The 49,617-nt window shown below is 33.6% G+C and carries 40 protein-coding genes; 19 read left to right on the forward strand and 21 right to left on the reverse strand.

Translation table 11 applies throughout. The features are described 5' to 3' along the window. Window positions 1–119 precede the first annotated feature (119 nt). Window positions 120–872: a hypothetical protein gene (locus tag PKK00_08685; protein ID HNW98469.1), complete on the reverse strand. Its 753-nt coding sequence runs from the start codon at window positions 870–872 to the stop codon at window positions 120–122. Window positions 873–880: 8 nt separating this feature from the next. Then, the gene (locus tag PKK00_08690; GenBank protein ID HNW98470.1) at window positions 881–1,441 is read right to left on the reverse strand and encodes a DUF4255 domain-containing protein; all 561 of its coding nucleotides are present in this window, start codon (window positions 1,439–1,441) and stop codon (window positions 881–883) included. A gap of 187 nt (window positions 1,442–1,628) precedes the next feature. Here PKK00_08690 and PKK00_08695 point away from each other — a divergent pair, with 187 nt between their 5' ends. From PKK00_08695 to PKK00_08720, 6 genes are read left to right on the forward strand one after another with little or no spacing between them, the layout of a single operon-like run. Beyond that, a complete protein-coding gene (locus PKK00_08695) occupies window positions 1,629–3,089 on the forward strand; it encodes a contractile injection system tape measure protein (protein ID HNW98471.1) in 1,461 nt (486 codons plus the stop codon). Continuing rightward, complete coding sequence (locus tag PKK00_08700; GenBank protein HNW98472.1) at window positions 3,077–4,450, forward strand: ATP-binding protein; 1,374 nt, start codon at window positions 3,077–3,079, stop codon at window positions 4,448–4,450. Before PKK00_08695 ends, PKK00_08700 begins: the two co-directional genes overlap by 13 nt. A gap of 25 nt (window positions 4,451–4,475) precedes the next feature. Next, window positions 4,476–4,679, forward strand: coding sequence for a hypothetical protein (locus tag PKK00_08705; GenBank protein HNW98473.1), 204 nt, complete (start codon window positions 4,476–4,478; stop codon window positions 4,677–4,679). A gap of 20 nt (window positions 4,680–4,699) precedes the next feature. After that, on the forward strand, window positions 4,700–5,896 hold the full coding sequence (locus PKK00_08710) for a hypothetical protein (GenBank protein ID HNW98474.1): 1,197 nt from the start codon (window positions 4,700–4,702) through the stop codon (window positions 5,894–5,896). A gap of 34 nt (window positions 5,897–5,930) precedes the next feature. Next, a complete protein-coding gene (locus PKK00_08715; protein HNW98475.1) occupies window positions 5,931–9,410 on the forward strand; it encodes a DUF4157 domain-containing protein in 3,480 nt (1,159 codons plus the stop codon). A gap of 22 nt (window positions 9,411–9,432) precedes the next feature. Next, window positions 9,433–10,683 carry a DUF4157 domain-containing protein gene (locus PKK00_08720; protein HNW98476.1) on the forward strand — a complete coding sequence of 417 codons (1,251 nt, stop codon included), beginning with the start codon at window positions 9,433–9,435 and terminating at the stop codon, window positions 10,681–10,683. A gap of 94 nt (window positions 10,684–10,777) precedes the next feature. Here PKK00_08720 and PKK00_08725 read toward each other — a convergent pair whose 3' ends face one another. Next, entirely contained in the window at window positions 10,778–11,182 is a 405-nt protein-coding gene (locus PKK00_08725) for an SET domain-containing protein (GenBank protein ID HNW98477.1), read from the reverse strand. A gap of 146 nt (window positions 11,183–11,328) precedes the next feature. Here PKK00_08725 and asnS point away from each other — a divergent pair, with 146 nt between their 5' ends. The 3 genes from asnS to PKK00_08740 all read left to right on the forward strand — a co-directional run bounded on the left by asnS (window position 11,329) and on the right by PKK00_08740 (window position 14,927). Continuing rightward, complete coding sequence (gene asnS / locus PKK00_08730) at window positions 11,329–12,735, forward strand: asparagine--tRNA ligase (protein HNW98478.1); 1,407 nt, start codon at window positions 11,329–11,331, stop codon at window positions 12,733–12,735. Between the two features lie 82 nt (window positions 12,736–12,817). Beyond that, on the forward strand, window positions 12,818–14,311 hold the full coding sequence (gene rpoN / locus PKK00_08735; protein HNW98479.1) for an RNA polymerase factor sigma-54: 1,494 nt from the start codon (window positions 12,818–12,820) through the stop codon (window positions 14,309–14,311). 4 nt (window positions 14,312–14,315) lie between these two features. Then, the gene (locus tag PKK00_08740; GenBank protein HNW98480.1) at window positions 14,316–14,927 is read left to right on the forward strand and encodes a hypothetical protein; all 612 of its coding nucleotides are present in this window, start codon (window positions 14,316–14,318) and stop codon (window positions 14,925–14,927) included. Here the strand turns inward: PKK00_08740 and PKK00_08745 are convergent. Further along, window positions 14,924–15,670 carry a porin family protein gene (locus PKK00_08745; GenBank protein ID HNW98481.1) on the reverse strand — a complete coding sequence of 249 codons (747 nt, stop codon included), beginning with the start codon at window positions 15,668–15,670 and terminating at the stop codon, window positions 14,924–14,926. The two genes, PKK00_08740 and PKK00_08745, sit on opposite strands and share 4 nt — an antisense overlap. A 58-nt stretch (window positions 15,671–15,728) precedes the next feature. Continuing rightward, the gene (locus PKK00_08750; protein HNW98482.1) at window positions 15,729–16,997 is read right to left on the reverse strand and encodes an amidohydrolase family protein; all 1,269 of its coding nucleotides are present in this window, start codon (window positions 16,995–16,997) and stop codon (window positions 15,729–15,731) included. A 104-nt stretch (window positions 16,998–17,101) separates the two neighbouring features. Between PKK00_08750 and PKK00_08755 the strand changes: the two genes are divergently transcribed. Further along, a complete protein-coding gene (locus PKK00_08755; GenBank protein ID HNW98483.1) occupies window positions 17,102–19,468 on the forward strand; it encodes a PAS domain S-box protein in 2,367 nt (788 codons plus the stop codon). Here the strand turns inward: PKK00_08755 and PKK00_08760 are convergent. From PKK00_08760 to ygfK, 8 genes are all read right to left on the reverse strand, one after another. Beyond that, window positions 19,440–19,895: a (2Fe-2S)-binding protein gene (locus tag PKK00_08760; protein HNW98484.1), complete on the reverse strand. Its 456-nt coding sequence runs from the start codon at window positions 19,893–19,895 to the stop codon at window positions 19,440–19,442. The two genes, PKK00_08755 and PKK00_08760, sit on opposite strands and share 29 nt — an antisense overlap. Continuing rightward, window positions 19,892–23,104, reverse strand: a complete 3,213-nt coding sequence (locus PKK00_08765) for a molybdopterin-dependent oxidoreductase (GenBank protein ID HNW98485.1) — start codon at window positions 23,102–23,104, stop codon at window positions 19,892–19,894. The genes PKK00_08760 and PKK00_08765 overlap by 4 nt, the downstream gene beginning before the upstream one ends. A 7-nt stretch (window positions 23,105–23,111) precedes the next feature. Then, entirely contained in the window at window positions 23,112–24,359 is a 1,248-nt protein-coding gene (gene thrC, locus PKK00_08770; GenBank protein ID HNW98486.1) for a threonine synthase, read from the reverse strand. Window positions 24,360–24,399: 40 nt separating this feature from the next. After that, window positions 24,400–24,534 (reverse strand): hypothetical protein, encoded by a 135-nt coding sequence (locus tag PKK00_08775; GenBank protein ID HNW98487.1) that lies wholly within the window; start codon window positions 24,532–24,534, stop codon window positions 24,400–24,402. Window positions 24,535–24,575: 41 nt separating this feature from the next. Next, entirely contained in the window at window positions 24,576–26,054 is a 1,479-nt protein-coding gene (locus tag PKK00_08780) for a pyridoxal-phosphate dependent enzyme (protein ID HNW98488.1), read from the reverse strand. A 226-nt stretch (window positions 26,055–26,280) separates the two neighbouring features. Continuing rightward, entirely contained in the window at window positions 26,281–28,485 is a 2,205-nt protein-coding gene (locus tag PKK00_08785) for a T9SS type A sorting domain-containing protein (protein HNW98489.1), read from the reverse strand. A gap of 20 nt (window positions 28,486–28,505) precedes the next feature. Beyond that, window positions 28,506–29,519: a hypothetical protein gene (locus PKK00_08790; GenBank protein ID HNW98490.1), complete on the reverse strand. Its 1,014-nt coding sequence runs from the start codon at window positions 29,517–29,519 to the stop codon at window positions 28,506–28,508. Between the two features lie 50 nt (window positions 29,520–29,569). Then, entirely contained in the window at window positions 29,570–32,815 is a 3,246-nt protein-coding gene (gene ygfK / locus PKK00_08795) for a putative selenate reductase subunit YgfK (GenBank protein HNW98491.1), read from the reverse strand. Between the two features lie 49 nt (window positions 32,816–32,864). On the opposite strand from ygfK, the gene PKK00_08800 reads away from it, so the two are divergent. From PKK00_08800 to PKK00_08810, 3 genes are all read left to right on the forward strand, one after another. Beyond that, window positions 32,865–33,461, forward strand: a complete 597-nt coding sequence (locus PKK00_08800; protein ID HNW98492.1) for an NTP transferase domain-containing protein — start codon at window positions 32,865–32,867, stop codon at window positions 33,459–33,461. A 9-nt stretch (window positions 33,462–33,470) separates the two neighbouring features. Then, complete coding sequence (locus PKK00_08805; protein ID HNW98493.1) at window positions 33,471–33,833, forward strand: MmcQ/YjbR family DNA-binding protein; 363 nt, start codon at window positions 33,471–33,473, stop codon at window positions 33,831–33,833. 61 nt (window positions 33,834–33,894) lie between these two features. Continuing rightward, complete coding sequence (locus PKK00_08810) at window positions 33,895–34,761, forward strand: zinc-dependent peptidase (protein ID HNW98494.1); 867 nt, start codon at window positions 33,895–33,897, stop codon at window positions 34,759–34,761. A 33-nt stretch (window positions 34,762–34,794) separates the two neighbouring features. On the opposite strand, the gene PKK00_08815 is transcribed toward PKK00_08810, so the two are convergent. The 4 genes from PKK00_08815 to trxA (PKK00_08830) all read right to left on the reverse strand — a co-directional run bounded on the left by PKK00_08815 (window position 34,795) and on the right by trxA (PKK00_08830) (window position 36,577). Next, window positions 34,795–35,190: an OsmC family protein gene (locus PKK00_08815; GenBank protein HNW98495.1), complete on the reverse strand. Its 396-nt coding sequence runs from the start codon at window positions 35,188–35,190 to the stop codon at window positions 34,795–34,797. Further along, the gene (locus tag PKK00_08820) at window positions 35,168–35,449 is read right to left on the reverse strand and encodes a DUF6132 family protein (GenBank protein HNW98496.1); all 282 of its coding nucleotides are present in this window, start codon (window positions 35,447–35,449) and stop codon (window positions 35,168–35,170) included. The genes PKK00_08815 and PKK00_08820 overlap by 23 nt, the downstream gene beginning before the upstream one ends. Next, complete coding sequence (gene trxA, locus PKK00_08825) at window positions 35,449–35,811, reverse strand: thioredoxin (protein HNW98497.1); 363 nt, start codon at window positions 35,809–35,811, stop codon at window positions 35,449–35,451. The genes PKK00_08820 and trxA (PKK00_08825) overlap by 1 nt, the downstream gene beginning before the upstream one ends. Before the next feature lie 271 nt (window positions 35,812–36,082). Continuing rightward, the gene (gene trxA / locus PKK00_08830; protein ID HNW98498.1) at window positions 36,083–36,577 is read right to left on the reverse strand and encodes a thioredoxin; all 495 of its coding nucleotides are present in this window, start codon (window positions 36,575–36,577) and stop codon (window positions 36,083–36,085) included. Window positions 36,578–36,770: 193 nt separating this feature from the next. On the opposite strand from trxA (PKK00_08830), the gene PKK00_08835 reads away from it, so the two are divergent. After that, the gene (locus PKK00_08835) at window positions 36,771–37,892 is read left to right on the forward strand and encodes a GNAT family N-acetyltransferase (GenBank protein HNW98499.1); all 1,122 of its coding nucleotides are present in this window, start codon (window positions 36,771–36,773) and stop codon (window positions 37,890–37,892) included. A gap of 4 nt (window positions 37,893–37,896) precedes the next feature. Here PKK00_08835 and PKK00_08840 read toward each other — a convergent pair whose 3' ends face one another. The 4 genes from PKK00_08840 to PKK00_08855 form a co-directional block, all read right to left on the reverse strand. After that, on the reverse strand, window positions 37,897–39,435 hold the full coding sequence (locus tag PKK00_08840) for a YifB family Mg chelatase-like AAA ATPase (GenBank protein ID HNW98500.1): 1,539 nt from the start codon (window positions 39,433–39,435) through the stop codon (window positions 37,897–37,899). A gap of 102 nt (window positions 39,436–39,537) precedes the next feature. Continuing rightward, window positions 39,538–39,885, reverse strand: coding sequence for an acetyl-CoA carboxylase biotin carboxyl carrier protein subunit (locus PKK00_08845; GenBank protein HNW98501.1), 348 nt, complete (start codon window positions 39,883–39,885; stop codon window positions 39,538–39,540). A gap of 11 nt (window positions 39,886–39,896) precedes the next feature. Beyond that, window positions 39,897–41,444 carry an acyl-CoA carboxylase subunit beta gene (locus tag PKK00_08850; protein HNW98502.1) on the reverse strand — a complete coding sequence of 516 codons (1,548 nt, stop codon included), beginning with the start codon at window positions 41,442–41,444 and terminating at the stop codon, window positions 39,897–39,899. A gap of 266 nt (window positions 41,445–41,710) precedes the next feature. Further along, window positions 41,711–42,166 (reverse strand): CoA-binding protein, encoded by a 456-nt coding sequence (locus PKK00_08855; protein HNW98503.1) that lies wholly within the window; start codon window positions 42,164–42,166, stop codon window positions 41,711–41,713. 99 nt (window positions 42,167–42,265) lie between these two features. Between PKK00_08855 and PKK00_08860 the strand changes: the two genes are divergently transcribed. From PKK00_08860 to ygeW, 5 genes are all read left to right on the forward strand, one after another. Beyond that, the gene (locus PKK00_08860) at window positions 42,266–43,033 is read left to right on the forward strand and encodes an XdhC/CoxI family protein (GenBank protein HNW98504.1); all 768 of its coding nucleotides are present in this window, start codon (window positions 42,266–42,268) and stop codon (window positions 43,031–43,033) included. Window positions 43,034–43,043: 10 nt separating this feature from the next. Continuing rightward, the gene (gene xdhA / locus PKK00_08865) at window positions 43,044–44,519 is read left to right on the forward strand and encodes a xanthine dehydrogenase small subunit (GenBank protein ID HNW98505.1); all 1,476 of its coding nucleotides are present in this window, start codon (window positions 43,044–43,046) and stop codon (window positions 44,517–44,519) included. 39 nt (window positions 44,520–44,558) lie between these two features. Then, window positions 44,559–46,862: a xanthine dehydrogenase molybdopterin binding subunit gene (gene xdhB, locus PKK00_08870; protein HNW98506.1), complete on the forward strand. Its 2,304-nt coding sequence runs from the start codon at window positions 44,559–44,561 to the stop codon at window positions 46,860–46,862. A 5-nt stretch (window positions 46,863–46,867) separates the two neighbouring features. Continuing rightward, entirely contained in the window at window positions 46,868–48,055 is a 1,188-nt protein-coding gene (locus PKK00_08875) for a YgeY family selenium metabolism-linked hydrolase (GenBank protein ID HNW98507.1), read from the forward strand. Between the two features lie 75 nt (window positions 48,056–48,130). Then, entirely contained in the window at window positions 48,131–49,321 is a 1,191-nt protein-coding gene (gene ygeW, locus PKK00_08880; protein HNW98508.1) for a knotted carbamoyltransferase YgeW, read from the forward strand. The last annotated feature ends 296 nt before the right edge of the window (window positions 49,322–49,617 follow it).

Below are 49,617 nucleotides of genomic sequence, written 5' to 3' on the forward strand. Positions count from 1 at the left end.
CAACTTCGGCTACTGATGGAGGGAATTTTACGATTTCTTCTACATAAACTCCCGGTGTTTTGTAAGATGTTGCCATGGTTTTTGATTGTTTATTTTTTAGTTTATAATCTTATTTATTTCTATTTTTTATTTATTGTTTTTGTAAACTTTATATAATTTGTATCAAGCCAGTTTGTATCAAAAGGCAGAAAACTATTTTTCAAAATTTTTATCAAAGCCGTACAACCATTGAATTCACTGGTAGTATCAATAAAATAATTTGTAATAAAACTTCCAATTTCCAAAGTATAAACTCCCGATTGCTGATTGCTTAAATCAATGCTGCAATTAAAATAATCGTCATCATTTTTTTTAGAAATATTCTCGGAAATAATATTACCATCCTGATTTTTTATTTTCCATGATGCTTCATCTGCGCTACTTAACCCGCAATCCGTATCTTTTACGTTTACTGAAAAAATTACAGGTTTCAAAATTATTTTTTGATAAATTAATTCAACAGAAGTTGATGTGCTGTCTTTTTTTTCTCCTAAATATATTTGAGGAAAGCTATATTGCACATCAGATGTATCAGGGAAAAAATTTAAATTATTCAATAATGCAGAACTGTTGAAATATAATTTAAAATATAAGGCTTGGTTATCGTCCAAAACAAATTGCGGAACTATTTTCCCGGCATCACTTTCATCCTGCGAACCCTGAAAATAAACAAGAATGCCACCTTCATATGAATGATATCCCAAATCATGATTCTTCATCAAAACCAATGTTGATGCTGATGGAATAATCATCACATCCTTATTGCTTGTTGATGAATCCTGTTCATAATTGATATCAACTGAAAAATATTTTTTATATAATGACCAAAGCATTTTTTTAATTATGATTTACGTAATATATCAAAACCAATTCCACGTACTTCGCCAACATCACCAAGTTTCTTGTTATCCTGTATGCTCAATAATTTCACTTTATATAAAACCGATGGAACTATTTTACTTCCCATAGTCTGCCATAGGCTGTTATTCTGCTCGAATGACAATGAATACAATTCAATTATCAATGATTCAAGATTTGTGATTTCTTTTGGAAAATCATCTTTTTCAAAAACATTTTTGCCCTGAAAAATAGTAATGATATGCGATATTTGTTTTAAAGCTTCAGTATAATCGGTTTTCTGCGCCGAAAAAAGTATATACAGATTCAGTTTTATTTCAGGGTTTACAATTTTATAACTGGAGTCATAAACATTCTCTTTTCTATAATGATTCTGATTCTTATAAAATTTTTCTTCTTCAATATTAATCAAGGTAATATATAAACTATCGGAGGATCCCTCTTTACTAATGCTGTCAATTTTAGTTTCTACAGGAGCTCCAAGCCGTGAATTCAATTCTTCGCTTACATACTTTTTTATAAATGTTAATGCATTGTCAATCATAGCTTATACCTTATATATACATAATCAAATATAATTTTTTTGCTTAAATATATATTATTATCGATTCTTATAATATTTTTTTGTTTGAATAGAAATTAAAGTGTGCCAAAAATAAAATAAAAATGTAACTTGCAAGCAATTTTTTAATTTTTTTTGATTTTTTTAAAACGATTAAGATAAAAACTGTATGTCGGTCAATAGTTTGATAAACCGATTAGCCATAAATTTTAAATATTCTGATGGTATTGAAAGGGGAATAGCATTACCACTCAGCCAGGAATATTATGAAACGCTCATTCAACCTGCAATAGAGAAGGTTTTTGAAAAGTATAATCAATATGATATCCGAATCGAAAAGTTAGAAATTGATTTAAATAATTTAAGCATTGAAGAAATTCCTTTCCGTTTAACTCAATTTTTAGAAGAAGAGATCATAAAATATATCAGGAATAATAAACCTGAAGATTTTAAAAATCCTGAAATAAACTATCAAAAAAAAGAACCTGATTTAAACGATAAAACCCAGGCATTTATCTACTATCTGAAACATGCTATAATCCCTTGGTACTACTGCGGTTCAGACTTATTCGATATAAGTAAAATCACCTATGATATTTTCGTCCGTGCTGAAATAAAAATTGATTTTATTTATAATTTATTACATATTATATCCGGTGATAAAATTGCACTGCAACGATTTTATTATTTAACCGATGATGAAATTCTGGATAAAATACTGGTATCAATTACAAACGCTACTGAAATAAAAACCATTTACGAAATCATTACAAGGTCGATTGAGAAATTAAAAAGAAAACAAAAAGAAGAATTACGAAAAAGTTTTTTCGAATCGATCATACGTGAATCGTATTCAGGGCAAATGAATATGGATAAGGTCATACATACTTTTACTGACATAATTCTCCAACAACCACGATCCAATGTTTTAAAGAAAGAAATAACTACAGCCTTGATAATTTCTTCACCTGAAAAAAGAATTGCATCTATAATGGAAATTTTTTCAAAGCATATTTCAGAGAAAAGAATTTTTATCAAATCAATGTTGTACAACCAAGATGAAGATATTTCAAAATTAAATGATCGTTATTCTACGGAAACTTTCGCGGATTCAGATACAAAAAAAAGAATTCAAATTACCAATGCAGGTCTGGTGATTTTAAACCCTATGATAAAAAACCTTTTCGATGCATTGGGATTTATTGATTCGGGCGGAAAATTCAAATCAGAAAATTTGCGTCAGCGTTCTGTTCATATTCTGCAATCGATTACCGGATTACCAGGAAAACATTATGAACATTTATTACCCCTGAATAAAATTATTTGCGGCATGAATATGCTTACACCTGTTGACCCCATATTCCGTATAAAAAAACAGGAACGTGATGAAATCAACGATATGATTAAAGCGGTACTGGAATATTGGAGCGCGTTAAAAAGCACATCAGTAAAGGGTTTGCAGGAATCATTTATCCAACGTAAGGGAACGATAGAAAAAAGCGACAAAGACTGGATACTGCGTGTTGAAAATACAGGTATTGACTTGCTTCTTGATGAACTTCCCTGGAGCATTAATATTTTAAATTATCCGTGGAACGATTATATTATACATGTTGAATGGAAACATTAGAATTAAAAAAACAAAGCATTAATAAACTGGCTGCAAACGCCGCATTTATTGAACAAGAATTAAAATGGTTCAGTGAAGTTGTAAATACTCGATTAAAAATTTATTTTAATCATGATAGTATTTTTTCATCGATAGAAGAAATACCTGCACCTGAAATAGAAGGAACTCAAAGCCTATACGAGAATTTTATTGAGTCATATAAACTGAATCGTATGGACAGGATTTGTTTAATGCTTTCATTTGTGCCACTATTAAAACCACAATTATTCGATTGCTTCAATATAAAAAATGCCAACACCGACCAGCGCTTTACTGAATTCGGCTGTATTCGCGGCAATCATCATAATGGACTGATACCAACTTTCGAAACACTTTTATTTATTATTGCCGGAGATAATATTTCTGAGCGACTGAATTATATCAATTATTTTCATCATCATTTTTTATTCAAAAAAAGAATGCTGAATTTTGAATTGATATCAGAAAATGAACCTCAGCATAGCGCTATTATTACACCATCTGTTGATTTAATTGCAACACTTATTAAAAGCGGAAAATATTCTCCTGAATTTTCAATGAGATTTCCGGCACGTAAGATTACTACTGAACAACGCTGGGATGAGCTGGTACTTGATGATACGATATTTTCTCAGATCAATGAGATCAAAACATGGATTGAACTGGGCGATAAAATGCTTGATGAATGGAATCTGCGTCGCAAAATGAAACCCGGCTATCGAAGTCTTTTTTACGGACCTTCAGGGTCAGGAAAAACTTTTACTGCAACATTACTTGGGAAGTATACCAACAGGGATGTTTATTGCGTTGACCTTTCGATGGTGGTATCAAAATATATTGGAGAAACTGAAAAAAATCTTTCAAAAATATTTGAAAGCGCAGAAGATAAAAACTGGATTTTATTTTTTGATGAAGCTGATGCATTGTTCGGGAAACGTACCAACATCAAGGATTCGCATGATCGTTATGCTAACCAGGAAGTTTCGTATTTACTACAACGTGTTGAAGATTATAACGGACTTGTTGTTCTTTCAACAAACTTAAAAACTAATATTGACGATGCTTTTGCGCGACGTTTTCAAAGTGTGATTCAATTTACCATTCCTAATGCAGAACAGCGCGAACGTTTATGGAAGAATACTTTTTCCGAAAGAACTGTTTTCGCTAAGGATGTTAACCTTACTGAAATAGCCGAAAAATATGAAGTTACGGGGGGGGCAATATTGAATATAGTCCGCTATTGCTCACTAATGGCAATGAGCAGGAATAATAATATCATTCTTAGCTCTGATATTATTAATGGTATCCGAAAAGAATTTCATAAAGAAGGTAAAACAATTTAATTGAAAAAATTAAATATCATTTATTATGAAATATCCATGCAAACGTAAATTTACACTAACCGTGATGAATAAAATCAAACAGGAGTTTGATCAGGAATTTACTTTGGCATGGATATTCACGAGCTTGCTAGTGTTGCGCCCCATGAATATCGGGGGTGGGAGCAAGCCTGCCCGACTGGCAAGGCGGGTAACAAAAAATATCATTTCTGACAACATACATATTTTATAAACATTATCATTTTTATACAGATGAAAACAAATGACCTAAGGAAAAAGCTAAAATGTATTTTTAGAACCACTATAGTTATTATTTTCTTTTTATTATCATTCCGGGTGAATGTAAATTCACAACCGGTCAATCATATTAATCAATCAACACAGCATCTTTCGCTCCTTAAACGATCTCTAAGATATTATACGAATACAGGAAAACCCGACACTGTAATTAAAAGCGGGGATAAAACAGAAACATTTGAACAAAAGTCGATACAAAATAAAAAATTATCGGGGTTACTACTCCCGGAAATTTATATAAGCACAATTAAGAACGGAAACAGGCAGGTTTCTTTCAGTATTTTTATTGACACCACCTTTTCATTAGCTTATGATGCATCAGCAAATAAATACACCGGTTCATTCAAAATCACTCTTCTTGAAAATACAACTGCGAATACTGAAGAAAAAAAATTAAAAAAACCTGTTTCTTTAGATTTATGGGTTAATCAAAATGTAAAAGTTTCTCCTGAAAAAATAAATATTGATCACATCAACTATCCTCCAACCGAAATAAAAATAACTGACCAATCTTCGGATAACCCTGTTCCCATTAAGGTTATTACCAGTTTTAATTCCAAAGGCTACACTGTTCATCTGAATAAAGAAACGATACTATATATTGAAACCGATGAACAATCCGTTCAGGGTTATGGAGTAGAATCGATCCCCATAAATATTTCTTTGAAAAATTTTACCGGAAACGAAAATATAAAAGTTACCATAAGTACAGATAAAGGCATTGTAAATCCACAGCAATTAACCCTTTCGAAAGAATCTCCAAATGGCTCAGTAACCCTAACTTCAGCAGGAACCAGTAAATCAACAATAAGAATAAGCGCTAACGGTTTTGCAGATAACACAAAAGTTTTCATGTTTGTATTTCCCTGGATGTTCATCATATTTTCTTTATTAGGAGGCGCACTTGGTGCAGTGGTTAAAGTTTTAATGAGAAGATACAAAAAAAATGCTTTGAAAAATTTAGTGCTGGGTTTATTGACCGGATTTATTTTTGCCATTCTTTATTATGTATTGGGAATAGAAATATTTGATGCAAAATTAAACCGCAACATCAATGAATTTGCTGTTTTAGGAATAAGTTTCCTTGGCGCATTATTCTGGGGAACAATTTATAATTCCATCGGCAAAAAATTATTTGGACAAAAAAATTAAATGTTATTTATTTTAAGCATAAGATTACGTTCGCATGTCAAAAACAAATATACAAGTTGCAAAGCCTGTTCCTGTAAATCAAAATAAGAGCAATCCGAGTACAGTGATTTCCTGTTCATCGAAATCTACAGACCTTACTACTGACCTGATTCAACTAAAACCTGATGAGAATTTTAATTGGATGAATGAAAACAGTTCGATCCAAAACAGAATAACATCTGAAATATCGCAGCCCAGTAAACAAAACATCATTCAACCCAAACTTGAAGTTAGTCAGCCTGATGATGATTTTGAAAAAGAAGCCGATTCAACAGCTGATATGATAATGCGTAAATCATGCTGTGGCAGCAGTGAAGAGGATGAAAAAATACAACCAAAATTAAACTCTGATTTCATTACCCGGCAATCACAAGTAAAAGAAAAAAATATTACCTCCATAAATTCATCATTAGAAAATCAGATCATCCATTCAAATAGCAGCGGCAATCCACTTCCCGAAAATACACGCACATTTATGGAAAGCAAGTTTGGCGCCGATTTCAGCAATGTAAAAATTCATACCGATTCCAATGCTGTTCAATTGAGTAATATGTTAAATGCACAAGCATTCACTCATGGAAATAATATTTATTTCAACAGCGGAAAATTCAATCCCGGGAACACTTCAGGAAATCATCTACTGGCGCATGAATTGACGCATGTATTACAACAAAGCAATGGACTAAAAAAGATATCACGTGCTTATTATAACGTGGGTAATAGTCGTGTGAACATTGATTATGGGAATGTGGTTTATCACGATAACACACTTGAATACCAAAGTCAGATTGAAGAAAATTATGCAGACTGGACCGGTCAACCTGCAACTGCAATACAAACAGAAGTAAGTACACTTTCTAATCCTCAGAAAAGATGGCTTCTTTTTGCTATAGATGTTATTACAGACAATCCTATATCATCTTTAAATAAAGTTGAAGCTGTAGAAAGATTAATCAATCATGCACCTGAAGCGCTATATGCTCCTTTGGATAATTACGATTGGCATAATCCTGTGTTTGATTTTGAAAATGAAGTTTTACGGGTAAGCGGTTGGTTTGAATTAGCATTAACCGCAGGGCTTACTCCACCAAGCGCACAAGATCAAAGTTTATTAGATATTGCATACAATCATGAATTAACAACAAGTAATAATTCCGGTTCAACTTGCCCGGCTACAAGAAGTGCAACTGAACAATTGGATGAAGCTGCATTGCGAAGCGACTTACCTCCTTTAATGCGTACATACCTTCAGAATAATGTAAATAGACTTACAGGCAGAGGTGTACAATCGCATAATGTTTCTGATATTTTACCTATAGCTGATATTGTACAACGTGAAGCTTTGCAATTTTTTTCACCATACATAGGAAATGGAAGTGCAAAAGATTTTTTACAAACATGGCAGTACTCATCGCATTTAACAAGTAGTACAGCAACAAATGCAATACCTGCAGATACAGGATTTTACTTCCTACTCAACAGATCCAAAGGTGAAGCCGACAGTAGTGGACTTTTTCAACGTGTAAAATATGATTCCCGTTGCGAAGCTGACCGACTGGTTTTAGAAGATATCATCACTCAATTGCTTACTGAATCAACCGTACAGACACAATTAAATTCCATCTTATCGTGGCAAAGTTTTACATCACAGGATAATGACGGAGCCGAAATGGTTATTAATTTACAATATTTTTCTGACCAGGATGCGTGCGAAAGAAGATGGATACTAGTGAATACATTGTGTCATGAATTAATTCATGCCTATGTTCATCCAAATTTTAGCGGCTTAGCAAATGGAAGAAGAATAGTTATAGAAGGATTTACCGAAGTACTTGGTGACCAACTCTACACCCGCATAAGAACAAAGGCATTAAGCGATCCATCATTTCGTGCTCTATTTGAAACAGGCATAAGCGCCAGCGCCCCTATACCTGAAGCTCAAACAGGCTATGGTGATGATGGCATATATGCAGATCGTATAAGAGTAATTGTTGGTGAAGATAATTTCCGTGCAGCCTATTTCCTTGGACAAACAACACTGGCAGGGCTTCAACCAAAACTTTTCATAGGAAACATTGACAATGAATTTGAACGCGAAGCCGATTATGTTGCTGACAGGATAACAATGAATATTGAACAAAATATCCAAAGTTCAAATATTACCAAAATTCAGCGGCAACCAATGCCCGAAAATCCAAAAGCCACTGTTGTTGAAGCAACCGATGCCGATATAAAAGAGTTTGTTAACTCAGCTATTGATTATTTAAATGAAGCTGCCGATTATTATAAGCTTGCAAAATTTGATCAGAACAGGTTGGATAGCGCCATGAAACAAATTTCACCTATGGCAAACATTTATCCTGAAATGATCAAAACACGATTAAATGATGATGCAGATGTTTTGAAAAAATTTAAAGATGCTTTTAATTTAGCTATCCGGAATTTATTCATAAAAGCAACTGCCGATATTCCTAATACTACTATTATTCAGCTTTATATGGCAAACCTGCAATTCCTTCCAGAATGGGCAAGACCTGATGTAGCCAGTTTTAATCTTAAAGATGACAAACAACGAAAAGATTTTATTACCAACCTTACCAAAGCATTTAATGTTTCTACACTTTTCCAAAATTATCCGATAACAGATAATGCTTCATTAGAATCACTTTTAAAATATTTACTAAGCTTAGTATCCGATTCACAAAATTTAATTGCTGATAAACTCAATAATGATGCAACTCTTGTGGCATCATTAAAAAGCGCTTACCGAAGTACAATTGAACAAATTCTTTTCAAAGCTGCAACAGCATTGAATAAAAACACTACCGATTTATTTTTACAATATCGTTATGGCTCAAAAACACTGTTACACGAATGGGCCGACAAAGAAGTTGCTAATATTACAGTTGCAGTACCTATAGGAACTTCACCCGATCCTATTTCAGGAAACATAACATTTTCATATAATGGGTTTGACATCACTATTGAACCCGATGGTTCGCAATCAGATGAAGGTGCAGAAACCAAATTAAGTTTAAACTTTACAAATAAGATTGGAAAAAACTGGGATGAAAAAAATATTATAACAAGCTTTACTCCTCCAATCACTCCAACAATAACAATCAAAACAAACTACGGCCCTTTATCCACAGCAGCATCAATATCGGGTTATGGTCGTGGCACTACTGCTGAAGATAAACGACTAGGAAATACTTCTCTTGGATATCATGAAAAATCACATAGCAGGAATTATCTTAAATATATTGTGAATAATCCGGCTCCTGTATTTGCAGGAAAAACAGGCGATACAAAAAAAGTATTTACTGACGCTGAAGCTAAATATGTTAAAGCACTAAAAGCTTATGTTCCCGACAACGAAAGAATATCAGAACTAGATACCGACTGCGTTGGTTCACCTAATATTGTGCAATATCACACTAATAAAGGAACGAAAACTAAAGTAAAATGTCCATAATATTAATCTTATCTTTATAAATATGTCCAGACAATTTTTTCAAATAAAAAATGCGAAACCTGTTAACTATAATGAAAACAAGGTTAACAACAAAAGTTCTGAAAATATTATTCAGCGAAAAACTGATGACCATTTTTCCTGGATGAATGTCAATACTGAAATTCAAAACAGGATTAACCAGAATATTTTTCAACCGGGAAAACAAAATGTTGTTCAGCCAAAATTGGAAATAAGTAAACCCGGCGACTATTACGAAAGAGAAGCCGACACGATGGCTGAAAAAGTGATGTCAACAAATAATTTTTCTTTTATTAAAACCGAAAAAAATCAAAACAAAAATTCTATTTCACCTTTTTCAAACTCAGGAACAACAGCAAATTCACAACTTGAACAAGAACTTCAGGATTCAAACAGTAATGGCAACTCATTATCAAATGATGTTCGCACTTTCATGGAAAGCAGGTTTGGCACTGATTTCAGCAATGTAAAAATTCATACTGATTCAAATGCGGTTCATATGAACAGGATGTTGAATTCGCATGCCTTTACTCATGGAAATAATATTTATTTTAATTCAGGAAAATATAATCCTGAAAGTAATTCAGGAAAAAATTTATTAGCACATGAACTTACACATGTAGTGCAGCAATCTTCAAATTCAGCTCCCAGTATCCAAAGAGACGGAGAAAACAATGATGCATTTTCCTTTAATTTCGATTTATTACCTCCTGCATTAAAATTCAGGCTGGGTTCATTCATGCTCAATGTTAATACCAGTTCCAGTGAATTTAATTTTACACAAGGTTTGATGAGAACAACTCTCGGATATTCTTATGGAAGTGATATTTATTTAGGCAGTAGTGGTGGCGGATTCAATTCCCGAATAGGATTTAATCCTTCATCCGACCAGATTTCATTGGGACTCGGATATGACCAATTCAGGCTCAACACCTCATTTAACCCCTCAACAACATCATTTGGATTAGGTCTGGGTTACGGTTCTTCACTTCTTCCCATGCCATCAGAATTAAGTTCCAGTGTTTACAGAGGTGAAGCAGGAGCTGAAAGTGCATTGGGTTCTTTAGGTTCGATGAGTAATCCATACAGCTGGTACACTCAAAATGGCGATAACATTGATGCGATCATGAGCGCGGTTAAATCAACAACATCAATAGGTGATGCGCAAGAAGGAAGTTTTGGTGCAGGACTAAGGTTTACTTATAATCCCCAGTCAGGAGCAATTATTTATGGCGGAATGCAGTGGATCTTCTGATAAACTTCAAGAACCAATCCGTCTTAGGTGGACAATACTTAAAGAAAGATATTTTTAAATTGGAGATTTGAGATTTGATTCTTTAACTTTCTGCTTAATTCATCATTTCTTTTTTCAAAGTATTCCAATAACTTTTTCCGTAGGAAACAAAAATTTCTTCACCAGCTTTAATATTTCTCGATGCCTTAATATATGCTTCGCCCTTTATAATTTCATATCTTGCATTGTTACGCAATCCCTCAACACGTGTTAAACCTGCAGCATCATTGGCATATCTGCCTTTTGCCCACAATGTATACTGAGCATCAATACATCTTCTCTTACTAATAAATAAATAATATCCGCCAAAGCCTTCCTGTTCTTCATTGCGCTTTTCACATTCTTTCCATGTTATTCTGTCGCCATCATATTTTACGATAATATCTCCTCGTTTAAAATCCTTTTCAGCCCATAAACCCATTCCTGATGATGGTATCTGCGATTCTTTTACTTTAAGCATCTTTAAAAAATTTAGTTGTACAAAAATAGCAGAAATAGTTCTATTTAAAAACGTAATCATAAAAAAACATTTAACATTTTTTGATTTCATCAATCGAAAATGTTGTTAATCCCGCTAAAAAATCGTTTTTTTGCAAAAAAAATAATATGGAACATTTCAGAAGAAATAAGATTAAGGATCTGATGAAAAATCCTGAATCTGTAGGCATCGGAAATAGTGTTACTGTTAAGGGTTGGGTTCGTACCAAAAGAGGAAATAAAAATGTTGCTTTCATCGCTTTGAACGATGGATCAATCATTCACAGCATTCAAATTGTTGTGGATGTTCAAAAGTTTGATGAAAATATTTTAAAACAAATAACCACAGGCGCATGTATCGGGGCAAGCGGAACTCTTGTAGAATCGCCGGGTGCAGGACAACATGTTGAAATTAATGCAACCGCAATTGAAGTATATGGAACTGCCGACAGCGAAATTTATCCGCTACAGAAAAAAGGACATACATTAGAGTTCCTTCGTGAAATAGCCCACCTTCGTCCACGTACCAATACTTTTGGCGCAGTTCTCCGAATTCGTCATGCTATGGCTTATGCCATACATAAATATTTTAATGATAATGGTTTTTATTATTTGCATACTCCTATAATCACTGGTTCGGATGCAGAAGGCGCAGGAGAAATGTTTCGCGTAACAACGCTGGATATTGAAAACACACCTAAAAAAGAAGATGGCACAATAGATTTTACAAAAGATTTTTTTGGAAAACCCACAAACCTTACTGTTTCCGGTCAACTGGAAGGTGAGTTAGGCGCCATGGCTTTATCGCTTATATATACTTTCGGTCCTACGTTCCGTGCAGAAAATTCAAATACACCAAGGCATTTAGCCGAGTTCTGGATGATTGAACCCGAAATGGCTTTCTATGAAATTGAAGACAATATGGAATTAGCAGAAGATTTTTTAAAATATCTTATTCGCTATGCTTTGGAAAATTGTTATGACGATTTGGAATTTCTGAATAATATGTATGACAAGGAATTGATTGATCGCCTGAAATCTGTAACTGATAATGCTTTTGAACGATTAACATATACAAAAGGTGTTGAAATCCTTGAAGCATCGGGACAAAAATTTGAATTCCCGATATCGTGGGGAAAAGACCTGCAGGCTGAACATGAAAGATACCTGGTGGAAAAACATTTTAAAAAACCAGTTATTCTTACCGATTATCCAAGAGATATTAAAGCCTTTTACATGAAACAAAATGATGACGGGAAAACTGTTCGCGGTATGGATGTTTTGTTTCCTCGCATAGGTGAAATCATTGGAGGTTCACAAAGAGAAGAAAATTATGAAAAACTTCTTGGCAGAATTCATGAAATGAAAATTCCGGATAAAGATATGTGGTGGTACCTGGAAACAAGAAAATTTGGATCAGCGCCACACAGCGGATTTGGTCTCGGGTTTGAACGACTCATTCTTTTTGTTACCGGAATGGCGAATATCCGTGATGTGATTCCTTTTCCACGTACACCACAGAATGCAGAATTTTAGTTCAGAAAATTTTATAAATATCTCTTGCTTTCAAGTCGGTTTTTGAGTAAATTGCAAGAAAATATAAAACCGTTTTACAACTATGCTCAACCAGAAATTACAACAGAAACTTCTTCAAAAGTTGTCGCCACAGCAGATACAGCTCATGAAACTGTTGCAAGTTCCTACCATAGCTTTAGAACAACGAATAAAACAGGAAATCGAGGAAAACCCTGCCCTTGAAGAAGGCACAGAGGAAGAAGAAGAAAACACAAATGAAGAACTCGATGACAATAACATTTCCGAGGATATAAATGAAGATGATGAAACGCAGGATGATTCGAAAATAAATGAAGAAGACGAATTTGCTTTCGATGATTATGTTAATGGTGATGATGAAATTCCATTATACAAACTTGTAGCCAATAATACAAGTCTTGATGATGAAAAAAGAGATATCCCTTATGCTTCGGGCATCACATTTCATGAACAATTGATTTCACAACTTGGTCTTCGGGTACTCGAAAACAGGGAATACCAGATAGCGCTTCATCTTATAGGAAACCTCGATGATTCAGGCTATCTGCAACGTGATATCAATGCAATGGTTGATGATCTGGCTTTCGCCCAGAATATCAAAACAACAGCTTCCGAAATATTGCATTTACTTGAAATCATCCAGGAATTTGATCCTCCCGGTGTGGGTGCAAGAAATTTACAGGAGTGCCTGTTATTACAGTTAAAACGATTATCCCCTTCTACACCTGAAATTGAACAGGCTATAGATATTATCAAAAACTATTTTGAGGATTTTACAAAAAAACATTACGATAAAATTGAAAAGAAAAAAGGCATTAATGAAAATATTCTGCATAGTGCTATTGGTGAAATCCTGAAATTAAATCCAAAGCCGGGAAATACTTACATTGAACATTCACGTGTTCAGCAATACATTGTTCCCGATTTTATTTTAACGAATAACGACGGGCAATTGGAACTATTTCTAAATTCACGCAATGCTCCCGATTTAAAGATCAGCAAGACCTACCAGGAAATGCTGGAATCATATTCCAGGTCGAAAGATAAAAAAGGAACACAAAAAGAAGCAATGGTTTTTGTTAAGCAAAAAATTGATTCTGCAAAATGGTTTATCGATGCTATAAAACAACGCCAGGATACTTTATATCAAACCATGAATGCTATTCTTGAATACCAGAAAGAATATTTTACTGAAGGTGATGAAACATTAATAAAACCAATGATCCTGAAAGATATTGCTGAAAAAGTAAACCTTGATATAAGTACAATCTCCAGGGTTGCAAACAGCAAATATGTTCAAACTCCTTTTGGAACATTCCCATTAAAAAGTTTTTTCTCTGAGTCCATGTCGACTGATTCGGGAGAAGAAGTTTCAACACGTGAAGTAAAAAAAATATTACAGAATTGCATCGAATCGGAAAGTAAGAAAAAACCTCTTACTGATGATGAACTGGCAAAAATTCTGAATGAAAAAGGATACAATATTGCACGGCGTACTATTGCTAAGTACCGCGAAATGCTTAACATTCCTGTAGCACGCTTACGTAAAGAAATTTAAACGAATGGAAACCCGCCTGGCAAAAATCATTTCATATCTTTTCCATCCTGTATTTGTTCCGATATACGGATTATTGGTACTCTTTAATATGAAATCATATTTTTCTTTTGAGCTTATATTTAATGCTCAATTATTAATCCTTTCGTTTGTATTTATTACTACTGTAATTTTTCCATTGTTTATAATTTATTTTTTGAAACAGCAGGGTTACATTCAAAGTTTTCAAATGCAAAGCCGCGATGAAAGAAGACTACCTTATTTATTAATGGCAATTTTTTATTTTATCACTTACCAAATGTTCACCCAGATGCATCTTCCGGAAATATATTCTTTTTATTTTATGGGTGCAACATTACTTTTAGCGCTGGTGGTTATCATTAATATATGGTGGAAAGTTAGCATACATATGGTTGGCATGGGCGGTTTGTTTGGAATGCTCACCGGGTTATCAATAGCATTTTCATTCAATACTATTTATTTACTTTCAATTATTTTATTGATAAGCGGGATTGTCGGATTTGCCCGTTTAAAATTAGAAACCCACAAACCATCCGAAATATATTCCGGATTTCTTGTGGGTACTGTTATAATGACTTGCCTGTATTTATTTATCTAAAGCAATGAAATTGCTATTCCTGCAGAAACAGGATACATTTCCAAACCTTTATCTTTTTTAAAAATATTTGTAAGAGAATAATATCCGAATACTCCAAACATTCCGTAATTAAAACGTGCAGTAACGCCATATCGTAAAGTTTCAATGTTTGGAATTTTATAATTTTTATATTTTACTTTATCTGTTGTTCCTGATAAATAATCATCTCCGCTGTATTTCGTATGATTATTAATCAAATAGCCGGCTTTAAATCCAACAGCAAACCTTATGTCTTTTCCTTTTTTGTTTTCAGCGCTGTATTTAAATTCAACCGGAACATCAAAATAAGAAAGGTTGATTTTATTTACGATATATTCTATTTTATTACCATTTATTGTTTTAGGTATACGGTTAAAAATAGTATTTCCGGTATATACATTTGTTGATGAAACGGAATCGTAACTCATTTCTTTTGCAGGGCTAGCATCACTAAATAAATTATGTGAGCCTAATCCGAAACCAATATTAAAACTAAATTTACTTTTTCCGAAAGGAACATTATACATTAAATAAAAAGCTACACCGCGATTAAATGATTTAACGGTAAGACTGGTATCGGCGCCCTGCCAAAAATCATTATAAATATTGATGATCACTTTTTCTCCTTTACCCGAAGAAATCTTCTTTGAAGAAGTTGAATCCTGTGCATGAATTACACTTAATGAAACTATGGATATCAAAAAAATTAAAAATGTTTTTTTCATAGCGGAAATTTTTGTTTTGTACAAAGTTAAAATAAATAACAATTTTAGATTATTTTCATTATAATTTCGTCATTTTATCCCAAAGTTTTTTCCCCATCTCCTTAGAGAACTCATATAATCCGGCTGGTTCATTTATTACTTTCCGGTCATGTACAATAAGTTCTCCGTTTGAAATAACATGTTGCACCTGTCTTGATTCAATTCCGAATAAAAAGTGTCCGTAAAAATTATTCTGATTAAAATCAGTAGGAGTATTATAATCAAGTACCACAAGATTATTTTCTCCATCACCAGAAATATTATTTGATTTTAAATAACGATGAACATTCCTGAAACGCTTGTATGCGCCGGGATAATCAATGTTGTCAAATCCCTGCCCAACATAAAATGCCGATTTTGCACTCCGCAGCATATCGCTGTGCATACCATCAGTACCCAGCATGATATTTTCGCCCAATCCCCGTGAATTGAAATATCCTACATTGTTATTCAAATTACTTTCCGAATTCTGCACAACCCATGCCTTTGAATTTTGAATGATTTTCTTTTCATGTTCATCAATATGCAGACAATGACCCAGTATGGTTTTAGAAAAATCAAGTGCACCATAATTATTTAATCTTTCAATAACACGACAATGGTAATTTTTTAAACATTCTTCTTCATCGTATTTATCTTCCGCCGTGTGAACATGAATTCCGCTATTATATTCCCTGGCAAGTGCAACAGCCGATTCCAGTGTTTTATCCGAAATGGTGAACGAAGCATGTAACCCCACTAATCCTTGTTCTGCCTTTAAATAATTTTCCGTTTCTGCTAAACCTTTCTGAGCAATATCTTCGCCATCCCTATCGCTGATTTCATAACACAATAAATGAGAAACACCTATTTTATTAAAAGCATTTGCAATAGTTTCAAGTGAACCATCAATCGCAAATGGCGAAGCATGATGATCGATTACAAAAGTAACACCGTTCTGCGCACAAGCTACAGCAGTTACCAATGCACTTGCTTCAATCATTTCCTCATCTAAACATTTATCCAATGTCCACCAAACATATTTAAGAATTTCATAAAAGTTTTCAGGACTTTTTTTTGGCGGATGCATTCCCCTGGACAAAGCCGAATATACATGATGATGCCCACAGGCAAATGATTTGGTAACATATTTACCTTTACAGTCGATAACTTTATCTGTGGGTTTTGTTCTGATTTCATCAATGAAATCAATGTTTCCATTAATCCCGGAATTAATTTTGATATTCGATTTTTTAAACTCCAATGTTTGCCAGTTAATAAAAGTGGCATCCTTTAAATAAATTGTCATATCGTTTCTATTTATTTTAATGCAAAACTATGTATAAATTCTTAATGTTATTTTATTTCATAATATGAAAAATTAAATAACTTTGAATAAAATATTCATTCAATATGGATAACAGGAAAGAACTGGAAGCCGAATTAAAAAATATAGAAGTTTCGTCTTTATCAGATGAACAGGTTATGGCTATTAAAAAAATATTATCGGATAAGAAAACGAAAATTACTCCGAACAATGTTATAACCATTGATAATAAAAAAGGACAGAAAATCGAAAATAATATAAATGAATTTGATAATAGTTTTTTTAATAACTTCATCGATAACAACCCTATAGCATTTCTGATTTGTGATTCAGAAAGTAAAATAATAAAAGTAAATAAAGCTGCTGTTGATTTGTTTTCCTTTTGTCCTGTTGGGTTTTATATTTTCAATAACCCAATTGTAGAGGCTTTTGATTTAGAAAATAAAATCAAAAATGTAAAAAAAGGTAATATTGAAAGCTATCCATTTTTCTGGTTCAATGGTAATAAATTTTACCCCGAAGCGCCATCAAAAGAAATTTGTATTTCGGTTATCATGTATCCGATTTATGATAAAGAAAACAACGGTGTATCAAATTATGTAGTTCTGGTTATTGATATTACTGAAAGAAAAAAAGCAGAAGAAGCATTGGTTACAAGTGAAGAAAAATATCGTCAGATTTTTGAAAACATACAGGCTGTTTATTATGAAGTAGACATGAACGGAAACGTTATTGAAGTAAGTCCATCCGTAGAATATCTTACACAATATAAAAGAAGTGAATTATTGGGAAATAACATAGAAAATATTTATGCGAACTCTTTTGACAGAAAAATATTTTATGAAGATCTATCAATAAAAGGGAAAGTCTTAAATTATAAAATCAATATTAAAAATAAAGATAATTCAATAATCTATACATCTGTAAATGCAAAGCTGATAAAAGATTCAAATGGGGTTCCGCAAAAAATTGTTGGAGCAATGTTGAACATATCGGAATTGGTCAAAACCATAGATGCCCTTAATAAAAGTGAAGAACGCTTTCGTGAGATTTATGAAAACACCAATGACCTGATATATACCATGGACTTTCAGGGAACATTTACTTCTGCCAATCCAAGTGCTAAAAAATTACTGGGCTATGAAGATGATGATGAAGTTCAAACCCTAAATATGACCGAATATCTTTCACCTGAGAGTTCAAAGATCGCTTTTGAGGATATTCATAAAAAACTTATAGGTGAAGAACTAAATACTGTATACGAGGTCGATTTCCTCAACACAGAAGGCTCTTACATTCCTTTAGAAGTAAATACCATGATAAGATATAAAGATGGAAAACCTTCTGATATATTCGGTATTGCAAGAGATTTAACGGAAAGGAAAAATGCACTTAAAGCATTAATGAAAAGTGAAGAAAAGTATAGGTTGATATTTGAAAATGCTCCATTAGGAATTATGACAGCAGATACAGATGGAAACATTATTGAAATAAACAGCACTCTTCTTAAACTACTCGGTTCAAGATCTATCGAAGAAACAAAAAGCATAAATGTTTTAACATTTCAACCATTGGTTGATTCCGGTTCTGCTAAAGCCTTTAAATATTGCATGGAAACAGGCGACCCTGTTATAACTGACGTCACATACACCAGCAAATGGGGAAAAACAATTGAAGCTAAAATTTATACGAAACCCATAAAAGATAAAAATGAAAACATTACCGGCTTCCAGGTTATTGCTGAAGATATTTCTGAAGAAAAACAAGCTGCCAGGCAAATTTTAGACACCCTGGCAGAAAAAGAAATTTTACTTCGGGAAATTCATCACCGGGTGAAAAACAATATGCAGATAATCATTTCCCTTATTAATATGCAAATGCAGGAAATCAATGATGAAGCAACCATTAAAAAAATAGGCGACCTGCAACAAAGAGTAAGAACTATGTCTATTATCCATGAAGACCTTTATACGTCGGAAGATCTTTCAAAAATTAACTTCGGAAACTATCTAAAAAAACTATCAGACAGCCTTCATCATACATATTCCAATGAATTGGATGTAAATTTAAAATTAAAACTTTATGATATTTTTCTTGGCATAGATACAGCTATCCCACTTGGTCTTATAGCAAATGAACTTTTAAACAATTCATTTAAACATGCATTTCCTGAAAACCTGAGTTCCAATAAAAAAAATAAAATACGTGAAATATATATTGAACTCAAATCATCAAACAATAAAAATATCCTGATCATTGGCGATAATGGCATTGGTATTCCTAATGATAATATTGCTGAATATGAGAATACACTTGGTTTAATGTTGGTCGATATTTTGATCAATCAGCTTAAAGGAAAATTAAAAATCACAAAACGTAATGGCACCCGTTTTGAAATTTCATTAGACGTTGAAGCCATCAAACCTATTCAGAAGCAGCCTTCACTGCATTAATAATCGGAATATAACCGGTACACCTGCATAAATTTCCTTCAAGAGCTTCCTTTATTTCAGCCTCTGTAGGTTTTGAATTTTTATTAAGTAAAGCTTTAGCGCTCATCAGCATTCCCGGTGTGCAAAATCCGCATTGAATGGCTCCGTTCTCTAAAAATAATTTTTGTAATTTGGAAAGCGTGTTATCTTTTTCAAGATTCTCAATTGTTTCAATTGTTGTTCCGTCTAATTGTCCGACAAGTACAAGGCAGGAACATACTGCTTCGCCATCCATTATTACTGTACAGGCTCCGCATTCTCCAACACCGCAGCCTTCTTTTGTGCCTGTCAAACCAAGGGTTTCACGCAACACATCTATCAATCTCAATGAGTCATCAACTTCGATGTTATGCTCGTTATCGTTTACTGTGAATTTTATTTTTGTCATGACTTCTCAACTTTTACTAAAACTTCTTTTAATACATCCTTACAAAGGTTTATAAATACAGGCGTTTTATATTCTGATGACCATCGTTTACCTATAGCCGAGTCAATAATATTTTTTAAAGGATTTTCAATTTCATCAATTACTTGTTCTGTTAGTTTACTCCCTATAAATAATTTTTCGATTTCTTCGATACGCTTAGGCTTATCAAATAATGAACCGGAAGCGATACGACATTCTTCAATATTTTTTTGGTTGTCAAACAAAATCATAACGCCTACACTCATGCGTGTTATATTCACTGCATTCCTTCTTCCCAACTGATAATAGCTGTGAAAATATTTTTTCTTAGGAATCGGAATTACAATTGCAGTGAGTATTTCATCAGGCTTTATTTGTGTTTCATAATTTTTAATCACGAAATCATTCACAGGAATTTCTCTTGATGAATCTTTTGATTGTAACACAACTCTTGCATTATATAAAATTAATGGAGGCACCGAATCGGCACAGGGAGCGGCATTCACGATATTTCCGCCAAGTGTTGCCCTGTTCCTGATTTGTTTTGAACCTATCAACGAACAAGCTTCTACCAAAAGAGGAAAATGTTTAATAATTTCTTTGTGTGAAATAATATTTGTTACAGAAACCGTGCTTCCTATTATTATTTCATCATTCGATTTTTTTATTTTCTTTAATTCCTTTAATTGTGAAATATTCAGTAGTTTTTCAGGATGGTTTCTTTTTCTGAGTTCAACAATGACATCTGTACCGCCTGCAATAATTTTATACTCTTCATTTTTTAGTGCTAATGCTTTTTTAAGAGTTTTCGGAGATATCATTGTAATATTTGAAACACGCGGAGCATTTTTTCTTTTCTTAATACTTAAACCTGCTTCGCTTTGTCTCTCTGGTTTTACAAGATTTTTTCCAAGATAAACACGTTCCAATGTTAATGGGATCTGGTAAAAATATTTTCCTGTTGCAAATTTTATTGCATTATTTATTGCTGCCGATGCTAATTCCAATGTAGGTTCGCCAATACTTTTTGCGCCAAAAGGTCCGTATTTATCAGGGTTTTCAACCAGAATGGGTTCAATTATGTTTATGTCTTTTATTGTCGGTAAAAGATATTCATCAAGGTTCGACGATTTTACAATTCCATTCTGAATATTAAAATCTTCAAGAATAGTATATCCTATTCCTTGTGCTACGCCACCATAAACCTGTCCTTCAATACCTATTTTATTTATTGCTCTCCCTACATCATGTGCAGCTGTAATTTTTATCACTTCAATTTTTCCTGTTGAAGTATCAACTTTTATTTCGGCAACCTGGCATCCGTATACATAGGTGAAATAAGCGTTTCCCTGTCCTGTTTCTTCATGCCAGCTAACATCGGGAGCTTTAAACCAGCCATAAGCAGAAAGATTTACTCCGGCTTTAAACGATTTCTCCACTGCATTTTCAAATGAAATGGAAGTGTTTTTTTCGTTTGAATTTTTCAATGAAATAAAACCATTTGCCCAAACGGTTTCATTAATATCCGAAACATTCAAATCATATTTTATAATATCAAAAATTGTTTTTTTAATTTTTTGTGCTGCATCAATCACTGCATTCCCGCCGGTTAATGTAGCCCGTGATGCAACTGTTGGGCCGCCATCAGGAACGGTAGCAGTTTGCGGTTCCAGAAAAGTAACTTTTTCTAATTTTGTTCCTAAAACTTCTGAAGCAATCTGACAGAAAGTAGTTCGCAAACCTTGACCATTTTCATTCAATCCGGCAAGAACATAAACGCTTCCATCAGCCTGAACCGAAACAATAGCTGATGTTGCATCAACACCTTCAGCACCTAATGAACAGCCGCGATAACTACATGCAAACCCAATTCCCAATTTATATCTTGAATTTTGCTCGTTCAGTTTTTTGAATTCTTCGCGTTTATTATTATAATCTGATCTCTCAATAGCTTTTTCAATTACTTCATTAAGAGAAACTTTATGTTCAGATAATACTTGTCCGCTTGCAGTAATACTTCCCTGTTTAAATCCGTTCAGTCTGCGAATTTCAAGAGGTGTAATATCGCACATTGCAGCAATTTCATCCATTAATGATTCCTGTGCAAAAATAATCTGAGGCGAACCAAATCCCCTGAAAGCAGCAGTATATGGGTTATTTGTATATACACTACGAATATCCGTCTGAACATTTTCTATTTCATAAGGACCGGTTGCCTGAACAACGGAACGCCATGTTACAAAAAAACTTTGCGATGCATACGCACCACTATCAGCAATAATATTAATTTTCATCGATATTAATTTCCCGTCATTATTAAAACCGACTTTATAATTTAAAATATATGGATGTCGTTTATAACTTTCTTTTATTGATTCTTCGCGGGTATATGTTAGTTTTATTGCCTTGCCCGTCATCTTAGAAAGAAGGGCTACTCGACAAGCCATACAATTTATGATATCATCTTTCCCGCCAAATGAACCGCCAAGTGTTGAACCAAAAACATTCACCTGGTTAAAATTTAAACCCATGAATGCTGCAACCATTCTTCTGGTAGTAAAAGGATTTTGTATGGAGCCAAAAATCTTTATTCCTTTAGTTGTAGCATCAGGAATAGCAGTTACGGTCTCCGGCTCAATGTAAGCATGTTCATGGAAACCCGTTCTGTATTCCCTTTCAATCACCTGCTGCGATTCTGTAAATCCTTTTTCCACATCACCTTTAACTAAGGGATAATGATTAACGATATTATTTACATAATCAGTATGGATAAGTCGTGCTGTTGGCTTTATCGCTTCTGCCGGATCGTAAATTCCTTCTACAGGTTCATATTCAATTTCTATTGCATCTGCAGCTGCACATGCTTGTTCACGGGTTTTAGCAGCAACAAGCGCAATAACATCACCGGTATAAAAAACTTCATCATTAACAATAACGTAATGATCCTGACGAATAGGGCCTATTCTTTTTTTCCCGGGAATATCATTATACAAAGCAATCTTTTCAACACCTTCCATTTTTTCTGCTTTGGATAAATCAATCTTTTTTATTTTCCCGGCAGGTATATCGGTGTAACGATTAGCCGCATGCAACATTCCGCAATGTTTAATATCATCGCCATAAACAGCCTTGCCCGTTACTTTCTCATAGCCATCTACACGTACAACTTCTTTACCAACTATATTATGCATAATTTTTTTATTGTTTTTTCAAAAACTTTTCAATTTCTTCTATATTCGGTTTCACAGCATCAGGAATATCAATTATTCTTTGTACCGCATTTAAATCCTTTAATCCACAGCCTGTAAGTAACACTACATTTTTACTTCCTTTTTCAAATTTTCCATCCCAGTAATAACTTAAAAAACCAGCAAAGGCTGCACTTGCTGCAGGCTCAGCAAAAATTCCTGTACGGCTGCTCAACACCTTTGATGCTGCAATTATTTCTTCGTCGCTTACCAGGATTGTTTCACCTGAAAAATCTTTAATATATTTTGCAGCCATTCTGAAATTCCTTGGTATATCAACAGAAATTGAGTCAGCAAGCGTTTTACTGGGTTTGGATACAAATTTTTCTTTAAAAATATTTTCATTAATGTTACTGCTGCCAAAAGCCTGAACGGCAACTATCGTTGGTATTTTATCAATAATTCCAAGATTCATTAAATCTTCAAACCCTTTATAAACGCCCGAAATAATAACACCATCGCCAACAGGAACAAAAATTCTATCAGGAATATTTTTATTTAACTGTGAAAATAATTCAAATGAAACGGTTTTCTTTCCTTCAATTGTAAACGGATTAAAAGCTGTATTGCGATTGTACCATCCGAATTTTTTTGTTGCTTCAATGCTCATATCAAAAGCATTGTCGTATGTTCCATCTATCGGGACTATTTGAGCGCCATACATCATTATTTGTGTAAGCTTTGCTTTTGGTGCAGCAGCCGGAACAAATATAATCGCTTTCTGTTTTTGCGCTGCACATATGCCTGCGAGCGAAGAGCCTGCATTTCCGGTTGAAGCAGCAACAATAGTATCAATATCATTTTCTTTTGCATAAGCAGAAACTATAGCTGATGCCCTGTCCTTAAATGAAAAGGTTGGATTCTGTGAATCATCTTTAAGGTAGAGTTCAAAATCAAGAACTTCATTATCCAATGATTTAATTTTATATAACGGGGTATTTCCTACTTTAAGATAAGGCAAGCTATCAGCTGATTTTATAGGAAGCAGATCAATAAATAATTTTTCTTCTAATTGTATGAAAATATTTTTTGAAAACTTTTTTACAATATCATTATAATCATAAACTGTTTTTAAAACTCCATAAGGAGGTTGCTTCACGGAATTTTTCTTTACGCAGGCGGGGCATAAATAATTTATTAATGCAGCCGGAATTTTTTCTCCGCAATCATTGCAGATAAAATTGAAATATTCTGCCATAATTCAGAATTAAATTTGAAAATAAAATTTTAACAACGGGTTAGTGAGCAAGCCCCCGTTTTACATCTTTGCGATAGTATTTCATATGTTTGCATGAGCGATGATTACATGAATAATCAGCCATTAAGAATGCAATTACCATAAGAACTAAAAAGATCTTTTTTAAGTATTTCATGCAGTATTATTTATTGATTGTAAATTTAAAAAAAATTTGAATCAAATACTTTTTAAAACACCAGTTTCTTCATTGAATTCATTTATCATTTCGTCCCATTTTTTATCCTGATGAAAGACTCTATCCCAAATTTCCCTATCGTACCAAAGCTGGTTAAGGTCTTCAATTTCTTTTGCCTGTTGCTCAACCCAGGTAAAATATTTCAGGTTGTGAATGGATTTCCTGTCGTTATAAGTCAAATCTTTTATATAATCTGTTTTTGTTCCAAGTAAGCATTTTTCATGGTCTTTTGCTGCCTGCAGCAGCGAATACTTTCCTTTTTCACTGGTCAGTTCTTCCAACCTGGAACCATACATTACAGCCGAATCTGTTGCAAGGGTCATAATAACATCATCCGATGTCATCTCATAAAGTTTTGCTGTTTTAATTGCAGACAAGATATTTGAAATGCCTGAAATTCCAAGCAATTCAAGTGAATCAACAAATGAATTATCAATACCGGTTGATTTCAAATATGCTTTTCCTTCTTTTTCATTGAACAATCTGAATATCCTCATGCAATCTTCATCATCAATAGCAACAACAGCGTCTGTATTTTTAATATTATGAACCCATGGAACATGTTTATCGCCTATGCCTTCAATGCGGTGACCACCAAAACCGTTCATCAGTAATGTCGGGCATTGCAATGCTTCAGAAGCAGCGACTTTAATGTGCGGATGAAGTGTACGCAGAAAATCACCTGCAGCAATAGTACCAGCAGAACCGGTTGCAGAAATATACCCTGCAAATTTACTTTTTGTATTTTTAATTTTATTGTAAACTTCTTCCAGTGCATGTCCTGTTACATTGTAATGCCAGCAAGGATTTCCGAATTCATCAAACTGGTTAAAAATAATGCAGTCTTTCCTGTTTTTACGAATATCCCAGCAAGCATCATAAATTTCTTTTACATTCGATTCACATCCTGGAGTAGCAATAACTTCAGCGCCTATTTCCTTCAGCCAGTCAAAACGTTCTTTGCTCATTTCTTCAGGAAGAATTGCAACAGCAGTACATCCCATCAAATAAGAATCGAAAGCGCCGCCACGACAATAATTTCCGGTTGAAGGCCATACCGCTTTATGATATGATGGATCGAATTCACCGGTGATAATCCGGGGAGCAAGACAACCATATGCGGCGCCTACTTTATGTGCACCTGTAGGAAACCATTTTCCAATAATAAGAACAATGCGAGCATCAACACCGCTAATTTCTTTAGGTATTTCAAGATAGTTTACGCCACCGTATAATCCGCCTTTTTCCTTTGGCTCATTATGCCAGTTGATACGAAAAAGATTTAAGGGATTCAATTCCCACAAACCAATATTCTTTAACTGATTTTTTATTTTTTCAGGAATCAGCGCAGGTTCCCTCATCTGTGCAAATGTTGGAAGAACAATCTTTCTTTCACGAAAACGTTCAACCGCTTTTCTTCTTGCATCAGGATTAATAACTTTATTAACTATTTGTATCATATGTTGAAATATTTTAATTCAATTTTTTAAAAAGGGCTACGAAATTAGGCAATTTGTATAGTGAATGTCAATTAAAACTTCATTTTTCTTTTATACCGACACGGAAAAGATAGATGAGGCGGCTACAAAAAATTTTTTTTATAAATGTTCTGGTTTAAATATTTTAGCTACGGCTCAATATACATGCTACTTCAAAGGCTCAATATATATAGGACTCCGATAAGATTCAATATAAAATAATCTTTCCTTCTTGCCAATCTCCATTTGGAAATATCGCCTTCCATGCATAAACTCCATTTTTAAAATCATCCAATTTTATTTTTTCATTATTAAAATTCATGATGTTTTTATAAACCTGTTTTCCGTTCACCGAAAATATTTCAATAGTAGCGCCTTTAGCATTCTCAATAGTAATTTCGTTCACTGCTGGATTGGGATAAACTTTTATGTTAATATTCTTATTCATATTTTCAATAAATATACCGGTAACACTGTTCCATAAAAAACTCATTGCACCCGGTGAACCCGATGAATGGTAAATCCTATCGATAAATGTAATTACTGTGTTATTCGAAGTATTACTTCCAATCTGTATATTATTTGTTTGTGAAATATTTTGAGGATCACTGATATCAAAAATTCTTAATTGTCCCTGCGACTGCAAACCACCTTCACTGGTTATCGCATAGTTATTATATATATCAACACCGGCGTTCATATTTCCCCAAATCCCCGACTGGAAAAAATAATCCTGATAAATATTTGCAGGGTCAGTGATATTCAATATCAACAAGCCATTTGCGACAAGAGGAACAGTTGAGCCAATAGAAACGGCAGCATATGTACTATCATTCTTTTTAAAAACTTTTAAATCCGATGAAAAACAAGAATATGTGCCAAGAATATTTGGGCTAACAGGATTAGACACATCAATAATTTTCATCGATTTTGATTGATAAGGAGTCCAGCATGCAACGGCAATATTATTATCATACCAATCCAAATTATTAATAGGTTCGTTTGCAAATTGCAGATAGCTTTTCAATACAGGCAATGCAATATTAGTAATATCCCATATGACAAGAAAGCCATCAGCGCCAACATTTTCGCCTGCCGCCAACAAATTATCTTTAAGCATTAATTTAATTGGTCCATTCGTACCGATATGTTTTATCCGCACAATACTGTCGGGTTGTAACGGATTGCTTATTCCAGCAATTACAATTCCTTTTTCACCTGAAGCAACAAATAAAAAAGTATCTTTTACAAATACACCTGAAGCGCCACCGGGAATTTCCCATAACGTTTTTTCTTCAAGTTTTCCATCGGTTTTTATTTCAGCAATACCCACCCCATGACCATCAATAGCAGCATAAATATAATTCTCATTTACAAATATATCTTTTGTATCGCCACAATTTTTTATTTCTGAAATCATTTGCGGATTCAGTAAATTACTTATATCATATATATTCCAACCTCCTGATAAATCAGCTTTATAAAGAAGGTTATCGCGTATTTCAATCCAGTTTGTTTGATTTGCAGAAGGTATAGCTCTTTCAAAATACATAGAATCAGGATTGGCAACATTTATTACCAGTGCTCCATCACTCCAGGAGGCAATATAAGCATGGTTTTCCTTTATTTTCAGATCAAGAGGTGATGAATAAACTTTATAATTAAATTCACCTACAGGGATAAAATTTGCAGAATTCTCTATATTAAAAACCAACAACTTCATCGTATCATTTGTCAATGCAGAAGTTTTATAACCGGTAACATAAAGGAATTTTTTTTGTTCATCGGTTGAACATTCTAAAAAATTCCACCCGGAAATTTTATAATTATCAATTGTAGCCGGAGAATTACTATTGATTTTCAAACGATATATTCCTCCGCTGCGATCGGTTAAAAATATTATGGAATCTTTATTATCAGCATCAATAGAGAAATCATGACCTGATTGATTCCATGATGAAAGCGGAACCGGATGAAGGGGAATACTTAAATCCATTAAAGTGATTCCTGAACTGCCACGAGGAAAATATCCTGTATTTCCTATAATAACCGGGCTATATCCGGGTACTTCACCGGGAAATAAATAATCGGAAACCAAAGGTTGTGATGGATTTGAAATATCAATGACAGCAATACCCATAGCATTATTGCCCGCATAACACACGTTTCCAAATGGGAATACATACGTTATACAATCAGTAGTATGGCAATGCCCTTTTATCAAAGGGCTTTGAGGATTTGATATATCGACAACCGTAAATGCACTGCCAGAACCAATATAAGCATAATTTCCCTGAACATTCAGGGAAAATACAGGACCGTAAAAAGCGGCATCAAGCCATTGTAACGATGATCGCTGAGCAATAGAATAAAAACCGATGAAGATAAATAATAATAAAAATATTTTTTTCAATTTCTTTTTATTAAATAAATTTAAAAATATTCGTATTCGAGAATTTTGCCATATAAATAACGACCATTCTCGTCATAAGTAAGTTCAATAGTTAACAGGTTTTTATCATTGTATTCATATGTAGTAACCTTTTTTCTCTCACCAATAAATTCTTTCACCTCAGTAACCGATCCTGAAAAATTATAAGTGAATGTAGCATAATCAGGACCATCCGGGCTTCCATAACATTCTTTTATTTTTTGTTTTTTATCATTATAAAAATAATATGTGCTGTCAGTTTTTTTCCATGAATCTTTTTTAAAATAAACAAGCGTGTCATTATTTAATCCATACCTATAGCCGTGCTCTCTGAATGGAATATTAAAATCATCTTTATAATACTTCATGCTCAGTAACGATCCTGAGGCATTATATTTATAAACATATTTTTGATTTATTTTTCCTGTTTCGTCTTCATAACTTTCTTCAATCATATTTCCTTTTGAATCGTAAGAAAATAAAATTTTAAGTTTTATTTCTTTCGAAGTGCTGTCAGGTACATAAACAAAGGCATTAGATAATCTTCCATTAATATCATATTTATAAACTGTTTGTTCTTTCTTTTCTGTTTTAGCATAAACATCTGTGAAAATTTTATTCTTACAATAAATTTTTTCTGTATTACTATACTTATATTCTGTTTCTGTAATCCAACTACCATTGCTGTTAGAAATAGTTTCCATTACATGAATCAGGTTATTTCCATCATATGTATTTTCAATTTTTGTATAATAAAAAACATACGACTTTGATTCATATTTTACCAGATTCCCAGAAATATCATAGGTTTTCTTTATAGTATAATCATCATATGAATTATAATTTTTCATTAGTGAATCAGGCCAGAATTTACTAATGTTAATGCTTTTGATTCTGTTGTTAATTATAAAATCATTTCTTGAATTTTCTTTCTGTGATTTTATAATTTCATTATAAACCTGCGTAAAGGAAAGAAATGGCAGAAGAATTAAAACAGCAAAAAATAATTTTTTCATGTTTTCATGTTTTGAAAACATAAAGGTAAAAATATATTTTATTACTTGTATTAAAGGGAAAAATAATCTTCAGCAGCATTGAACAACACCATCATATTTGCTGCCTGGGAAAATTCAATATTTTTTATTTTTTCATTCAAGAATTCAACACTAACTAAAATATTATTCGTATCAAAAACTCCTTTCACATCTTCCGATTCAAAAATAAATCTCTCATCCTTTAATGTTAACGTGCTTATTTCATTATTTACTTTTTGAATCAAAATAGTTTTATCTTTCAGCTTACTCAACATAAAACCATTTTCTACTTCTTTAAAACTTTTTGCCGTTAAATAAAATTTTGGTTTATCCCTGTATGGCGCTCCACTTGTGGGACAGAATGTAGTACAGTTGCCACACTCATTACAGAAATCGGCAATATTTATAACCTGGTATTTTTGTCTAACATTTAAAATATCTGACTTTTCTATGATAACCTCATCTTTATCTTTCGATGCTTTGTAAATATTTATAGTTTGTGGTTTTGTAAAATATGTATGATTTGCCCTGTTCGGACAAACTGTTACACAAATACTGCAAACATCATTGCAATATAAACACCTTGAAGATTCTTTAACTGCCTGCTCTTTAGAAAGTGAATTTACAACCAAATTAAAATTTCTTCTTTGTGAAATTGAAGTTTCTTCAGCAATTTCTCCTTTTTTTCTTTTTGATTTTTTAATTATATAATCGCGGTATTCAAGTTTTTTATCTGAAACTTCCGGTTCGAAATCAATAGTCATTCCCGATTTTTCAATAATCATTTTTGCAACTTTTCTTCCGTCAGCAATAGCTTGTATCACATTCTTACCGCCATTCTGGGCATCACCGCCAATAAAAACGTTTTCAATTTTTGTTTCTAAAGTTTCTGAATTTGATTGTAATAATTTTTTATTAACAAAATCTATATCCACGTCCTGACCTAATGCAGGGATTAGCGTATCAACTTTAACTTCAAATTCTGAATTCTCAATTTTTACTGGTTTTGGTCTTCCTCCTTTTTCATCATTAACCAATTTCATCTTACTGCAAACAATTGATGAAAGTTTTCCATTATCGGAAATAATTTTTTCGGGAGCAACCAATTCAACTATTTCTATTCCTTCATCAAGTAATGCTTTAATTTCTTCAGCTTCAGCAGGCATTTCATTAAGTGTACGACGGTATAGTATTCTTACTTTCGCATCTTTATCAGCAATTCGCAATGCTGTTCTTGCCACATCCATTGCTGTATTTCCGCCACCAATTATTGCAATATTTTTTCCAAATTCAATTGCTTTATTTCTTTTTACAGAAGATAGAAAATCAAACGGATCAATTATTCCTTTGCAATCTTCGCCTGCAATACCAAGCTTTTTAAACTTTTGTGCACCTGTTGCAATAAAAATAAACTGATGTGATTTTCTTAATTGCTCAAAAGAGTTTTTATCAATTTTTGTTTCGTAATGAATGGCTACTCCAAGATTTTTTATTCGCTCAATATCTTTCTGAATCGCTTCATGCTTCAGTCGGAATGCCGGAATAGCATCGGCAACCATTCCTCCGGGAATATTTTTTGTTTCATAAATATCAACATCAAATCCTGCAAGCTTCAGGAAATATGCACATGCAAGTCCCGACGGACCGGCTCCAATAACTGCTACTTTACTTTTATTTGTGGGTAATGGTTTTATTGCATTCTCACTCGCATTTTCGGCAATATATCTTTTAACATCTCTTATTAAAATGGAATTATCATAATTAATTCTTGTACATTTTGTCTGGCATTCGTGGTCGCACACCATTCCCAAAACATTTGGGAAAGGGTTTTTTTTCATGATTACTTCAAAAGCTTTATCAATATCTCCAACAGATGCATAATATAAATATTCAGGAATATCCTGATTTGTAGGGCATGTTCCAACACATGGTGCATTTACACAATCGAAATAAGACAGGTTTTTATTTGTTTTTATATCCGGCGTAAAAAATGTTTCGCGTTTATATGCGCTTTCGTCAAGCACCTGTAATGCATATTTATCAAGGGTTTTGAGCGAAGCAGATTTTTGTGGATAAGAAATATCTTTTATGTTTTCAATATATTGATTCAACCGTGCATAGCCACCGGGTTTTAATATATCGGAACAAACCGTAACAGGCTTTAGTCCGCTTAATAAAATATTTTCAATATTAAAACAATCAGCACCAGCGCAAAATGAAATATCAAGTACACCTTTAAATTCTTTCTGAAGTTTATTTGCAAGATTGATGCTTATAGGATGCAGAGCACGTCCACTCATGTACATCATCTTTTCATCTTTTGAAAAAATATTTTTATTATTGATGCTTTCTAATGTATTTGTCAGTTTTAATCCAAAACAAACATCTTCTTCTTTTGCAGCATTCTCAAGCGATTTAATAAGCTTTAATGCGTCGGTATATTTAAGGTCGTGTTCAAAAGCTACATCAGGAACTTCAGTTTTGAACTCAGAAGATTTATTTAAAATATTACGTAATGCTTCAGCGCCAAGCAATGTCGGATTTAATTTTATAGTTGTATGAAGTTTCTTTTCATGAATTAAATATAAACCTATTTTTTCAATTTCATCGGGTGGACAGCCATGCATTGTTGATAACGTGATGTTATCCGACATTTTATCAGGAATGTAAATTTTTATAATTTCAGGATAAATGGATTTTAGTTTTTCTACATATTCATTTTTCTCCTTGCTGCAATCAGCCATTTTATTGAAAAACCATTGAACATTGTTTTTAAGAATCCCTTCCATATTATAGCCAACGCTCATATTGAAAATCATTCCCAAACCTTCATCATTATTCCATCCGAAATGATGTTTCAGCAAATGAATGATTATCCATGCTTTCAGGTATTCATCATAAGCTTCCTGAATTTTCAACTCCTGCGACCATTCGCAATTATAACCTTCATCCTGAATATCAATACAAGGTTTTGAAACATGAATTTCATCTAAAGTTTGAACTGTTTTTAATTCAATGTAGCGGGCACCGCAAAGCCATGCCGAAATAATATTCTGTGCCATTTGTGTATGTGGCCCTGCAGCAACGCCCAAAGGACTTTCGAGCATTTGTCCATAACGCTTCATTCTGAATTTATCAGAAGTTGAAGGTGTGAAAAAAAGTTCCTGTGGAATTCCAAAAATTTCTTTTCTTGATTTAAGCTCATTCTCTATCATCGAGTAAAGCTGTTCTACGGGGATTGTAGAAAATTTATCAGTCAAATTTGTTTTTTCTTTCATGTTTTCTGATATTTGATGAAAAAATAAAGGGTTGCAAATGTAATATAAAATGAGCGAAAACGATAATAAAATTTCATCTTCTGTTGTAATCCTTGCTGCCGGCTTATCGGAGCGAATGGGAAAAATGAAGCCATTACTCAGTTTCAACAACAACAAAACTTTCCTGGAGCAAATCATTTCACAATATCAAAAATTTAATTCTTCCGAAATAGTTGTCGTTACTAATAATTACGTAAACGAGAATTTAAAATTATCGGTATACAAAAACGTAAAAATTATAATTAATCATACTCCTTCATTAGGAAGAATGAGTTCAATAATTTTAGGAATAAACGCATTAACAGAAAAAAAATGTTGCTTCATTCATAATGTGGATAACCCATTTGTTAATATTGATTTACTTGAGAAATTGCAACTGTTTATCAATGATGAAAATTACGTTACACCTGTTTATAATGATAAAGGCGGGCATCCCATTTTGATTGGTAAAAATGCATTAGAAAAAATCAGTGTTCAAAAAATCGAAGATGCTGATTTGCGTGAAATTTTTAAGCCTTTCAAAAGAAAAAATGTTCAAACGGATGATGAAAAAATTTTATATAACATTAATACTATTGATGAATATAAAAAATATTTTCACTTTTAAATAAAATTTATGGATGCCGAAAAGCTGCGTGAATATTGCCTTTCATTAAACAACGTTACCGAAAGTTTTCCTTTCGATGAGGTTACCCTGGTTTTTAAAGTTCAGGGAAAAATGTTTGCATTGGTCAACCTCGACGGAGAATTAAGCATTAATATAAAATGCGATCCGGAAAAAGCTATAGAATTAAGAGAGCATTTCTCTTCCGTATTGCCGGGCTATCACATGGATAAGAAACATTGGAATACTATAATGATTGATGGAAGTATAGATGATAATTTAATTTATTCATGGATATCTGACTCCTATAATCTTGTTTTTTCTAAGTTACCTTATTTGCAACGAATAAAGAAAACAAACGATAAAAAGTCTTGATAACATTTTTATATTATTTTTGTTTCATCAATATTCATTCATTAATTTTCAGATATAACGTATGCCATATCTTGTAGCAATAGCCTTGATTGTTTTTTTTCTTGTACTCAAATATAAGATTGGAAATGCAAAAAATCCTGACTTTGGAGGTAACAGTTGGTCACGTAAAAAGCTTGACAGTCCTTATATCCAGATATTGATGCAACATTCAAATTACTATCGTTCGCTAAACGATGATCTTAAAAAAAGTTATGGCAACAGGATAATCAGGTTTATTGAAAGCAAAGAATACATAGCTAAAAGCGGACTTGAGTTGACTGATCTTATGAAAGTATTAATTGCTGACAGTGCTATAAAACTTACGTTTGGCATTAAAAGTTATCTTTTTGAAAAATATGAAAAAATCTTGATATTTAAAGGTGAATTTTTTTCTGATTTCTCACATTCAAAAGCTAAAGGGGAAACCAATCCCCGTGGAATTATAGTTTTTTCATTTAAAGATTTTTTAGAAGGAGACCTGAATACTTCCGATAATATCAACCTGGGGTTGCATGAATTTGCACATGCGTTAATGACCCAAACTGTTGACCCCGGTGGATACGAAGACGATTATTTTCTTGCAAAAATTGATACCTTTCTTGACTTTTACGGCAATAGTGAAAAAAATAATAAAGTAAAATCATCCCAATACTTTCGCAAATACGCATTTCGTAATGAAATGGAATTCTTTGCTGTTGCAGTAGAACATTTCTTTGAAACCCCGTCGTTATTCATTAAAGAGATCCCTGAACTTTATTATATCATGTGCGAATTACTAAATCAAAATCCGGCAGCATTATATATTAATGATAAAACACCTGTTGCTGTACCTTTATCCATTAAACAGCAAAAGCCCGTTGATTCTATTCCCCCGGGCTCTGCATTATAAAATTATAAACTATTTTCTTTCTTCCGAAATATTTTATTTTACTGATGTAAAAACACTAAATTCAGGTGGCTGCTGTATATGTTTTTTTACTTTACATAAAGAGGCAACATTAATTAAAGCTTCTTTATATTTTTCAGGAAAATCGGCAGGAACCTGTATATCGATATTTATTTTTTTCACCATCTGTGTTGCAGGATCATATTCCATATCCTGGAACAAATGAATATTTTCAGCAGAGATACCGCGCTGGTCGCAGAACCCTTTTACATAAATCCCTGCACATGTTGCCAGCGAAGCAAGGAATAATTCAAATGGAGTTGGTGCAGTTCCTTCTCCTCCACCTGTTACAGGTTGATCGGTTTTTACGATATGCCCATTTATATTGGCATTTACTTTTTTATTTCCTTCAAATGTTACTTCGATTTTCATGGTTATTACAAGTTTTATTATTTACATTACACTTATATGATTTTGCAGAAAAAATTCCTGAAATCAAATAACCCATTATCGCACCCCATAGCATGGTTAACCATGGATTACTTTTAATCGGACAGGAACCGGAAGTGCAGCCTACAGTTGAATAATAAATATATCCTGCTACAATTCCCAGAATAATTCCAATTATTCCTGAAATATTATTTTTTGCAAAAGAGCAAAATTTATTTTTACTTTCTTCTGAATTATTCATCAGGCTTCTTTATTTGCAAACAGCACTTCGTTGATTGCCTGTATAAATGTATCTTTCGGCATAGCTCCCATTATCATTTGCGGCTCACCATTTTTCGGACAAAATAAAATCGAAGGAATACTTCTGATACCAAATATAGCCGATAATTCCTGTTCTGCTTCTGTATCTATTTTATAAATATCCACTTTATCTTTGTACAATTCCGAAAGTTCTTCCAGAACAGGTGCAACCATCTTGCATGGACCACACCAGTCGGCGTAAAAGTCAATCATACAAGGTTTATCACCTAAAAAATTCCATTTACTATTTGTTTCATAATCAAAAACTTTTTGCTTAAAAGTTTCTTTCGTTAAATGTTCCATAATGTCTTTTTTTAATATTTATATTTATTAAATTATAAGCTGTGTATGTGTTCCTGTTCTTTTCACTTGTAAATAAAATAATATTAACCCAAATTATTTAATGTTATTTAATATTTTGCTACGTTTTACCTATAAATGGTCATATTGAATTTATATCTGGTTATATATACTTGTTCTTATCAAGAATGCAAAAGCAAATTTGATTAGAACGAGTTATGCCGATAGGAACAAAATAAGGAAAATGCAAATCTGTTCCGTATCGGTATAAAAATTATTTTAACGTTTTATTTATCGCATCAATCAAAACATCCTTTTCAGTATAACCAATAAATTTATTTACCATTTTCCCGTTTTTAAATAATATCATTGTCGGGATACTCATAACACCAAATCTGTCAGTTGTAATCCTGTTTTTATCAATGTCGAGTTTTGCTATTTTTATTTTACCATTCATTTCCTTATTAATTTCTTCAAGTATTGGAGCCTGCATACGGCAAGGTCTGCACCATGTAGCCCAGAAATCAACCAATACCAAACCACTACTGATTTCTGCATCAAAATTACCATCCGTCAAATGAATAACTTCTTTCACTTTTTTTGTTGAGCTATCAATATTTTTGATATTTTCTTTTTTAATTTCAACTGAAGGGTTATTGATTGTATCAATACTTTTTGAAACAACTTTTTTTTCTTCATTATGTGCTTTTCCTCCACATGATATTAATAAAATAAAAGCGGATAAAATAATCATTAAACGAATTTTCATAAATCTTTTCTTTTTATAATTAATACTTTTCCTGATGCGAAGTTAATGAATCAAGCATAACACATTTGAATATATTTTGTTAATTTAATTTAATTATTTATATATCTACATGTATAACATACAATTAATACATCTGTTGTATCTATTTTGAATAATGAATTGATTTTATAAATTTGTATTATAAAGCAAATGAATGAATATAGAAATAAGAACAGTAGAAACTAAGGCTGATTTAAAAAAATTTATTTTTTATCCTGCTCAATTACACAAAGATCATAAGAACTGGGTACCTCCTATTTACTGCGATGAATTTACTTTTCTGAACCCAAAAAAAAATAAGAACATGCTTACCAATGACATCTTGCTGTTATTGGCATATAGTAACAATAAGATTGTCGGAAGAATAATGGGTATTATCAATCGTCATTATAATGAAACGTATCATTCTAAAACCGGACGTTTCTTTTATCTTGAAAGCGAAAATAATTCTGAAATATCACATGCATTAATAAAATATGTTGAGGACTGGGCTAAAGAAAAAGGCATGAATAAAATGATCGGGCCTTTTGGTTTTTCCGATAAAGACCCTCAGGGTTTAATGATTGAAGGATTTGAGAATATGCCTGTTATTGCAACCAATTATAATTTTCCCTATATGATTGATTTGGTTGAGAAAGAAGGTTACAAAAAAGAAATTGATTGCGTTTCTTATAAACTTCCCATTCCTAAAGAAACTCCAGACTTATATAATAAAATCCTGATTCGCATTTTAAAAAATAACAAGTTGCAAATGCTCGATTTTCAAACACGATTAAGCATGCGCAAATATATTGTTCCGCTTTTCAGGTTAGTTAATGAAACCTACAAAAATCTTTATGGTTTTATTCCCCTGGATGAAAAAGAAATGCGTGAATTCGCTAACCGTTACTTACCTATACTTGATCCTGCGTTTGTAAAAGTTGTTTTAGATGCAAAAAATAACGTGATTGCTTTTATCATTGCAATGCCCGATATGAACCAGGGAATTATTAAAACAAAAGGGAAAATATTTCCATTCGGCTTTCTTAAAATTTTATCTTCAGCAAGGCATACAAAACAACTCAATCTTTTACTTGGTGCAGTAAAAGAGGAATACAGGGGAATAGGATTTGATGTTCTGCTGGGTTCAAAAATTATTGAATCGGCCAGAACACGCGGTATTGAGGTAATTGACACCCATCTTATTCTTGAAACCAATTATAAAATGCGTGCTGAAATTGAAAAGCTTGGTGGTATGTTATACAAAAGATACCGGATATACCAGAAAAATATTTAATTCTTTACCCGGCCCAATTTTCCCTGTCAAGGCTGCGATAATGAATAGCTTCAGCAAGGTGTTCTGTTTTTATATTCTCACTGCTTTCCATATCAGCTATAGTACGGGCTACTTTTAATATACGGTCGTATGCACGCGCAGATAGGCTTAACCTGTCCATTGCCGTTTTCAAAAGTGTTTGTCCGGCATCATCAATTTTACAAATCGTTCTTAGCATTTTACTTGTGATTTGAGAATTGCAATAAATGCCATCCATTTTTTTATATCGGTTTTCCTGCACTTGTCTTGCCTTAACCACGCGGGAACGAATAGCTTCGCTGCGCTCTGATTCACGTACTGCCGAAAGTTCTTTAAACGGGACAGGTGTAACCTCAACATGAATATCAATGCGGTCGAGGAGTGGTCCGGAAATTTTATTCAAATATTTTTGTACAACACCTGGCGAACATACACAATCCTTTTCGGGATGATTATAATAACCGCAAGGACAAGGATTCATCGATGCCACAAGCATAAAACTTGCAGGATATTCCACGCTGTATTTAGAACGGGAAATTGTAACATTGCGTTCTTCAAGCGGCTGACGTAATACTTCAAGAACTGTTCTTTTAAATTCAGGTAATTCATCTAAAAATAAAACACCGTTATGTGATAATGAAATTTCTCCCGGTTGCGGGTTAGAGCCTCCGCCAACTAATGCAATATCGCTGATTGTATGATGCGGCGAACGAAACGGACGAACAGAAATAAGTGAAGAGTTTTTTGCAAGCTTCCCTACCACTGAATGAATTTTTGTTGTCTCTAATGCTTCTTCTATATTTAAAGGCGGAAGAATTGAAGGAAGCCTTTTTGCCAACATAGTTTTTCCTGCACCCGGAGGACCAATCATAATAACATTATGCCCGCCGGCAGCAGCAATCTCCAAAGCCCGTTTAATATTTTCCTGTCCTTTTACATCAGCAAAATCAAATTCATATTCATTCAGCCGGGAATAAAATTCGCTTTTTATATCAACAATTGTTTGTTGAATTTCATTGTCGCCATTAAAAAAATCCATCACCTGCCTTATATTTTCAACTCCGTAAACTTTCAAATCGTTTACAATAGCAGCTTCTTTAGCATTTGCTAACGGAAGGATAAAACCTTCAAACCCTTCCTTTGCCGCTTGAATTGCAATAGGTAAAGCACCTTTGATAGGTTGCAAACTTCCATCCAATGAAAGCTCGCCCATGATAATATATTTTTCAATTCCTTGTGCTTCCATTTGTTCTGAAGCAGCAAGTATTCCAATAGCAATTGTTAAATCGTATGCCGAACCTTCTTTGCGGATATCGGCCGGCGCCATATTTATGGTAATTTTTTTTCCGGGAATTTTATGACCGATATTTTTTAATGCGGCTTCAATTCTATGATGACTTTCTTTAACTGCATTATCGGGCAAACCCACAATAAAAAACTGAATACCGTTATCCATATTTACCTCAACAGTAATAGTTGTAGCATTTACACCATGAACACATCCGCCAAAAGTCTTTACAAGCATAAAATATTTTTTTGTAAAATTAAAACAATATTTTTTAAAATAACAAACACAAAAAAAGCTGCCAGAAAATAGCAGCTTTATGAAATAAATTATTTGTACAAATTATCTTATCTCAACCAATAATTGATGATTTGCAACCTTATCGCCGGCTTTGACATGTATTTTTTTTACAGTGCCTTTTATCGGTGAAGTTATTATATTATGCATTTTCATTGCTTCCAGTACTAATAATCTTTCTCCAACATTTACTTTTTGTTTTTCCTTAACTTCAACAGTAATTATTGTACCCGGAATAAATGATTTTATTGCTCCCCAATCTCTTTCTTCAAATTTTTTGCGTGAAAGGTATTTTTTTGAAAGCAATGTTTTATAAGTATCCGCTTCCAGAACAAATTTCTGAAAATCTGGTTTTACTTCTTTTTCTTCTTTTGTATCTTTTTCGTTTTCCATGATTCAAATAATTAAAATGGAGGAATTCCGTGTTTCTTTGATGGACTATTTTCAGCTTTTTGTGATGAAACCTCAATAGCATGTATCAGGAACCTCCTGGTTTCATTAGGATCGATTACGGCATCAATATATCCGTAAGCTGCGGCCACATATGGATTTGCAAATTTTTTCTTGTATTCTGCTACTTTTTGTTTACGCATTTCTTCAGGATTTTCTGCCTCAGAAATTTCCTGACGGAAAATAATATTAGCAGCGCCTTCAGGTCCCATTACAGCTATTTCAGCAGTAGGCCATGCAAAAACAAAATCAGCTCTAAGGTGACGTGAACACATTGCAATGTAGCCTCCGCCATATGCTTTTCTTAGAATAACCGTCATTTTAGGAACTGTAGCTTCTGAATATGCATAAAGAATTTTAGCTCCATGACGAATAACACCGGCATGTTCCTGATCAATACCGGGTAAATACCCAGGTAAATCAACTAATGTAACCAAAGGAATATTGAAAGCATCGCAATATCTTATGAAACGTGCAGCTTTATCAGAAGAATCCACATCAAGAACTCCCGCTAAGACCAACGGTTGATTGGCAACAAAACCAACGGTCTGTCCGTTCAAACGGCCAAAGCCAATTACAATATTCTGAGCAAATAATGCCTGTACTTCAAAGAAATCAGAATCATCAGCAATTGATTTGATCACATTTCTTACATCATATGGCTGACGGGCATCTGAAGGAAATATTTCTTCAATTTTAAATTGCTTGGTATTCGGTGTTTTCTTTGGGAAAGGTTCTGCTTTCTTAGTATTGTTCCAAGGAATGAAGGATACCAGTTTTTTTATTTGCTCCACACATTCATCTTCACTTTCGGCAAAGAAATGAGCATTACCGGTAATTTCAGAATGAACACGAGCACCGCCAAGAGCCTCCATTGATATTTCTTCACCTAAAACTGTTTTAATTACTTCAGGTCCGGTGATAAACATCTTTGAAATTTTATCCACCACAAAAACAAAATCGGTTAAAGCGGGAGAGTATACTGCTCCACCTGCACAAGGCCCAAGAATAACCGAAATCTGAGGGATAACACCAGAAGCAATTGTATTACGGTAAAATATATCACCATAACCTGCAAGCGAGTTAACACCTTCTTGTATACGTGCACCACCTGAGTCATTAATTCCTATTAAAGGAATTTTCAGGTTCATGGCATGATCCATAATCTTGGTTATTTTACGCGCATGCATAAAACCAAGTGAACCACCGGCCACAGTAAAATCCTGAGCATAGATACAAACCGGGTACCCGTTTATTGTTCCTGTTCCTGTTATTACACCGTCGCCGGGAAGGTGTTTTTTATCCATGTCGAAATCCTTTGCAGAATGTTCAACAAATAAATCATATTCTTGAAAAGAGTTTGGATCGAGTAAAGCAATAATACGTTCACGGGCGGTCATTTTACCCATAGCTACTTGTTTCTCAATAGCTTTGGCTCCTCCACCCTGAATGGCTTCCTGCATTCTTCTTTTCAGATCAATGGTTTTCTGTTTAAGAGACATAAACCTAAGTATTTGTTATACAGTTATTTAATTATGTTTTTTTGCTATTATTTTTAACCGCAAAAAGTTCAAATTAAATCATTTTTTTTCTAAATATTTTTTTGATTGTCATCGTGTTTTCAACAATCAATTTTTAATATATCAAAAATACAAATTAATTATTCCCAAAATGATATTTTTATAGACTAATTTATAATTTATTTATTCTAAAGTCTATGTTAAAAATTGTTAATCATATTCATTTAATGTAAATATGATTTTGTTTTTTATTGAGGATATTCTCCGAAAGTCTTTTTAAAAAAACGATGAACACTATGAGGGAAACCTGGTTGTTTTACAAACATCATTATACATTCATTGCAAATTATATTAAGTCCATTCTGTTTTGCTTTGTCAATTGCATTTTCATTTTCTGAACCGGGTTGCAACCAAATATGAGTTATTGTTTTTCCTGAAATAACATTTTCAATTATTTTTTCTGTGACCTCTGGCTTTGTAATGAAAATAGCAGCTTTAACTTTTGCCGGTACATCCTTAATTTCAGTAAAACACTTTTCTCCTTCAATCTCATTCACACGCGGATTTACCGGATATACATTAAATCCTCTTTTTTTCAGAAATCGCAAAACAATATTACCAAATTTCTTTCTGTCAGTTGATGCGCCTATTACTGCCATATCCTTATTCGACAGATAATCCTCTATTTCTTTCAGTGCAATCATAAAATAAAATTTTAACAAAATAACGAATTTAAATTTTATAAAAAAAGGTCGAAAACGCTACATTTTGAATTATCTTAGCAATCCTTTTATCATAAAATTATGCAGACTATCTACAAAAAAACAGAAGAGCTTAGAAGTGAAGGGAAAAAAATAGCTTTATGTGTTGTTGTTTCCACCTCCGGTTCAACCCCTGGCAAAACGGGTGCAAAAATGATTGTTCTCGAAGATAAAACCATCATAGGAACAGTTGGTGGCGGCAGTATTGAGAAAGATGTGATTGAACAAGCCATTCATATTATCAAATCCGGAAAGCCTGAAATAAAGCGCTACAAGCTTGAAGAAGACCTTAAGATGAAATGCGGCGGTACAATGGAGGTTTACATTGAACCATTAAATATTTTAAAAAAGCTTTACATCTTCGGAGCCGGTCATATTGGTAAAGCTGTAGTTAGGTTTGCAAAAGAACTTGATTTTAACATTACCGTTTTTGATTCACGTGAAGGAATTTTTAACAACAATGAATTTGAAGGATGCAATTGTATTTGTAAAGATTATTTCAAAGCAATTAAAGAAACGGAATTTGATAAAAATACGTTCATCGTAATTGTAACTCCCAAACATGAGTACGATGAAGAAATTCTGAAACGTGTAGTTGTTAAGCCTCACGCTTACGTTGGAATGATAGGCAGCAGAAGAAAAGTAGAAATTATTAAGAAAAATCTTTTAAAAGAAAAAATTATTTCCAAAAGTGAAATCGAAAAAATTGATATGCCTATCGGAATTCCTTTCGCTGCCGAAACACCCCAGGAAATTGCAGTTAGCATTATTGCAAAACTTATTGATGTAAGAAATACTTCAAAAGTATAATCAAGATATTATGGCATTATTAAAATTTATTCTCGACGGAGAATTAAAAGAACTTGACTTTCGTAAAGAAAATATAATTCCTTCCACGACAGTCTTAAATTATTTACGTTCTCTTCCCAATCATAAAGGTGTTAAAGAAGGCTGTGCTGAAGGCGATTGCGGTGCTTGCACTGTTGTTGTTGCTCATTTAGAAAATGGAAAACTGCATTACAAAGCAATTGATTCTTGTCTGCTTTTTCTTCCGATGATTCATGGAAAACAATTGATAACAGTTGAAAATTTAGCACAAGTTATCCATGGCGAAAAAATGCTTCACCCGGTTCAGCAGTTGATGGTTGAAACAAATGGAAGTCAGTGTGGATACTGTACTCCGGGAATTGTGATGTCGCTATTTGCATTGTACAAAAACGCAAATAATCCTTCTGATGAAATCATCAAAGATGCACTTACCGGAAATTTATGTCGCTGCACAGGTTACAAACCAATTATTGATGCCGCCAGAAAAGCCTGTGTCAATAATTGTTTTGACCATTTCACAGAAAAAGAAAATGAAATCATTTCATTGATTTCAAAAATCAAAAGTGAACAAAAAACGTTAACATTCAAATCAAAAAAACAAACATATCACAAACCATTTATGCTCAGTGAAGCATTGCGTTTGAAAAAAGAAAATTCCAATGCAATTATCATCAACGGCTCAACCGATGTGGCTTTGCGACAATCAAAGAAAAAAGAATTGCTTTCGGAAATAATTGATATATCTGATGTGAACGAATTGAAAAATTTTCATGAAGATGAAAATAATTTTTATTTCGGAGCCGGGCTTTCAATGGAACAGGTAAGAAAATATTCAGAAATAAATCTATCTGCACTTGAAAATATTTTAACTATTTTTGGTTCGTTGCAAATTCGAAACATCGCTACAATAGGCGGAAATGTTGGCTCTGCATCTCCTATTGGCGATAGTCTTCCGGTACTGTTTGCTTACCATGCAAAAATAAAATTAGAATCAGAAAATTCCGAACGTATCATTCCAATTGAAGAATTCATAAAAGGATATCGACAAACTGATATAAATGCGGATGAACTCATTACTGAAATAATCATCCCACGTCCCAATAAAAAACAAATAATAAAATCATATAAAATTTCGAAACGAAAAAATCTTGATATATCAACAGTAAGCGGGGCATTCCATCTTGAACTTGAAAACGATTTTGTTTCTGAAATCACACTTGCATACGGTGGAATGGCTGCATTTACGAAGCGTGCAAGCAATGCGGAAAATTTCCTGAAAGGGAAAAAATGGTCAACAGAAAATGTTGAGCCAGCAATGAAAATCATCGAAGAAGAATTTGCTCCCATCTCAGATGCAAGAGCTGATGCGGATTACAGGAAAATCACTTCTAAGAATATATTGATGAAATTTTATCTTGAAACTTGTAAAGATATAGAGGTAGAGGGAATAGGGTATAAGGAAATATAGTTTACCATATACCTTCTAAAACTTAAAATTCAACAAAACATGAATAACAATTTACATCACGACAGCGCTATAAAACACGTAACGGGCGAATCGGTTTATGTTAATGATATTCCTTTGCACAACCAGTTGCTGTTGGGTAAAGTTGTTTTCAGTAAACAGGCTCATGCTAAAATTAAAAAGCTGAATATTAAAAAAGCTTTAAAGGTAAAAGGTGTTCATGCTATTCTAACTGCAAAAGATATTCCCGGTGAAAACCAGATGGGACCAGTTGTTCACGACGAATTATGTTTGGCGGAAAAAGAAGTAACCTTTATCGGACAGGCTGTAGCCCTTATTGCTGCTGAGAATGAGAATGCATTGCATGAAGCAGAAAAGTTAATTCAAATAGAATACGAACCGCTTGATGCAATTCTTGATATTGAAACTGCAATCGAAAAAAATAACCTGATTGCTCCACCCAGGAAAATTGAAAGAGGCAATATTGACGAGGCTTTCAAAACATCACCACATATTATAAAAGGTGAATTAAAAACAGGTGGACAAGAACATTGGTACCTTGAAACACAGACTGCTCTTGCCGTTCCGGGTGAAGGAAAAGAAATATTGGTTCATGCTTCGAGTCAAAATCCAACCGAAACACAAGCCATTGTTGCCGAAGTTTTAGGCATACAAAAAAATGAAGTGGAAGTGGAAGTGAAGAGAATGGGTGGTGGTTTTGGGGGAAAAGAAACACAGGGAAACCATGTTGCTGCATGGGCTTCATTGCTTGCCAATGCAACCAAACGACCGGTAAAAATTCACCTCTTCAGGGATGATGATCAAATCATGACCGGAAAACGTCATCGTTACTTTTCAAAATATGAAATCGGGTTTGATGATGAAGGACAAATTCTTGCTTACAAAGTTGAATTAAATGCAGATGCCGGCGCGGCAACTGACTTGTCAATGGCTATTCTTGAGCGTGCAACACTTCATGCTGACAATTCATATTTTCTTCCACATGTTCAGATAATCGGAAAAGCATACAAAACAAACCTCCCGTCGAATACGGCTTACAGAGGTTTTGGCGGACCTCAGGGAATGGCTGTAATTGAAAATGCAATTGATAAAATTGCTCGTTTTCTTCATAAAGAACCAACTGAAATCCGTTCGAAAAATTTCTATAAACACGAAAATAATTTTCATACACCCTACGGACAAAAAGTTGAGAACAACAGACTTTATGCAATGTTTGAAAGATTGATCGAATCATCGGCATATTATAAAAGAAGAAAAGAAATTGATGCATTCAATAATAAAAATAAATTTTTTAAAAAAGGAATTGCGTTAACACCAGTGAAATTCGGCATTTCATTCACCACTTCATTTTTGAATCAGGCTGGTGCTTTGGTAAATATCTATACTGATGGAACAGTATTGGTCAATCATGGAGGTACGGAAATGGGACAGGGTTTACACACAAAAATGTTACAGGTCGCATCGGCTGAGTTAGGCGTTAGTCCTGATAAAGTGAAAGTAAATGCAACCAACACTTCCAAAGTTCCCAACACCTCTCCTACTGCGGCATCATCAGGAAGCGACATCAATGGTATGGCTGTTAAGAATGCTATTGATACAATAAAATCAAGGCTTTTGGAAGTTGCTGTTTCAGAATTAGAAAAAAAATATTCTTTAAAAACTTCAAAAGAAAATATTGTTTTTGAAAATAATTTTATTTTCGATAAAGAAAATCCGGAACAGAAAATTTCTTTTAGTGAACTGGTAAATACCGCTTACATCAAGCAAGTGAGCCTTAGTTCCACTGGTTATTACAGAACTCCGGGAATTTATTTCGATAGGGAAAAAGGCCAGGGAATTCCGTTTTATTATTTTGCTTATGGCATGTCGGTTTCGGAAGTTGAGATTGATGTATTAATCGGTCAGCATAAATTATTACGAACAGATATCATTCATGATGTTGGCGATTCGCTGAATGAAGGCCTTGATATTGGCCAGATTGAAGGTGGTTTTGTTCAGGGCATGGGATGGGTTACAACAGAAGAATTGAAATGGGATAAAAATGGGAATCTTCTCACACATTCACCCGACACTTACAAAATTCCAACAGTGAATGATATTCCAATTGATTTCAGAGTTGAGCTTTTAAAAGATGTTCCGAATGAAGGAACGATTCGCAGAAGCAAAGCCGTTGGAGAACCGCCATTCATGCATGCTTTCTCGGTTTGGCTTGCAATAAAAGATGCAATCTCAGCAGTAAAAAATCATGAAGCAGAACCTGAATTCTCTTTACCGGCAACGGCTGAACAAATTTTAATGAGCATAGAGAAATTAAAAAACATATAGATTTTATGAAAGACATTTTTTTGAAAATTAATGAACTGTCCGAAAAGTACAGGTATTACACGGCTAACAATCTTTCGAAACTGGTGAAAATAAAATCAATCAGCATGAACGAGAAAGATGTTCAGCTTGAATTAAAACGACAAATGGAAAAAGCAGGATTTGATGAAGTGCGAATTGACGGTCTTGGAAATGTGATTGGAAGAATTGGAAAGGGCAAACGCATTCTCGCAATTGACGGGCATATGGATACTGTTGATGTGGGTAATATCGAGAATTGGAATTTCGATCCGTTTAGCGGAGAAATAAAAGATGGATATGTGCATGGCCGTGGAACCGTTGACCAGGAAGGCGGTCCGGCTGCTGCTGTTACCAGCGGAAAGATTCTGAAAGAACTTGGTTTTGATAAAGACCTTACGTTTCTTGTTGTTGGGAGCGTGATGGAGGAAGACTGCGACGGGCTTTGCTGGAAATATATTGTTGAAGAAGAAAAAATAAAACCCGATTTCGTTATCAGCACCGAACCCACAAACCTTAATATTTACAGGGGTCACAGAGGACGCATGGAAATTGTTGTGAAGTTCAAAGGTGTATCATGTCATGGCAGTGCGCCCGAACGCGGAAAGAATGCAATATACATGGCAGCCCGCGCTGCGCTTGAAATTGAGAAATTAAATGAACGTTTGAAATCAGACCCTTTCCTTGGAAAAGGCTCTGTTACCATTTCTGAAATAAAATCGGAAAGCCCCAGTTTATGCGCTGTTGCTGATTATGCACAGTTTCATCTTGACAGAAGATTGACATGGGGAGAAACCAAAGAATCGGCTGTTGCAGAAATTGAAGAAATTGTAAAAGGCATGGATGCTAAAGTGGAAGTTCTGTATTACGAAGAAAAGGCTTATACCGGTATGAAATATGGAATGGAAAAATATTATCCTACCTGGAAAATTGAAGAAACACATCCCGTGGTAACTGCCGGTGTTAAAGTATTTGAAGGCTTATTCAATAAAAAACCTTTTATTGATAAATGGACATTTTCAACAAATGGTGTTACAATAAATGGGTATTATGGAATTCCATTAATCGGATTTGGCCCGGGAAATGAAGTATTGGCACATGCTCCAAACGAAAAAGTCCCGGTTGATGATCTGGTAAAAGCATCAGCATTTTACGCTGCTTATGCTTACATGATATAATGTTGACGCGGATTGACGCAGATTTTTACTGATTGACACATAAAATATTCATAAATTTCATCTAAAAAATCAATTATGAAATCATTTGAAAAAATTATTGAAGAAATTAAAAAAATGAAAACAAATCTTTATCAAAAAGATTTTCTTTTAACATGGGACAAAACAAAAGATGAATTGCTGCAAACCCTTTTAGTTGCTGAAGCTTTAAAGTATCTGCGCGACAATAACATTTCAGCAAAATGTTTTGATTCAGGTTTGGCAATCTCTAACTTCCGCGACAATTCAACTCGTACACGCTTTTCATTTGCATCAGCATGTAACTTACTCGGATTGGAAGTTCAGGATCTGGATGAAGCTAAATCGCAAGTAGCCCACGGCGAAACAGTTCGCGAAACTGCAAATATGATCTCTTTCTTAACCGATGTTATCGGAATTCGTGATGATATGTTTCTTGGTGCTGGTCATACTTACATGCTTGAAGTTGGCGAAGCCCTTGATGATGGCTTCAAACAGGGCGTACTTCCTGCTCGTCCGGGAATTGTAAATCTTCAATGCGATATTGACCACCCTACACAATCGATGGCTGATTTATTACATCTGAAAAATTATTTCGGTTCACTCGAAAATTTAAAAGGCAAAAAAATTGCAATGACATGGGCTTATTCACCAAGCTACGGAAAACCGCTGTCGGTGCCACAAGGCATCATTGGTTTGATGACCCGTTTCGGGATGCAGGTCGATCTTGCTTATCCCGAAGGTTATGATTTGATTCCCGATGTAATTGAACTTGCCGGAAAAAATGCAAAAGAAACAGGAGGAAGCTTCCGCGTTGTAAATAATATGGATGAAGCATTTAAAAATGCCGACATCGTGTATCCCAAGAGCTGGGCGCCATACAAGGTTATGGAAAGAAGAACACAACTGCTTCAGAAAAATGATAAAGAAGGATTAAAAGTTTTAGAACAGGAATGCCTTGCCAATAATGCAAAATTCAAAAACTGGGAATGCACCGAAGAAAAAATGAAACTCACAAAAGATGGAAAAGCGTTATACATGCACTGTCTTCCTGCTGATATTTCTGATGTTTCATGTAAAGAAGGCGAAGTTGCTGCAACTGTGTTTGAAAAATACCGCATCGAAACTTATAAGGAAGCAGGGTACAAACCTTACATCATCGCTTCAATGATTTTCAATAATAAATTTAAAAACGCAACTGAAATTCTTGAACGATTAAAGAAACAAAATTCAAAAAGAATAATCGAATAATCCAAAAGGCTGCTTTAAAGCAGCCTTTTTAGTTTTATAGTTCGTTAAGTTTTAAAATGCAGATAAAATAGATTTCTTGCTAATGCCCGAAATGACAATATCAATCTGCATTTTGTCATTTCGAAAAATGAGAAATCTTAAAACTTAACAAAATTTTTATTCTAAAAAATATATTTGATTTGAACATTTGCATTTTTCTATCTTTGTTATAAATAATATTCTATGAAAAAATATTTCATTCTTAGAGACTGTTTAAAATTCATTTATTGATTTTATTATGCATCAATCTGATCATA

It is taken from the genome of Bacteroidales bacterium (assembly GCA_035353855.1).
Taxonomy (GTDB): Bacteria; Bacteroidota; Bacteroidia; order Bacteroidales; family CG2-30-32-10; genus DAOQAK01.

Coding starts and splice junctions, on each gene's coding strand:
- PKK00_08845 (HNW98501.1), bottom strand. CDS start 39,885: ATGGAAAACGAAAAAGATACAAAAGAAGAAAAAGAAGTAAAACCAGAT.
- thrC (HNW98486.1), bottom strand. CDS start 24,359: ATGGCAGAATATTTCAATTTTATCTGCAATGATTGCGGAGAAAAAATT.
- PKK00_08820 (HNW98496.1), bottom strand. CDS start 35,449: ATGAATAATTCAGAAGAAAGTAAAAATAAATTTTGCTCTTTTGCAAAA.
- PKK00_08685 (HNW98469.1), bottom strand. CDS start 872: ATGCTTTGGTCATTATATAAAAAATATTTTTCAGTTGATATCAATTAT.
- PKK00_08835 (HNW98499.1), top strand. CDS start 36,771: ATGAATATAGAAATAAGAACAGTAGAAACTAAGGCTGATTTAAAAAAA.
- ygfK (HNW98491.1), bottom strand. CDS start 32,815: ATGAAAGAAAAAACAAATTTGACTGATAAATTTTCTACAATCCCCGTA.
- PKK00_08700 (HNW98472.1), top strand. CDS start 3,077: ATGGAAACATTAGAATTAAAAAAACAAAGCATTAATAAACTGGCTGCA.
- ygeW (HNW98508.1), top strand. CDS start 48,131: ATGAAATCATTTGAAAAAATTATTGAAGAAATTAAAAAAATGAAAACA.
- PKK00_08790 (HNW98490.1), bottom strand. CDS start 29,519: ATGAAAAAATTATTTTTTGCTGTTTTAATTCTTCTGCCATTTCTTTCC.
- trxA (HNW98497.1), bottom strand. CDS start 35,811: ATGGAACATTTAACGAAAGAAACTTTTAAGCAAAAAGTTTTTGATTAT.
- PKK00_08740 (HNW98480.1), top strand. CDS start 14,316: ATGGAAACCCGCCTGGCAAAAATCATTTCATATCTTTTCCATCCTGTA.
- xdhB (HNW98506.1), top strand. CDS start 44,559: ATGAATAACAATTTACATCACGACAGCGCTATAAAACACGTAACGGGC.
- PKK00_08695 (HNW98471.1), top strand. CDS start 1,629: ATGTCGGTCAATAGTTTGATAAACCGATTAGCCATAAATTTTAAATAT.
- PKK00_08690 (HNW98470.1), bottom strand. CDS start 1,441: ATGATTGACAATGCATTAACATTTATAAAAAAGTATGTAAGCGAAGAA.
- PKK00_08805 (HNW98493.1), top strand. CDS start 33,471: ATGGATGCCGAAAAGCTGCGTGAATATTGCCTTTCATTAAACAACGTT.
- PKK00_08710 (HNW98474.1), top strand. CDS start 4,700: ATGAAAACAAATGACCTAAGGAAAAAGCTAAAATGTATTTTTAGAACC.
- PKK00_08850 (HNW98502.1), bottom strand. CDS start 41,444: ATGTCTCTTAAACAGAAAACCATTGATCTGAAAAGAAGAATGCAGGAA.
- PKK00_08745 (HNW98481.1), bottom strand. CDS start 15,670: ATGAAAAAAACATTTTTAATTTTTTTGATATCCATAGTTTCATTAAGT.
- rpoN (HNW98479.1), top strand. CDS start 12,818: ATGCTCAACCAGAAATTACAACAGAAACTTCTTCAAAAGTTGTCGCCA.
- PKK00_08875 (HNW98507.1), top strand. CDS start 46,868: ATGAAAGACATTTTTTTGAAAATTAATGAACTGTCCGAAAAGTACAGG.
- PKK00_08780 (HNW98488.1), bottom strand. CDS start 26,054: ATGATACAAATAGTTAATAAAGTTATTAATCCTGATGCAAGAAGAAAA.
- PKK00_08705 (HNW98473.1), top strand. CDS start 4,476: ATGAAATATCCATGCAAACGTAAATTTACACTAACCGTGATGAATAAA.
- xdhA (HNW98505.1), top strand. CDS start 43,044: ATGGCATTATTAAAATTTATTCTCGACGGAGAATTAAAAGAACTTGAC.
- PKK00_08815 (HNW98495.1), bottom strand. CDS start 35,190: ATGAAAATCGAAGTAACATTTGAAGGAAATAAAAAAGTAAATGCCAAT.
- PKK00_08860 (HNW98504.1), top strand. CDS start 42,266: ATGCAGACTATCTACAAAAAAACAGAAGAGCTTAGAAGTGAAGGGAAA.
- PKK00_08765 (HNW98485.1), bottom strand. CDS start 23,104: ATGCATAATATAGTTGGTAAAGAAGTTGTACGTGTAGATGGCTATGAG.
- PKK00_08760 (HNW98484.1), bottom strand. CDS start 19,895: ATGACAAAAATAAAATTCACAGTAAACGATAACGAGCATAACATCGAA.
- PKK00_08800 (HNW98492.1), top strand. CDS start 32,865: ATGAGCGAAAACGATAATAAAATTTCATCTTCTGTTGTAATCCTTGCT.
- trxA (HNW98498.1), bottom strand. CDS start 36,577: ATGAAAATTCGTTTAATGATTATTTTATCCGCTTTTATTTTATTAATA.
- PKK00_08840 (HNW98500.1), bottom strand. CDS start 39,435: ATGCTTGTAAAGACTTTTGGCGGATGTGTTCATGGTGTAAATGCTACA.
- PKK00_08855 (HNW98503.1), bottom strand. CDS start 42,166: ATGATTGCACTGAAAGAAATAGAGGATTATCTGTCGAATAAGGATATG.
- PKK00_08750 (HNW98482.1), bottom strand. CDS start 16,997: ATGACAATTTATTTAAAGGATGCCACTTTTATTAACTGGCAAACATTG.
- PKK00_08715 (HNW98475.1), top strand. CDS start 5,931: ATGTCAAAAACAAATATACAAGTTGCAAAGCCTGTTCCTGTAAATCAA.
- PKK00_08775 (HNW98487.1), bottom strand. CDS start 24,534: ATGAAATACTTAAAAAAGATCTTTTTAGTTCTTATGGTAATTGCATTC.
- PKK00_08810 (HNW98494.1), top strand. CDS start 33,895: ATGCCATATCTTGTAGCAATAGCCTTGATTGTTTTTTTTCTTGTACTC.
- asnS (HNW98478.1), top strand. CDS start 11,329: ATGGAACATTTCAGAAGAAATAAGATTAAGGATCTGATGAAAAATCCT.
- PKK00_08720 (HNW98476.1), top strand. CDS start 9,433: ATGTCCAGACAATTTTTTCAAATAAAAAATGCGAAACCTGTTAACTAT.
- PKK00_08725 (HNW98477.1), bottom strand. CDS start 11,182: ATGCTTAAAGTAAAAGAATCGCAGATACCATCATCAGGAATGGGTTTA.
- PKK00_08755 (HNW98483.1), top strand. CDS start 17,102: ATGGATAACAGGAAAGAACTGGAAGCCGAATTAAAAAATATAGAAGTT.